General features: G+C 60.2%; 50 protein-coding genes and 3 tRNA genes (2 of these 53 running past the window's edge). 14 read left to right on the top strand and 39 right to left on the bottom strand.

Translation table 11 applies throughout. The annotated features are described in order from the left end of the window. The 3 genes from NPS47_RS11825 to NPS47_RS11815 form a co-directional block, all read right to left on the bottom strand. Nucleotides 1-30, bottom strand: a tRNA-Leu gene (locus tag NPS47_RS11825) (it extends 55 nt beyond the left edge of the window). 53 nt (nt 31-83) lie between these two features. Then, nucleotides 84-159, bottom strand: a tRNA-His gene (locus NPS47_RS11820). Between the two features lie 41 nt (nt 160-200). Then, nucleotides 201-277: transfer RNA gene (locus NPS47_RS11815), tRNA-Arg, on the bottom strand. A 285-nt stretch (nt 278-562) separates the two neighbouring features. Between NPS47_RS11815 and folD the strand changes: the two genes are divergently transcribed. Then, on the top strand, nt 563-1417 hold the full coding sequence (gene folD / locus NPS47_RS11810) for a bifunctional methylenetetrahydrofolate dehydrogenase/methenyltetrahydrofolate cyclohydrolase FolD (protein ID WP_274295133.1): 855 nt from the start codon (nt 563-565) through the stop codon (nt 1415-1417). A gap of 139 nt (nt 1418-1556) precedes the next feature. On the opposite strand, the gene NPS47_RS11805 is transcribed toward folD, so the two are convergent. The 6 genes from NPS47_RS11805 to NPS47_RS11780 are packed head-to-tail and all read right to left on the bottom strand — an operon-like array spanning nt 1557 to nt 7493. After that, nucleotides 1557-3296, bottom strand: coding sequence for an ABC transporter substrate-binding protein (locus NPS47_RS11805; RefSeq protein WP_274295132.1), 1740 nt, complete (start codon nt 3294-3296; stop codon nt 1557-1559). A 50-nt stretch (nt 3297-3346) separates the two neighbouring features. Next, nucleotides 3347-3619: a DUF2160 domain-containing protein gene (locus NPS47_RS11800; protein WP_274295131.1), complete on the bottom strand. Its 273-nt coding sequence runs from the start codon at nt 3617-3619 to the stop codon at nt 3347-3349. An 11-nt stretch (nt 3620-3630) separates the two neighbouring features. After that, nucleotides 3631-4431, bottom strand: a complete 801-nt coding sequence (locus NPS47_RS11795; protein WP_274295130.1) for a carbohydrate ABC transporter permease — start codon at nt 4429-4431, stop codon at nt 3631-3633. 10 nt (nt 4432-4441) lie between these two features. Continuing rightward, nucleotides 4442-5305 carry a carbohydrate ABC transporter permease gene (locus NPS47_RS11790; protein WP_107025442.1) on the bottom strand — a complete coding sequence of 288 codons (864 nt, stop codon included), beginning with the start codon at nt 5303-5305 and terminating at the stop codon, nt 4442-4444. Continuing rightward, nucleotides 5302-6399, bottom strand: coding sequence for an ABC transporter ATP-binding protein (locus NPS47_RS11785; protein ID WP_274295129.1), 1098 nt, complete (start codon nt 6397-6399; stop codon nt 5302-5304). The genes NPS47_RS11790 and NPS47_RS11785 overlap by 4 nt, the downstream gene beginning before the upstream one ends. Beyond that, nucleotides 6399-7493 carry an ABC transporter ATP-binding protein gene (locus NPS47_RS11780; protein ID WP_274295128.1) on the bottom strand — a complete coding sequence of 365 codons (1095 nt, stop codon included), beginning with the start codon at nt 7491-7493 and terminating at the stop codon, nt 6399-6401. The genes NPS47_RS11785 and NPS47_RS11780 overlap by 1 nt, the downstream gene beginning before the upstream one ends. Before the next feature lie 248 nt (nt 7494-7741). Between NPS47_RS11780 and NPS47_RS11775 the strand changes: the two genes are divergently transcribed. From NPS47_RS11775 to NPS47_RS11765, 3 genes are all read left to right on the top strand, one after another. Next, nucleotides 7742-9535, top strand: coding sequence for a sigma-54-dependent Fis family transcriptional regulator (locus NPS47_RS11775; protein WP_274295127.1), 1794 nt, complete (start codon nt 7742-7744; stop codon nt 9533-9535). 154 nt (nt 9536-9689) lie between these two features. Next, the gene (locus NPS47_RS11770) at nt 9690-10736 is read left to right on the top strand and encodes an ornithine cyclodeaminase (protein WP_274295126.1); all 1047 of its coding nucleotides are present in this window, start codon (nt 9690-9692) and stop codon (nt 10734-10736) included. Nucleotides 10737-10836: 100 nt separating this feature from the next. Further along, complete coding sequence (locus tag NPS47_RS11765; RefSeq protein ID WP_274295125.1) at nt 10837-11331, top strand: Lrp/AsnC family transcriptional regulator; 495 nt, start codon at nt 10837-10839, stop codon at nt 11329-11331. A gap of 14 nt (nt 11332-11345) precedes the next feature. Here NPS47_RS11765 and NPS47_RS11760 read toward each other — a convergent pair whose 3' ends face one another. From NPS47_RS11760 to NPS47_RS11740, 5 genes are all read right to left on the bottom strand, one after another. Continuing rightward, complete coding sequence (locus NPS47_RS11760; protein WP_274295124.1) at nt 11346-12398, bottom strand: AI-2E family transporter; 1053 nt, start codon at nt 12396-12398, stop codon at nt 11346-11348. A gap of 11 nt (nt 12399-12409) precedes the next feature. After that, nucleotides 12410-13207 (bottom strand): DUF4892 domain-containing protein, encoded by a 798-nt coding sequence (locus NPS47_RS11755; RefSeq protein ID WP_274295123.1) that lies wholly within the window; start codon nt 13205-13207, stop codon nt 12410-12412. 115 nt (nt 13208-13322) lie between these two features. After that, nucleotides 13323-14177, bottom strand: a complete 855-nt coding sequence (locus NPS47_RS11750) for an alpha/beta hydrolase (RefSeq protein ID WP_274295122.1) — start codon at nt 14175-14177, stop codon at nt 13323-13325. Beyond that, nucleotides 14174-14968 (bottom strand): alpha/beta fold hydrolase, encoded by a 795-nt coding sequence (locus tag NPS47_RS11745; protein WP_274295121.1) that lies wholly within the window; start codon nt 14966-14968, stop codon nt 14174-14176. The genes NPS47_RS11750 and NPS47_RS11745 overlap by 4 nt, the downstream gene beginning before the upstream one ends. 92 nt (nt 14969-15060) lie before the next feature. Next, nucleotides 15061-15408, bottom strand: a complete 348-nt coding sequence (locus tag NPS47_RS11740; RefSeq protein ID WP_274295120.1) for a hypothetical protein — start codon at nt 15406-15408, stop codon at nt 15061-15063. A gap of 200 nt (nt 15409-15608) precedes the next feature. Here NPS47_RS11740 and NPS47_RS11735 point away from each other — a divergent pair, with 200 nt between their 5' ends. Next, a complete protein-coding gene (locus tag NPS47_RS11735) occupies nt 15609-18539 on the top strand; it encodes an RHS repeat-associated core domain-containing protein (protein WP_274295119.1) in 2931 nt (976 codons plus the stop codon). Nucleotides 18540-18573: 34 nt separating this feature from the next. Then, nucleotides 18574-21663, top strand: coding sequence for an RHS repeat-associated core domain-containing protein (locus NPS47_RS11730; RefSeq protein ID WP_274295118.1), 3090 nt, complete (start codon nt 18574-18576; stop codon nt 21661-21663). A gap of 26 nt (nt 21664-21689) precedes the next feature. Here the strand turns inward: NPS47_RS11730 and sixA are convergent, their stop codons facing one another. From sixA to NPS47_RS11715, 3 genes are read right to left on the bottom strand one after another with little or no spacing between them, the layout of a single operon-like run. Then, nucleotides 21690-22142, bottom strand: coding sequence for a phosphohistidine phosphatase SixA (sixA, locus tag NPS47_RS11725; protein WP_274295117.1), 453 nt, complete (start codon nt 22140-22142; stop codon nt 21690-21692). Further along, on the bottom strand, nt 22139-22486 hold the full coding sequence (locus NPS47_RS11720; protein ID WP_274295116.1) for a DUF4389 domain-containing protein: 348 nt from the start codon (nt 22484-22486) through the stop codon (nt 22139-22141). Before NPS47_RS11720 ends, sixA begins: the two co-directional genes overlap by 4 nt. Nucleotides 22487-22501: 15 nt before the next feature. Continuing rightward, a complete protein-coding gene (locus tag NPS47_RS11715) occupies nt 22502-23527 on the bottom strand; it encodes an NAD(P)H-dependent glycerol-3-phosphate dehydrogenase (protein WP_274295115.1) in 1026 nt (341 codons plus the stop codon). A 171-nt stretch (nt 23528-23698) separates the two neighbouring features. On the opposite strand from NPS47_RS11715, the gene NPS47_RS11710 reads away from it, so the two are divergent. From NPS47_RS11710 to fabB, 5 genes are all read left to right on the top strand, one after another. Next, nucleotides 23699-25810, top strand: coding sequence for a TonB-dependent receptor plug domain-containing protein (locus NPS47_RS11710; protein ID WP_274295114.1), 2112 nt, complete (start codon nt 23699-23701; stop codon nt 25808-25810). Then, nucleotides 25810-26703, top strand: a complete 894-nt coding sequence (locus NPS47_RS11705) for an ABC transporter substrate-binding protein (protein WP_425313501.1) — start codon at nt 25810-25812, stop codon at nt 26701-26703. Before NPS47_RS11710 ends, NPS47_RS11705 begins: the two co-directional genes overlap by 1 nt. Then, nucleotides 26700-28625 carry an ATP-binding protein gene (locus tag NPS47_RS11700; protein WP_274295113.1) on the top strand — a complete coding sequence of 642 codons (1926 nt, stop codon included), beginning with the start codon at nt 26700-26702 and terminating at the stop codon, nt 28623-28625. The genes NPS47_RS11705 and NPS47_RS11700 overlap by 4 nt, the downstream gene beginning before the upstream one ends. Before the next feature lie 212 nt (nt 28626-28837). After that, nucleotides 28838-29353 carry a 3-hydroxyacyl-[acyl-carrier-protein] dehydratase FabA gene (gene fabA / locus NPS47_RS11695; protein ID WP_028945338.1) on the top strand — a complete coding sequence of 172 codons (516 nt, stop codon included), beginning with the start codon at nt 28838-28840 and terminating at the stop codon, nt 29351-29353. An 11-nt stretch (nt 29354-29364) separates the two neighbouring features. Further along, nucleotides 29365-30585, top strand: a complete 1221-nt coding sequence (gene fabB / locus NPS47_RS11690) for a beta-ketoacyl-ACP synthase I (protein ID WP_038613087.1) — start codon at nt 29365-29367, stop codon at nt 30583-30585. A gap of 171 nt (nt 30586-30756) precedes the next feature. Here the strand turns inward: fabB and NPS47_RS11685 are convergent, their stop codons facing one another. The 3 genes from NPS47_RS11685 to NPS47_RS11675 form a co-directional block, all read right to left on the bottom strand. Continuing rightward, nucleotides 30757-32382, bottom strand: coding sequence for a methyl-accepting chemotaxis protein (locus NPS47_RS11685; RefSeq protein WP_274295112.1), 1626 nt, complete (start codon nt 32380-32382; stop codon nt 30757-30759). Between the two features lie 138 nt (nt 32383-32520). Continuing rightward, complete coding sequence (locus NPS47_RS11680) at nt 32521-32985, bottom strand: DUF3859 domain-containing protein (protein WP_274295111.1); 465 nt, start codon at nt 32983-32985, stop codon at nt 32521-32523. A gap of 85 nt (nt 32986-33070) precedes the next feature. Then, nucleotides 33071-34075 carry an amidohydrolase family protein gene (locus NPS47_RS11675; RefSeq protein WP_274295110.1) on the bottom strand — a complete coding sequence of 335 codons (1005 nt, stop codon included), beginning with the start codon at nt 34073-34075 and terminating at the stop codon, nt 33071-33073. Nucleotides 34076-34190: 115 nt separating this feature from the next. Here NPS47_RS11675 and NPS47_RS11670 point away from each other — a divergent pair, with 115 nt between their 5' ends. Further along, entirely contained in the window at nt 34191-35051 is an 861-nt protein-coding gene (locus NPS47_RS11670) for a pirin family protein (protein WP_274295109.1), read from the top strand. A gap of 75 nt (nt 35052-35126) precedes the next feature. On the opposite strand, the gene NPS47_RS11665 is transcribed toward NPS47_RS11670, so the two are convergent. The 4 genes from NPS47_RS11665 to NPS47_RS11650 all read right to left on the bottom strand — a co-directional run bounded on the left by NPS47_RS11665 (nt 35127) and on the right by NPS47_RS11650 (nt 38853). Continuing rightward, the gene (locus tag NPS47_RS11665) at nt 35127-35852 is read right to left on the bottom strand and encodes a dienelactone hydrolase family protein (RefSeq protein WP_274295108.1); all 726 of its coding nucleotides are present in this window, start codon (nt 35850-35852) and stop codon (nt 35127-35129) included. Between the two features lie 56 nt (nt 35853-35908). Beyond that, nucleotides 35909-37813, bottom strand: a complete 1905-nt coding sequence (gene htpG / locus NPS47_RS11660) for a molecular chaperone HtpG (protein WP_274295107.1) — start codon at nt 37811-37813, stop codon at nt 35909-35911. A 105-nt stretch (nt 37814-37918) separates the two neighbouring features. After that, nucleotides 37919-38380, bottom strand: coding sequence for a PaaI family thioesterase (locus NPS47_RS11655; protein ID WP_274295106.1), 462 nt, complete (start codon nt 38378-38380; stop codon nt 37919-37921). After that, nucleotides 38377-38853, bottom strand: coding sequence for a PaaI family thioesterase (locus tag NPS47_RS11650; protein WP_274295105.1), 477 nt, complete (start codon nt 38851-38853; stop codon nt 38377-38379). The genes NPS47_RS11655 and NPS47_RS11650 overlap by 4 nt, the downstream gene beginning before the upstream one ends. A gap of 156 nt (nt 38854-39009) precedes the next feature. Here NPS47_RS11650 and NPS47_RS11645 point away from each other — a divergent pair, with 156 nt between their 5' ends. Then, complete coding sequence (locus NPS47_RS11645; protein WP_157193381.1) at nt 39010-39276, top strand: hypothetical protein; 267 nt, start codon at nt 39010-39012, stop codon at nt 39274-39276. 73 nt (nt 39277-39349) lie between these two features. Here the strand turns inward: NPS47_RS11645 and NPS47_RS11640 are convergent, their stop codons facing one another. The 11 genes from NPS47_RS11640 to sdhC all read right to left on the bottom strand — a co-directional run bounded on the left by NPS47_RS11640 (nt 39350) and on the right by sdhC (nt 53322). Next, nucleotides 39350-40093, bottom strand: coding sequence for a DUF599 domain-containing protein (locus tag NPS47_RS11640; protein ID WP_274295104.1), 744 nt, complete (start codon nt 40091-40093; stop codon nt 39350-39352). A gap of 189 nt (nt 40094-40282) precedes the next feature. After that, entirely contained in the window at nt 40283-41596 is a 1314-nt protein-coding gene (gene brnQ, locus NPS47_RS11635; protein WP_274295103.1) for a branched-chain amino acid transport system II carrier protein, read from the bottom strand. A 389-nt stretch (nt 41597-41985) separates the two neighbouring features. Further along, a complete protein-coding gene (sucD, locus tag NPS47_RS11630) occupies nt 41986-42870 on the bottom strand; it encodes a succinate--CoA ligase subunit alpha (protein WP_038613108.1) in 885 nt (294 codons plus the stop codon). After that, a complete protein-coding gene (sucC, locus tag NPS47_RS11625; protein ID WP_274295102.1) occupies nt 42870-44036 on the bottom strand; it encodes an ADP-forming succinate--CoA ligase subunit beta in 1167 nt (388 codons plus the stop codon). Before sucC ends, sucD begins: the two co-directional genes overlap by 1 nt. Nucleotides 44037-44210: 174 nt before the next feature. Next, nucleotides 44211-45647, bottom strand: coding sequence for a dihydrolipoyl dehydrogenase (gene lpdA / locus NPS47_RS11620; RefSeq protein ID WP_274295101.1), 1437 nt, complete (start codon nt 45645-45647; stop codon nt 44211-44213). A 90-nt stretch (nt 45648-45737) separates the two neighbouring features. Continuing rightward, nucleotides 45738-46961 carry a 2-oxoglutarate dehydrogenase complex dihydrolipoyllysine-residue succinyltransferase gene (gene odhB, locus NPS47_RS11615; RefSeq protein ID WP_274295100.1) on the bottom strand — a complete coding sequence of 408 codons (1224 nt, stop codon included), beginning with the start codon at nt 46959-46961 and terminating at the stop codon, nt 45738-45740. A gap of 42 nt (nt 46962-47003) precedes the next feature. Further along, nucleotides 47004-49835: a 2-oxoglutarate dehydrogenase E1 component gene (locus tag NPS47_RS11610; protein ID WP_274295099.1), complete on the bottom strand. Its 2832-nt coding sequence runs from the start codon at nt 49833-49835 to the stop codon at nt 47004-47006. A 245-nt stretch (nt 49836-50080) separates the two neighbouring features. After that, entirely contained in the window at nt 50081-50785 is a 705-nt protein-coding gene (locus NPS47_RS11605; RefSeq protein WP_107025472.1) for a succinate dehydrogenase iron-sulfur subunit, read from the bottom strand. 12 nt (nt 50786-50797) lie between these two features. Continuing rightward, on the bottom strand, nt 50798-52570 hold the full coding sequence (gene sdhA / locus NPS47_RS11600) for a succinate dehydrogenase flavoprotein subunit (RefSeq protein ID WP_274295098.1): 1773 nt from the start codon (nt 52568-52570) through the stop codon (nt 50798-50800). Between the two features lie 3 nt (nt 52571-52573). Continuing rightward, nucleotides 52574-52942, bottom strand: coding sequence for a succinate dehydrogenase, hydrophobic membrane anchor protein (gene sdhD, locus NPS47_RS11595; protein WP_028945358.1), 369 nt, complete (start codon nt 52940-52942; stop codon nt 52574-52576). Beyond that, nucleotides 52936-53322, bottom strand: coding sequence for a succinate dehydrogenase, cytochrome b556 subunit (sdhC, locus tag NPS47_RS11590; RefSeq protein WP_174446946.1), 387 nt, complete (start codon nt 53320-53322; stop codon nt 52936-52938). The genes sdhD and sdhC overlap by 7 nt, the downstream gene beginning before the upstream one ends. Before the next feature lie 350 nt (nt 53323-53672). Between sdhC and gltA the strand changes: the two genes are divergently transcribed. Next, nucleotides 53673-54962 carry a citrate synthase gene (gene gltA, locus NPS47_RS11585; RefSeq protein WP_038613122.1) on the top strand — a complete coding sequence of 430 codons (1290 nt, stop codon included), beginning with the start codon at nt 53673-53675 and terminating at the stop codon, nt 54960-54962. A gap of 110 nt (nt 54963-55072) precedes the next feature. Here the strand turns inward: gltA and NPS47_RS11580 are convergent, their stop codons facing one another. The 4 genes from NPS47_RS11580 to NPS47_RS11565 form a co-directional block, all read right to left on the bottom strand. Beyond that, the gene (locus NPS47_RS11580; RefSeq protein ID WP_274295097.1) at nt 55073-55678 is read right to left on the bottom strand and encodes an START domain-containing protein; all 606 of its coding nucleotides are present in this window, start codon (nt 55676-55678) and stop codon (nt 55073-55075) included. Between the two features lie 32 nt (nt 55679-55710). Beyond that, entirely contained in the window at nt 55711-55965 is a 255-nt protein-coding gene (locus NPS47_RS11575) for a YkgJ family cysteine cluster protein (protein WP_038613126.1), read from the bottom strand. Nucleotides 55966-56093: 128 nt separating this feature from the next. Beyond that, a complete protein-coding gene (locus NPS47_RS11570) occupies nt 56094-56549 on the bottom strand; it encodes a translation initiation factor 2 (protein ID WP_274295096.1) in 456 nt (151 codons plus the stop codon). A gap of 75 nt (nt 56550-56624) precedes the next feature. Continuing rightward, nucleotides 56625-57414: the 3' portion of a PLP-dependent aminotransferase family protein gene (locus tag NPS47_RS11565; RefSeq protein ID WP_274295095.1), read on the bottom strand. Its footprint extends 656 nt past the window's final position; the window shows 790 of its 1446 coding nt (coding positions 657-1446); its start codon lies beyond the right edge, outside the window; its stop codon occupies nt 56625-56627.

The raw sequence follows: 57414 nt of genomic DNA, 5'->3' as shown, positions 1-57414 counted from the left end.
CAGTGTGTCTACCAATTTCACCACGTCCGCGTGAAGCTTTTAAAGCAAAGGCGCCGGATTTTCATCGGGCGCCTTTTGGAATATGGGGTGGACGATGGGGATCGAACCCACGACAACAGGAGTCACAATCCTGTGCTCTACCAACTGAGCTACGCCCACCATATTGCATTTACCGCTTTACTTGTGCCTAAGCTGCCTATTGGCGCACCCGGCAGGACTCGAACCTGCGACCATCCGCTTAGAAGGCGGATGCTCTATCCAGCTGAGCTACGGGCGCATATTTAATCTGCTTTCTGTTACGATTACAAATTAACTTTTAGCCGTACCGAACAAGCTACCAAATCCGCTCATTCTGCCTGACCTTGCTAACCAGTGCTAGGCTCTGCCCGACAAGTGCGACGAATGTTATAGACGAGTGGTTAGGTCGTCAACTCTTTTTTGAAAAAAATTCATTTTATTTAAGGGCTTAGGGGAATAGCCGGACCAAGCGCCTTTGCCCTCGGCCCCCTTCATGCGAGAATGCGCGCTCTTTTTATTCCCTCTCGATGGTTAATCACGCGTCATGACTGCACACCTTATAGACGGCAAGGCGATCGCCGCCAGCCTGCGCCAGCAGATCGCCCAACGTGTTGTGGAGCGTCGCCAGCAAGGCCTGCGTACCCCAGGCCTGGCGGTGATCCTGGTCGGCACCGACCCCGCTTCTCAGGTCTATGTTTCGCACAAGCGCAAGGACTGTGAAGAAGTCGGCTTTATCTCCCAGGCATTCGACCTGCCCAGCGAGACTACCCAGAAAGCCCTGACCGACCTGATCGATCGCCTCAATGACGATGCGAACATCGACGGCATCCTGCTGCAGTTGCCACTGCCGGCTCATCTGGACGCCTCGCTGCTGCTCGAGCGCATTCGCCCGGACAAGGATGTCGATGGTTTCCATCCTTATAACGTCGGCCGTCTGGCCCAGCGTATCCCGCTGCTGCGCCCGTGCACGCCGAAAGGCATCATGACCCTGCTGCAAAGCACCGGTCAGGATCTGTACGGCATGAACGCCGTGGTCGTCGGTGCGTCGAACATCGTCGGCCGGCCAATGGCCATGGAGCTGCTGCTGGCCGGCTGCACCGTTACTGTCACCCACCGTTTCACCAAGGACCTGGCCGGTCACGTTGGCCGCGCCGATCTGGTCGTGGTTGCCGCTGGCAAGCCAGGCCTGGTCAAAGGTGAGTGGATCAAGGAAGGCGCGATCGTCATCGACGTCGGCATCAACCGTCAGGAAGATGGCAAGCTGGTCGGTGACGTGGTCTACGAGACCGCCCTGCCCCGTGCCGGCTGGATCACGCCGGTGCCAGGTGGTGTCGGGCCGATGACCCGCGCCTGCCTGCTGGAGAACACGTTGTATGCAGCGGAAGAGCTGCATAAGTAAGGGTTGAAAGCAGAAATGAAGAACGGCACCTGTGAAGGTGCCGTTTTTTTGTGCCTGGTTTGAGGCCGATCGCGGGGCAAGCCCGCTCCCACCGGGGGTGTCATTGGGCCGGTGGGAGCGGGCTTGCCCCGCGATGCTTTCAGTTACGCGCCGCCTCCCACGACTTGAGCAGTTCGCTGTAGCTTACCGTTTCGCCTTTGGGCTTCTCGTTGGCCAGCTTCGGCTTCGGTGCACCCGGCTGATCGAACCAGTACTGGGCATCACGCTCCGGGTTGAGCTTGGGCGCGCAAGTCGCCTGAGCCTTGGAGCGTTCCAGCCGTTCGAGGATCTTGTCCTGGTCACGGGCCAGACCATCCAGCGCCTCCTGCGGCGTCTTGTCACCACTGGCCGCTTCGGCAATATGGCTCCACCACAACTGCGCCAGGCGCGGGTAGTCCGGTACGTTGGTGCCGGTCGGGGTCCATTGCACCCGCGCCGGGCTGCGGTAGAACTCCACCAGACCGCCGAGTTTGGGCGCAAGATCGGTCATGGCCTGGGAATTGATGTCCGACTCGCGGATCGGGGTCAGGCCAACGATGGTCTTTTTCAGCGAAACGGTCTTGGAGGTAACGAACTGGGCATACAGCCAGGCCGCCAGACGCTGTTTTTCCGGGGTCGACTTGAGGAAGGTCCAGGAACCGGCATCCTGATACCCCAGCTTCATGCCCTCCTCCCAGTACGGTCCTTTGGGTGACGGCGCCATACGCCATTTCGGCGTGCCATCGGCGTTCATCACCGGCAAGCCCGGCTTGGTCATGTCGGCGGTAAAGGCGGTATACCAGAAGATCTGCTGGGCAATGTTGCCCTGGGACGGCACCGGGCCAGACTCGGAGAACGTCATGCCTTGCGCTTCCGGCGGCGCATAGGCGCGCATCCAGTCGACGTATTTCTGCGTGGCGTAGACTGCTGCCGGGCCATTGGTGTCGCCACCCCGGGTGACGCTGGAGCCGACCGGATGACAGTCCTCGACACGAATCCCCCACTCATCCACCGGCAAGCCATTGGGCAGGCCCTTGTCGCCACCCCCGGCCATGGAGAACCAGGCATCGGTGAAGCGCCAGCCCAGCGACGGGTCTTTCTTGCCGTAGTCCATGTGCCCATAAACACGCTTGCCGTCGATCTCCTTGACGTCTTCACTGAAGAACTTGGCGATATCTTCGTAGGCCGACCAGTTGACCGGAACCCCCAGATCGTAACCGTACTTTTCCTTGAATCTGGCTTTCAGGTCCGGCCGGTCGAACCAGTCGGCGCGGAACCAGTAGAGGTTGGCGAACTGTTGGTCGGGCAATTGGTAAACCTTGCCGTCAGGCGCGGTGGTAAAAGAGATGCCGATAAAGTCCTTCAGATCCAGGGTCGGCGAGGTGTAGTCCTTGCCCTCGTTGGCCATGAGGTCAGTAATGGATTCAGTCTTGCCATAGCGAAAGTGCGTACCGATCAGATCGGAATCGTTGACCCAGCCGTCATAGATGTTCTTGTCCGACTGCATCTGGGTCTGCAGCTTCTCCACCACGTCACCTTCCTGCAGCAGGTCGTGGGTCAGCTTGATCCCGGTGATCTCGCTGAAGGCCTTGGCCAGTACCTTGGATTCGTATTCGTGAGTGGCAATGGTTTCCGACACCACGTTGATCTTCATGCCACGGAACGGTTCCGAGGCTTTGATGAACCACTTCAACTCTTCGAGCTGTTGTTCCGGCGTCAGGGTCGACGGCTTGAACTCGCTGCCGATCCATTTCTTCGCCGCGTCTTCATAGGCGTCGGCCCAGGCACTGGCGTGGAAACTGCCGAGCACGAGCAAGGCGGCCAGGGTCAAATATCGCCGATTCTTGTTGTTGTCGAACATCGTGATCTCCCGATTGAGTATTCCCATGGAGCCTGACCGAATCGTTTCGGCTAACCCCAGCGCATCACCACCAACAGCCACACCCCCGACAGCAGTGAGGCCACCCAGAGATTCCAGTCACTAACCCCGATGATCAGCAGGTGCAGATAAGCGCTGACCAGCAGCCCGATGAACAACCGATCGCCGCGGGTCGTGGCAATCGGCAGAAAACCGCGGCGCTCGACACACGGCCGGCGCAGTTCAGCTATCGTCATGCCCACCAGCAGCAGGCCAATCGCGGTGAAGAACACGGCGGTCGGCAGGGTCCAGGCCATCCAGTCCATCGCGTGCCTCCTCAGACCCGACCCAGGGCAAAGCCCTTGGCCACATGGTTACGGACAAACCAGATCACCAGCATGCCCGGCAAGATGGTCAGTACCCCGGCTGCGGCCAGCACGCCCCAGTCGATGCCCGAGGCCGACACGGTGCGGGTCATCACTGCGGCAATCGGTTTGGCATTGACTGAGGTGAGGGTGCGCGCCAGCAATAGCTCGACCCAGGAAAACATGAAGCAGAAAAACGCCGTGACGCCGATGCCCGAGCCAATCAGCGGCACGAAAATCTTCACGAAAAACCGCGGGAAGCTGTAGCCATCGATGTAGGCGGTTTCGTCGATTTCCTTGGGCACCCCGGACATGAATCCTTCCAGGATCCACACCGCCAGCGGCACGTTGAACAGGCAATGCGCCAACGCCACAGCGATGTGGGTGTCGAACAGGCCGATCGACGAATACAGCTGGAAGAACGGCAACAGGAACACCGCAGGTGGTGCCATGCGGTTGGTCAGCAGCCAGAAGAACAGATGCTTGTCGCCGAGAAAGCGGTAGCGCGAGAACGCATACGCCGCCGGCAAGGCCACGCTCAGGGATATCACCGTGTTCAGGCACACGTAGTACAGCGAGTTGATGTAACCGGTGTACCAACTGGGGTCGGTGAAGATCACCCGGTAGTTGGCGAAGGTGAAGTCCTGCGGCCACAGGGTCAGGCCGCCAAGGATCTCGCTATTGCTCTTGAACGACATGTTCAGCAGCCAGTAGATCGGCACCAGCAAAAACAGGATGTAGAGCAGTAAGGGCAGCGTTTTACGCAGGTTCATGAGCGCCCTCCTAGTCTTTGTCGGCATGGGTCATGGCGGTGTAGAACAGCCAGGACACCAGCAGGATGATGAGGAAATACACCAGCGAAAACGCCGCGGCCGGACCCAGGTCGAACTGCCCTACCGCCATCTGGGTCAGGGTTTGACTGAGGAAGGTGGTGGCATTGCCCGGTCCGCCGCCGGTCAGCACGAAGGGCTCGGTGTAGATCATGAAACTGTCCATGAAGCGCAGCATCACTGCGATCAGCAGTACGTTCTTCATCTTCGGTAACTGGATATGCCGGAACACCGCCCAGGCCGAAGCGCGATCGATGCGCGCGGCCTGGTAATAGACATCCGGGATTGCCCTGAGCCCGGAGTAACACAGCAGCGCCACCAGCGAAGTCCAGTGCCAGACATCCATCACCAGCACCGTGACCCAGGCGTCCATGGTGTTGGCCGCATAGTTGTAGTTGATGCCCAACTGGTTCAACGACGCGCCGAGCAGGCCGATGTCGGCACGGCCGAAGATCTGCCAGATAGTGCCGACCACGTTCCACGGAATCAGCAGCGGGATGGCCATGACGATCAGGCACAGCGACGACCAGCGCCCCTTGGTCGGCATGGTCAGGGCAATAGCTATTCCCAAGGGAATCTCGATCAACAGCACACAGCCGGAATAGACGAACTGGCGCAGCAAGGAATCGTGCAGACGCGGATCCTGCAATACCTGGCGATACCAGTCGGCACCGACGAAGTAGCGGCTGGACTGGTCGAAAATGTCCTGCACCGAGTAATTGACCACGGTCATCATCGGTATCACCGCACTGAAGGCCACCAGCAGGAACACCGGCAGCACCAGCCACCAGGCCTTGTTGTTAGGCACTTTGTTCATGGTGCGGCCTCCAGCAGAACGTCGTCGGCATACAGCATCAACCACTGCGCCGGAAAACTGATCCAGGCCTGGCCCTGTGGCACCACCCGGTCTTCCCCAAGGCGCACTTTCAGGGCCACGCCGTCCAGTTCCAGGGTCAGAATCCGGTAGGTGCCCAGGTCTTCGACGTCCACCACCCGGGCAGTAAAAGCGTCATCAAATGGCGCCTCGCGCACCTGCACGAACTCCGGGCGGATACCGACCTGCAGGCGCGTAGCCGGTGTGCTGGCCAGACGTGCCTGCAATGCTTTCGGCAGCGCTAGATGAACACCGGCAAAGCCGACACCGCCCGGCTGCGGCTGCACATCGATCAGGTTCATCCCCGGACTGCCGATGAAATAGCCGACAAAGGTATGCCGCGGCCGCTCGAACAGCTCCCGCGGCGTACCGAACTGGACGATCTGCCCGCCATACATCACCGCGATCTTGTCGGCGAAGGTCGAAGCCTCGAGCTGATCATGGGTCACGTAGATCATGGTGATGTTGAACTGCTCGTGAATCTGCTTGAGCTTTCGCCGCAGTTTCCACTTCAGGTGCGGGTCGATCACCGTCAGCGGCTCGTCGAAGAGGATCGCGGAGACATCATCACGTACCAGGCCGCGACCCATGGAGACTTTCTGCTTTTCATCGGCACTGAGATTACGGGCCTTCTTCTTCAGCGCCGGGCCGAGCTCGAGCACCTCGGCGATCTCTTCCACCTTGCTCCGCACCCGGGCCTCGTCCATGCCCTGATTACGCAAGGGAAAAGCCAGGTTATCGAACACCGTCATGGTGTCGTACACCACCGGAAACTGAAAAACCTGAGCGATATTACGCGCCTGCGGCGACAGCTCATTGACCACCTTGCCATCGAACAACACCTGGCCTTGCGAGGGGCTGAGCAGCCCGGAAATGATATTGAGCAAGGTCGACTTGCCGCAGCCCGAAGGCCCGAGCAAGGCATAGGCGCCGCCCTGGGCCCAGACATGCTCCAGCTCGCGCAAGGCATAGTCATCGGCGCCGGCAGGGGTTCGGTTGTAGCTGTGGGCCAACTGCTGCAGGCGAATCTCGGCCATCAGGCGACCCTCACTTCACGCGCGCCCGGCGCTTGCACCAACACACCTGAACGGTCGAAGACGAACAGCTTGTGGGTCGGGATAAACACCCGAATTGGCGCATCGACGTGGTACTCGTGCACCCCGGACAGGTGCAGGATGATGCGAAAGTGCTCGCTGCGCACATGCAGGAAGGTTTCCGAACCACTGATCTCCGCCAACTCCACCAGCACCGCCAGCTCAAGGTCATCGTCATTCGACGGCACCAGGCTGATATGGCTGGGGCGCACGCCAAAGCGGTATTCACCGTCACCGATACGGCGCAGGTCGGCATTCATGGCGAAGTGCACAGCCCCGGCAAAACTCACTTCATTGCCGCTGATGCGCCCGGCAATCAGGTTGATCGGCGGTTCGGAAAACAGCTCGGCAGCCAGCACCGTACGCGGCTGGTGATAGACCTGAGCGGTCGCACCACTCTGCACGATGCAACCCTCATGCAGGATGGTGGTAGTGCCGCCCAGAGCCAACGCCTCGTTCGGCTCGGTGGTGGCATAGACGACAATGCAGTGCCGGGAGGCGAACAGTTCGCGCATTTCCTGGCGCAGTTCTTCACGCAGTTTGTAGTCCAGGTTGACCAGCGGCTCGTCGAACAGGATCAGCTCGGCATCCTTGACCAGCGCGCGGGCCATGGCCGTGCGCTGCTGCTGACCACCGGACAGTTCCAGCGGCAGGCGCTGCAAGAAGGGCTCGATACGCAGCATCTGCGCAGTCTGATGCACTTTGTGGCGAATCTGTTCCTCGCTCATGCGCGCCTGGCGAAGCGGTGACGCAATGTTTTCGAAAACGCTGAGGGTCGGGTAGTTGATGAACTGCTGATAGACCATCGACACATTGCGCTGGCGTACCGGCCGACCCGTGACATCCACACCATTCATCAGCACCCGCCCCTGGTCAGGGCGATCCAGCCCGGCCATCAGGCGCATCAGGCTGGTCTTGCCGGACAAGGTGCGACCGAGCAGAACATTGAACGAGCCCGGCTCGAAACTGAGGCTGGCATCGACAATCCAGCGCTGGTTGTCGACGATGCGGCTGACGTGCTCCAGCGTAAGCGACATGGGGCGGCCCTGATTGTTGTTATCGGACAGGCCTTTGCTGCAGAGCCAGATTCATGCCAGTGCTGGCGACCACCGATAAGTCATTGTCGCGGCACTACTTTCTCTACTACCACGGCAACTGACGATTCACGCCTGAACACAAATGAACAGTAACCACTGAACACCTGAACAGCCCTGACATTGACAATGAACAGGACTGAACAACACTGGATCACACAAAAACGACAACGCTGGCAGAGGAAACGCCCATGGCCGTCTCCATTGCATCCCATGACCAATTGATCCAGGCCTCCTGGGCGCGCTGCCGTGATTACGGTCTGGACCATCAATCAGCACCCGACTTTGGTGAGCTGTCCGCTGCCGGCCTCGACGAGCTGCTTGAACGTCAGCACGTCCTGCTGCGCACCACCCGTGACGAGGTGATCCCGCAGTTCAATCACCTGCTGGGCAATTCCAGCTACCTGATCATGCTCAGCGATGACCAAGGCCAGCTTCTGGAAACCTGGGGCACCCGGCGCTTTATCGACCCGCGCCAGCAACACGGTTTTGCCGCCGGTGCCCGCTGGCTGGAACAGGGGGTTGGCACCAATGCCATCGGCACCGCCCTGGCCTGCGTCGAGGCGGTGCATGTGGGCCAGGATGAGCACTTTCTCAAGCGCAACCGCTACATGGCCAGCGCCGCCGCGCCATTGTTCGACGCCGAACGGCGCCTGATCGGCGTGCTGGATGTGTCCAGCGACAGCTACCTGCCAGCCTCGCAAACCCTGGGCATGGTGCGGATGATGAGCCAGAGCCTGGAAAACCGCCTGATCATCGCGCGCTATGCTGGGCAGTACCGACAATTGAGTTTCAATACCGGCTCGAACAACCTCGACAGCCAGTGGGCCGGGCTGCTGCTGTTCGATGACCGCGGCCGCATCCTGGCCGCCAATCGCCGGGCCGACAGCCTGCTCTGTCAGCCAGCCTTGCAGTACACCCTTGAACAACTGTTCCAGACGCCGCTGCCAGAGTTGTTGCAGCATGCTGCGGGGCAGCCTTTTGCCGTGCAGGTGGCCGGACGCAATCGCTTTCACTGCCTGTTGCGTGAGCCGCTGACAACCCCCTCGACCATTACGCACCGACAGCCACCCGCCGACTGCGACCCACGTATCGCCAAAGCGCTACGACAGGCGGGGTTGCTACTGGAAAAGGACATTCCGCTGTTGATCCAGGGCGAGACCGGAGCTGGCAAAGAGGTCTTCGTCAAAGCCCTGCACGAAGCCAGCAGCCGTCGCAACCAGCCGTTGATCGCGGTCAACTGCGCAGCGATTCCGGCCGATCTGGTGGAGTCGGAGCTTTTCGGCTACGAGAAAGGCGCGTTCACCGGCGCCCACCACAAAGGTAACCCCGGCCTGATTCGCAAGGCCGAACACGGTATCGTCTTTCTCGACGAAATCGGCGACATGCCACTGCCCACCCAGGCGCGGTTGCTGCGCTTTCTCCAGACCCGCTGCATCCAGCCACTGGGCAGTGGCGATCCGGTGCCGGTGGATATCCGGGTCATTTCGGCCACACATCAGGATCTGCCCGAAAAGGTGCGCCAGGGAAGCTTCCGCCAGGACCTGTACTATCGAATCGCCGGCCTCAGCCTGACCTTGCCACCACTTCGCGAACGCAGTGATCGCCTGGCGCTGATCGAGCAGATCCACCAGCACTACCGCGATGTCGACGCGCCGCAACAACTGGACAGCAAAGTATTGCAACTGCTGTTACAGCATCCATGGCCGGGCAACCTGCGCCAGCTTGCCTGCACTCTGCAAGTCGCTCTGGCCCTGGCAGGCCGCCAACCTATCGCCCTGGAACACCTGCCAGACAGCTTCTTCAACGAACTGCCTGCTACGCAAGAAGTCGAGCCGGGCCCACCCTTCGCGCCTGAAGAACACGACCTGAACCTGCGCCTGCAAGCGCTCAAAGGCAACGTTTCAGCCCTGGCCCGCGACCTGGGCATTAGTCGCACCACCCTCTACAAGCGCTTGCATGCTCAAGGTCTGACCGACGGCTAAACGCAAACAGCCGATTCCGCTGTCAAAGTTCATATTTCAGCTGAAGCCGCTGAGCGCGCGCTGTGCTTCAGCCGAGATATACCCGGCGATGCATCGACAATAGGCACACTGCCCCCGAATACGTGCCTCGATGCCAATAACAAAGGAGTTCGTCATGACCCGCTATATCGATGTGACTGACCTCAGCCGCCTGGTTGCCCGTAAAGGCCTGAGCACCTGCATCAGCGAAATGGCCGAGTACATCCGTGAAGACTACTTGCGTTGGCACGACTTCGAGAAATGTCCACGCCTGGCCAATCACTCCCCTGATGGCGTGATCGAGCTGATGCCGGTGTCCGACCGCAACCTGTACGCCTTCAAATACGTCAACGGTCACCCCAAGAACACCCAGCGCGGCATGCTGACCGTGATGGCGTTCGGCGCCCTCGGCGACGTTGATACCGGCGCGCCGGTGCTGCTCAGTGAAATGACCCTGACCACCGCCATTCGCACCGCCGCCACTTCAGCTCTGGCTGCGCGCTACCTCGCCCGCCCGGACAGCCGGTGCATGGCGCTGATCGGCAACGGCTCACAAAGCGAGTTCCAGGCCCTGGCTTTCCATGCCTTGCTGGGCATCGACGAAATCCGCCTGTACGACCTCGACCCCAAGGCCAGCGCCAAGCTGGTCGCCAACCTCGGCGCTTTCCCACAGCTGCGGGTGAGCATTGCCGGTTCCGTGGCCGAAGCAGTACGCGGCGCCGATATCGTCACCACCGTGACCGCCGACAAGGCCTTCGCCACCATCCTGACCCCGGACATGATCGAGCCGGGCATGCATCTGAATGCCGTGGGCGGCGACTGCCCGGGCAAGACCGAACTGCACCGCGACATCGTCGAGCGCGCGCGGGTGATCGTCGAATACGAACCGCAAAGCCGTGTCGAAGGCGAGATCCAGCAGATGCCCGCCGACTCGCCAACCACGGAGTTCTGGCAGGTGGTCAACGGCCAGGCGCCGGGCCGCGAAAGTGCTGATCAGGTGACCTTGTTCGACTCCGTTGGTTTTGCCCTGGAAGACTACTCGGCGCTGCGCTATGTACTCGATGTCGCCAAAGCGCTGAACATCGGTCATGAACTTGCGCTGGTACCAGAACTTGCCAATCCCAAGGACCTGTTCGCCGTACTGCGCCAGCCGCTTGCCGATACCCGCAAGAAGAGCGCCTGAATCCGAGCGGATTCGGCTGTTCAATGGGGTACAGACGCTGACCAAGGAAGGTCGTACCATATTCCGCGTCACCCACTGATTGAAGTGAAGCCGAACCTGTATGGATACCAAGGTCAACAGCCCACACGCCGCGCCAGCGCTGGACCGCATCGATGAAGCAATCATCGACGTGCTGCGCCATGACGGGCGTATCACCTACGAGAAACTGTCCTCGCTGGTGCACCTCACGCCCCGCCCCTGCCTTGAGCGCGTGCGCAAGCTGGAGCGACGCGGGGTGATTCGCGGCTATAGCGCAATCATCGATGAGCAGAAGGTGTCGCCCGGATTATCGCTGCTGGTGCTGGTGGCGTTGTCCAATCAAAGCGGGCGCGCAGCGCAGAAAGCGTTTGAGGCCTGCATGCAGGCTTGCCCGCAGGTTTTCGACTGCCAGTTGATCAGCGGCCATTTCGACTACAGCCTGCGTATGCGCTGCCGCGACATGGAGCATTACCGGGTGCTGAGCGAAACCTGGATGAACAACGACGATTTGCACATCGATAAGCTGGTGGCCCACCCAGAGTTGGCGGCGGTGAAGAACACCGCCCCTCAACGCTAAGCAGAACTACAGAATCAGGTATGCGGCGGTGCCAGCGGCTCGCTGCGTGACCAATCCAGCAACAGGGCATAAGCGACGGCCAACAGCGTCGGACCGATGAACAGGCCGATGAATCCAAAGGCTAGCAAGCCGCCAAACACCCCCAGCAGTACAATCACCAGCGGCAGGTTGCCACCCCGACTGATCAGGTAGGGCTTGAGCACGTTGTCGACGCCGCTGATGATGAACGTGCCCCAGATCCCGAGAAACACCGCCATACCATACTCGCCCTGCCAGGCCAGCCAGGCCGTGGCCGGCACCCAGGCCAGTGGCGGGCCCATGGGGATCAGGCTGAGCATGAAGGTGACAATACTCAGGACCAGCGCCCCCGGCACACCTGCGATCAGAAAGCCGATCAGCGCCAGAACGGCCTGGGCCGCCGCAGTACCGATCACGCCGTTGACCACCCGCTGCACCGTACCGGCCACCAGGCCCAGGTAATACTCGGCGCGCTCGCCGATCAGCCGATCCAGCAGGCGCAGGACGAACGCCGCCAGGCGCGGACCATCGCGGTAGAAAAAGAACACGAACACCAGGCTCAGGGTCAGCTCAAGCATGCCACTGCCAATCTGCGCGCTACGCGCCAGCAACCAGTTACCGACCTGGCCCAGGTAGGGCTTGATGGCAGTCAACAAGGCAGCGCCCTGTTGATCGAGGGTGTTCCACATACGCACCAGGCGTTCGCCCACCAGCGGCACACCGCCCAGCCAGTTCGGCGCATCCGGTAGACCGTCAACCTGAACGTCACGCACGAATGCAGTGGCATCGCGAATATGATCGGCCAGGTTAAAACCCAGCCATACCAGCGGCAGCGCCACCAGCAGTATCCACAGGGTGGTCAACAGGCCGGCGGCGAGGGTTTCGCGACCGCCCAGCAAACGGGTCAACAGGCGCATCAGCGGCCAGCTGGCGTAGGCCAGGATCGCCCCCCAGAGCAGCGCCGACATAAATGGGGCCATCACCCACAGACCAGCCCCGAGCAGGGCCAGCAAGATGATTTGTACTAGCAGGCGATCATTGTTGGGCATGCAGCACTCACTTAGCGAATCAGTTCGACGTGGAAACCGTCGGTCTTGGCATCACCCACTTCCAGCCGGGCAGTGCGCACTCCAGCCTTGCCCAGTTGCTCGCGCCAGGCTTCGGCCTCAGCGCCGCTCAGGCTCACGCGCAGGGTACTGTCCAGATTCAGGCTGCGCCCGAGCAGGGTCACCCAGGCTGGCAACGGCTCACCCACCAGATCAGGGTAGTCGAGCTTGCCGGTGTCACGCAGTTCGCGCAGTACCGTGGCCGGCGTTGGCAGCAGTTCACCTAGCGGCGCCTCGGCGACAAACTGCTCGACATGCAGGTAAGCACGTTTGTTGCCACGAGTAATGCTGTACAGCGCGATCAACGTGTTGCTCTGCTCGGCGGAGCGGCGCAACAGGATGAACGCCTGCTGTTCATCCGAACCCGACAACTGCCGGTTCTTGAACACCTCGTTCGCCCACAGGCTGTTTTCACCACAATCACGCGCCTGACACCAGAACAGCGGGTAGCCGCCGTCTTTCTGCAGGGCTTCGCGCGCTGCGGTGAACGCTTCATTGGCAGAGCGTTCACGCGGCAGTTCATAGGTGACCGAACTGACCTCGCCGCGGCTTTCGATCTTGCCTTCGACGCGCAACTGGTTACTGATCTTGCGCAGGCCACCCAAAGGATAGACGCGCTCCTGCACCTGCGCCGGGCGCTCATCGACGACTTTGCCATCGACCGGCACCGGCAGCCCTTCGGCCAGCAATGGCGCACTGGCAAGCAGACCCAGCCCGGCAATTGCAGCTCGGATGCAATACGTGAGACTCATAGGCACGCCACGCAGCACGGGGCGTCAAGGTAGCCACAGGATGTGACGTTGTCTTGCTCGTTCATGGTTGTCTCCCTGTTCAACCCGCCAAGCCTCGACAGTTGACCGCCGCAAGTCAAGAAATGCCAAAGAAGCGATTGAAACAGTCTGCAACAAGGGTTGCACCCTCTTCGTCATTTACGTGCAAATGATGCCCGCCCGGCAACACCGCTTGGGCAAAGGGTAGCTGCTTAAGCAGCTCGTTGTGGCGGGCCAGCATGCCATCGGCAGCCACTACCAGCGTAGCCGGACAGGCGACACGCTGAACGAAGCTCAAGGCCTGAGCTTCACTCAAGCGCGTAGGCGATGGCAGGGTCAAGCGGCTGTCGCTGCGCCAGCTGTAACCACCCGGTACCGGCATCAACCCGCGCTGTGCAAGCAGTTCGGCGGCTTCACGGCTAACCGCGACCAGGCCCTTCATACGCGCCTGGATCGCTTGATCAAGGGTCGGATGCACGGCCTTGCGCTTGCTGTCCAGGCGCAGTTGCGCCTGTAACGCCATGCCCATGCGCTCGGCAGCATCCTGGGGGCCACTGATGGGCGGGATCACGCCGTCGATCAGGGCCAGACGGGTAATGCGCTCAGGCAGCGATCCAGCCAGCACCACGGAAATAATTGCACCCAGCGAGTGGCCGATCAGGGCAAAACGCTCCCAGCCCATTTGTTCGGCGGCCCGCAGTACATCATGGGCGTAGTCCCACAGGGCATAGCCCGCACCCGCCGGACGATGGTCGGAGTGACCATGGCCGGCCAGGTCCAAAGCAAGGATGCGCAGCCCGTTTAATTTCGGTGCCAACCGGGCAAAGCTGTTGGCATTGTCCAGCCAGCCATGCAAGGCAATCACCGGCAAGCCGTCCGCCGGGCCGAACAGGTGCCCGGCCAGTTCGATATGCCCGAGGTTCAGGCGAATCTCTTGCATATTCGTGCTCATACAGGCTCCTGCTGCCAGCGATCAAACAAGCCTTTGATCAAGCTCGCGGTGTCCGTAGGCCGCTCCAGCGGAAACATGTGTCCCCCTGGCAAGCTGTGGTACTCACCCCGGGGCAAGCTGCGTACCGCCAGGGCGTGATGATGCCGGACGATCCGGCTGCTGCTGCCCCGCACCATCGCCAGCGGCAGCTCCAGGCGCTTGGCCGGTGCCGGACGGGTATGCGGGATATTGCGGTATATGCTGATTTCGGTGGCCGGATCGAAGCGCAGACGCAAACCTTCATCGGTCGCTTGCAGACCGTGCTCCAGGTAAGCGTCGAGACACTCCGGATCGAAATGGCGAAACAGCGATTTACTGGCGAAATAGGCCCTGGCACTGTCACGGTCAGCGAATGCTTCACGACGTCCCAAAGTACGTCCGGCCGGGGTAATGCGGTCGATGAAGCCCATGCGCTTGGCTGCCTGCAACAGCCACTGATCAACCCGGGTCAACACCGGTGAGTCGAGCATGACCACACCCCGGTAATACTGCGGGCAGCGTAACGCCGCATGCAGGTGCAGCACACCGCCAAGCGAGTGCCCAACACCCCAGACCGGTTCGGGCTGTTGCTGCAGGTGATGAATCAGCTCATCGACCAGGTTCTGCCAGTTGGCATCAACTGGAAACCGCGGGTCATGAGCGTGTTGTGGCAGGTGAAACACCCGGTAGTCAGGTGCAAGCGCGGCAAACAGCTTGCCATAGGTTCCTGAAGGAAAGCCGTTGGCATGGGCGAAGAAAATTTGCTGCGACATGGCCGCCTGTCCGTAGGAAATTGATAGCCCATTGTCTGCAAGCAGTTAGCAACCGGCAATGTCCGGAAAAGCCATCGCCAAGGGCAATCAGGTCAATACTCGCCAAAACTGGCCATGGAGCGGCGCAGGCATGCCTGCATAGACGCCAGTTGCTGCTCCAGGGCTTCACGGGCGCGGCGTTTGTCTTCAGGGGCGAGATCGAGCTGACGCAAGGCCAGGCAACTGCTTTGCAACAGATGAGCCATACGAATGCTGGCCTGGCGCAGCTGTCCCAGCTCGTACTGGCCTTCGAATTTGCACAACAAGTAGTCCAGCTTGGCGTCAGCACTGGCCTGGAGCAGGCGATACTCGGCAAAGTCCAGAACCTGGTCATCTTGTACCTTGGCCAATGTCGGCCCCAGGTCTGCCGAATATACCAATTGCGGATACTTACTGCTCATTGCTTGATCCCCTGGGCCACCTTGCCCTTGAATTTGGCGAACGCTAACAAGCTGGCCGAGAATCGACAACTGATAAATACCTGGCATTTTTACCAGTTACCAGACGCCGGGTTTCTACGCAAAATACGCCGTGAGCATTGCACAATTGCCGCAGACATCGTCATTTTGACAAGGATTTGCTTTCACGCAGGGCAACAGCGATGGGCGACGACACCGTGTTCAGCCACACCCCGACAGTCGCAGTATGCGGCCCTGACGGCCGCTCCCTACGCACTGTCGGCTATGAACGCACGTCCACCAATCTCCCGGCAGTGGCGCGAGTCACCCGCTCTTGGTTCAACGCCGACAAGCGCATAGCGCGCCAGTATGACCCGCGACTGTTTGCCTTGAGCCAAACCGAAGCGCAACCCCCTGCCAACCTGCAAACTCTGAGCAGCCTGTCGGGTGCCGTGCTGCTGAACGAGAGTGTCGACAGCGGATGGAACCTGACCCTCAACACCGAGTCAGGGCAAGCCAGTGACAGTTGGGACAGCCGTGGCAGCCATGCCTGGATGGAGTACGACGCCTTGCTGCGGCCACTGGCTCAGCACGAGCAGGCCAAGGACGGCAGCGCACGTGTCAGCAGTCGCTTCAGCTACGCCCCCGGCAACGCTGGCGAAGCCGCCATCAACCGTTGCGGGCGTCCGGCCCGGCTGGACGATGATGCCGGTACTGAGCTCTACCTCGACTACAGCATGGCTGGAGCGGCAATACGCACCAGCCGCCATTGGACCCGACACAATACCCTGCCGGACTGGCCACTCGAAATCCCGGCGCGTGACGCCTTGCTGCGCGAAACACCAGCCGCCGTCACCTCGATCCGCCACAACGCCCTGGCCGAGCCGATCAGCCAGAACGATGCCCAGCAAAACCGGCAAACCTTTGCACACACCCGCGGCGGTCAGTTGCACAGCATCCGCCTCACACCTGCCGAGGCCCAACCTGTGCAGATCGCCAGTGACTTGCGCTACAACGCCCATGGCCAGATCGTCCAGCAGCGCTTGGGTAATGGTGTGTTGAGCACGCTGGTGTACGACCCCACAAACGGCCAGTTGCGCCAGCACCGCACGGCACACCCCGACGCCAGCCTGCTCCAGGATCTGCACTACCAGCGCGACCCGCTCGGTAACATCGTTGCCATAGAGGACGCCGCCCAGCCGATTCGCTTCTTTCGCAACCAGACGATCAGCGCCCGCCGCACCTTTGCCTACGACAGCCTGTATCGCCTGATACAGGCCACCGGCTTCGAGGCGGCTGAAAACCTGGCCGGCCCCGAGCTACCCGGGTTTCAGTCACCGCCAGATCCCACCCAACTGGCCAACTACAGCCGTCATTACCGCTACGACGGCGCGGGCAACCTGACAACGGTGCGCCATGTCGGAGCCCGCAATTTCACTCGCCATCAGGTCAATACCCGGACCAGCAATCGCGGCCTGAACCACGACGCCGATGCACCGCCACCCTGCGAGGCGACCATCAACGCCGCCTTCGATGGCAATGGCAACCTCAAGGCCCTGCAGCCAGGCCAGGCGCTGACCTGGTCGGTGAAAAACCAGTTACTTGAGGTCAGCCAGGTGACACGGGATACCGCTAACGATACCGAGCTGTACCGTTACGACCACAGCGGCAGGCGCCAGCGCAAACTGCGCAGCTGGCGAACGGCCCGGGTCGAGCATGTCGAAGAGGTCCACTATCTGCCCGACCTGGAGCGGCGCTACAACAGCGCCCGCAGTGAAGAACTGCACATCAGTATCGTCTCCACCCCGCTCGGCGAAGTCCGCCTGCTGCATTGGCCAGCCGGCCGGCCCTCCGAATTGAGCAGTGACCAGTACCGCTATGGCATCGCCGACCACCAGCGCTCCTGCGGCCTGGAACTGGACGCCCAAGCCCGGTTGATCAGCCAGGAAGCCTACTACCCCTATGGCGGCACCGCCTGGTGGGCCGGGCATGACCAGGTGCAGGCCAATTACAAGGTGATTCGCTACTCAGGCCAGGAACGCGATGCCACCGGGCTTTACTACTACGGCATGCGTTACTACGCGCCGTGGCTGCAACGCTGGATCAATCCGGATCCTGCGGGTGTTGCCGATGGTTTGAACCTGTATGCGATGGTGCATGGCAATCCTGTGGGGAATGTCGACAATCAGGGGCTTGCCACGAATGACGAGACATGGCGCGCGGTATGGCAAGGGGTCGCACGAGATCTACTGGCCAACTCGTTATCTGCCATGGCCTCTCTAGGCGTAGGAGCTTTCCTTGGCACGCTTGCACAGGATGAGGCTACCAATATAGGCACGACGATCGTGGCAGGCGTTGCTATCGGCGGGGGCGTAGCTGCCCTGTTTGCCCCGTTGGGACAAAGTTTCATGGAAGCAGTACGGGACCAACCAGGTACATGGGGTGGTCGCGCTGCCGGGGCACTTGGATTCCTGCTAGGCGCCGCGCCAGCCGCGGCCGGTTACTTCAATCGGCAGCTCGACGATGAAGGTACTCCCTCGCCAGTCAATGACACGGCAAACAATATGATCCGTACAATGTTCAGCTACCTTACCTACCAGATGAGCCAAGCGGCAACCACTGAAATGGGGGCCCGCTTCGCCTGGAGAGGTCTGCCGGAGTGGCGTCCTGCCTTGACCACTACCGGTTTAAGTGCTGGAGCACGAGCTCTCAACGGATATCTGAGTATGCCCTTGGAGGACGGGGTTCGCCTACTCGGCGCTGGTGGACTGATTGAAGTGCTTGAGTCGGTGACAACCACCCTACTGAGGTCACGCAGTCCGAACGCCGAGTACCGACTCAATGAACCCGAGGGGTCCATATCCCGCGCGGTTGTAAATTCGATTCCTAGCCGATTCGCCGTCATTGCAATCGTTGAAAACCTGCGGCAGTTCGCGAACGCCTGGCTGAGCCCAGTGCCGCGCGCTGTTATCAATACAATGTTCGGCACTGTTATCAACCTTCGCATTACCGCCCATAGTTGGCTTGAAACCCTACAACCCGGCAATTGGAATCTCAACCCAGCGGCTACAACCACAAACCGTAGAATCGCCTACCAACCTATACCAGGCAAACATTCCAGAACTTCACAATGAGGCACTTAGCTAAGGCTTCAGTAACGAGCATCTATTGGATGCCTTGGTTTTGTATCGCATCTGTGCGGGAATCAATAAGCTCTTGAGGCAAGTCCGAAAGCTTGCTGGCTTGCTTCAGCCCCAGCCGAAGACAACCATGGACAACCAACACGCTCACCGCAACACCCCTGATCTGCTGGTTTACGACCCGCGCGGAAAAACGCTGCGTAGCGTCGTCTATGAACGCACGTCCGCCAATGACCCGGCAGTGGCGCGAATCACTCGCTCCTGGTCAAGCGCCGACAAGCGCATAGCGCGCCAGTATGACCCGCGACTGTTTGCCTTGAGCCAAACCGAAGCGCAACCCCCTGCCAACCTGCAAACTCTGAGCAGCCTGTCGGGTGCCGTGCTGCTGAACGAGAGTGTCGACAGCGGATGGAACCTGACCCTCAACACCGAGTCAGGGCAAGCCAGTGACAGTTGGGACAGCCGTGGCAGCCATGCCTGGATGGAGTACGACGCCTTGCTGCGGCCACTGGCTCAGCACGAGCAGGCCAAGGACGGCAGCGCACGTGTCAGCAGTCGCTTCAGCTACGCCCCCGGCAACGCTGGCGAAGCCGCCATCAACCGTTGCGGGCGTCCGGCCCGGCTGGACGATGATGCCGGTACTGAGCTCTACCTCGACTACAGCATGGCTGGAGCGGCAATACGCACCAGCCGCCATTGGACCCGACACAATACCCTGCCGGACTGGCCACTCGAAATCCCGGCGCGTGACGCCTTGCTGCGCGAAACACCAGCCGCCGTCACCTCGATCCGCCACAACGCCCTGGCCGAGCCGATCAGCCAGAACGATGCCCAGCAAAACCGGCAAACCTTTGCACACACCCGCGGCGGTCAGTTGCACAGCATCCGCCTCACACCTGCCGAGGCCCAACCTGTGCAGATCGCCAGTGACTTGCGCTACAACGCCCATGGCCAGATCGTCCAGCAGCGCTTGGGTAATGGTGTGTTGAGCACGCTGGTGTACGACCCCACAAACGGCCAGTTGCGCCAGCACCGCACGGCACACCCCGACGCCAGCCTGCTCCAGGATCTGCACTACCAGCGCGACCCGCTCGGTAACATCGTTGCCATAGAGGACGCCGCCCAGCCGATTCGCTTCTTTCGCAACCAGACGATCAGCGCCCGCCGCACCTTTGCCTACGACAGCCTGTATCGCCTGATACAGGCCACCGGCTTCGAGGCGGCTGAAAACCTGGCCGGCCCCGAGCTACCCGGGTTTCAGTCACCGCCAGACCCCACACAACTGGCCAACTACAGCCGCGAATACCGCTACGACGAAGCGGGCAACCTGACAACGGTGCGCCATGTCGGTGCTCAAAACTTCACTCGTCATCAGGCCAACGCTCCGACCAGCAACCGAGGCCTGAACCACAACGACGATGCGCCGCCGCCCAGCGAGGCGGCCATCAACGCCGCCTTCGATGGCAATGGCAACCTCAAGGCCCTGCAGCCAGGCCAGGCGCTGACCTGGTCGGTGAAAAACCAGTTACTTGAGGTCAGCCAGGTGACGCGGGATACCGCTAACGATACCGAGCTGTACCGTTACGACCACAGCGGCAGACGCCAGCGCAAACTACGCAGTTGGCAAAGCACCCGGGGCGAGCATGCCGAAGAGGTCCACTACTTGCCGGGCCTGGAGCGGCGCTACAACAGCGCCCGCAGTGAAGAACTGCACATCAGTATCGTCTCGACCCCGCTCGGCGAAGTCCGCCTGCTGCATTGGCAAGCCGGCCGGCCCTCCGGTTTGAGCAACGACCAGTACCGCTATGGCATCGCCGACCACCAGCGTTCCTGCGGCCTGGAACTGGACGCCCAAGCCCGGCTGATCAGCCAGGAAGCCTACTACCCCTATGGCGGCACCGCCTGGTGGGCCGGGCATGACCAGGTGCAAGCCAATTACAAGGTGATTCGCTACTCAGGCCAGGAACGCGATGCCACCGGGCTTTATTACTACGGGATGCGCTACTACGCGCCGTGGCTGCAGCGCTGGATCAACCCGGACCCGGCGGGTGTTGCCGATGGTTTGAACCTGTATGCGATGGTGCACGGCAATCCTGTGGGGAATGTCGATCAACAAGGGCTCGCTACTGCAACCGAGGTTGCCACGACTGCCGTCCACGCAGCCCTGCGAGATGGGCCATCCTTACTATTGGGTGCATTGTTAAGCATCGGGATCAATGACGGGATTGACCAAATACTGGTCAATGATGCCGCCCATCTTGCTTTCACGATATCTGTAGGCGTCGCAGCAGGTGCTGCTGCCGCTTTCCTGACACACCCAACTGCTGGGGTGTTTACTGATCGTTTAAGAGGCATTTTACCAAACGCTAACAGCACCACAGTTGCGGTAGCCGTGGGTACAACAGCCTTTGCTTTAGGCGCCGCACCAGCACTTATCGACATTGCTTATCCGCAACAAGACGAACAAGGCAATTCCTCGACCAGCAACACCGCACGTACCTTAGTTCGGTCCGTGGGACTCAACGCTGTCTACCAGACAGTCCAGCAACTTACCGCAACCCTCGGCAATCGCTTTAGCTGGGACAATAGACCGGAGTTTCGCACTTCGGCCTTAGTTACCGGTGTCAGCGCATTATCGCGGGCCGCTGTGAGTTTTGCAGGCCTTGACCGCTGGCAAGCACTAGGGACTGGCACCGCGGTTGAAATCGTCGAATCGGCTGCCGGCACGTATTCAAGATCACGTTCTGATAACGCCGCTCTGGCACCCGGATCCGGTCTGAATATATCGCTGTCACGAGAATCAGCAACCAATTCTGGGCGGGAGTTTTTAAACGCAATGGTCGGCCGAATCACCACCAGTGCGGTGGTAGCGGGCGCTCGCCAGGCGACAAGGCTTCTGCCTGATGCGATCGGCGTTCCTTTGAGGGCGGCACTCGGCGCTCTAACAAATATGCGCACTTTTGTCGTCGCACGAGTTGGCGGGCAAAGCGCTAGCAGCAACATAGACCCTGGCAGCATGCGCAACCCAGGCGACAGGGCCCTGGCAAATACACTGCCAAGCTCCGAATCAGAAGCACCACAGATAACAACAGCGCGATTTCGGCGAAGTCAACGATGAGCAACTATGTTGACGACAAAACCACCCTAAGGATGGAACACGTGCTGCAACGTCATCAGCCCGGCCAGCGGCCAGTCACCTTCAAGCTCCGCCAGGCTCGCCGTGGACATCGAAGGCCCCTGCCGGTGCCCCTGTTCCAGCATGCCGACCAGACAACTCACCAGCGGTTGATGACTGACCAGCAGCACCTGCTCCAGGCCCAGCTTGTCCAGCTCGGCAATCACCTCCTGGGGATCGGTGTCCGGGGTCAGCCAGGTGACTGTCTGCACCGGCTCATCAAACCCCAGCGCCTCATGCACCAACCCGGCGGTTTGCTGGGCGCGCACATAAGGGCTGGCGATGATCGCCCGCAACGGCTGGCCGAGCAGCACTGCGGCGCTGCGCAGTACCTGCTCTCGACCATGCGCGGTCAGCCGGCGCTCGGCATCGCTATTGGCGCGAGGCTCAGCTTCACCATGACGCAACACCCAGAGCTTCACAGCTTGGGCTCCTCGTCACGTACCGGATGCGGCGCTGGCGGTACGCTATGGGCAGTCTCACCTTCCGGGGCGCGCGGCGCTGGCCAGTCGGCGAACGGCCAGGGCTTCTGGTCGCTGTGGAAGCTGCCGAAGCGGCCAATCTGCGCCAGAAACTGGCTGAGGCTGTCGCCGAAGTTCATCAGGCTGGCACTCGGCGCGCCATAGATCAGGCGGTAGACCAGCTGAACCAGCACCAGGCCGCCCAGCAACAGCTCGGCCAATTGCCAGACCACCAGAAATACCAGCATCCACAACACGCGCAGAATGATTGACTCGCGCTGCGACTGGTTCGGGGATTCGTTCATGTCTTGCTCCTGTACTCAGTTGAAACCGCTGGTGGAGATAAAGTCGACATCGGTTTTCGGCTCGGCGCGCATCAGCAGCTCGATCACCTGGTTCAAGGTCCGGCCTTCGAACAGAATCGCATGCAAGCCCGCTACCAACGGCATGTATACCTGCACCTCCTGGGCCTTGACCTTGAGCACCTTGAGCGTATTGACGCCTTCGGCGACCTCGCCCAGACGGTTGACCGCCTCTTCCAGGCTCAAGCCCTGGCCCAGGGCGTGACCGACCTGGTAATTGCGGCTCTTGGGCGACGAACAGGTAACAATCAGGTCGCCGACCCCGGCCAGGCCGAGAAAGGTCATGGGGTTGGCGCCCTGGCTCACCGCAAAGCGGGTCATCTCTGCCAGGGCACGGGTAATCAGCATGCTCTTGGTGTTCTCGCCCATGCCCAGGGCCACCGCCATGCCGGCAATGATCGCGTAGACGTTCTTCAGCGCCCCGCCCAGCTCGACACCAAAACGGTCGCTACTGGCATACACGCGGAAGGTGCGACCGTGCAGCACGTCCTGCACCTGCTGGCACAGCGCTTCGTCTTCACTGGCAACCACGGTGGCGGTCAGCGCGTGCTCGGCCACTTCACGGGCCAGGTTCGGCCCCGACAGCACACCGATGCGCGCCTCGGGGGCGATTTCTTCGAGAATCTGGCTCATCAACTTGAAGCTTTGCGCTTCGATGCCCTTGGTCAGGCTGACCAGCATTTTGCCGCTCAACAGCTGCGCATAGGGCGCCAGCACACTGCGCAGGGCGCTGGATGGCAGGGCAACGAAGATCAGCTCGCAATCCTGCAGGGTCGCCAGCAGGTCATTGACCGGATCAACACCCGGGTGGATTTTCACCCCTTTGAGGTAACGCGGGTTTTCCCGGTTGTTGCGCATGGCCTCGGCCTGCTCGGGGTCGCGCATCCATTGGCGTACGCCGATGCCGTTTTCCGCCAGCAGATTCGCCACGGCGGTGCCGAAACTCCCGCCTCCAAGCACTGCAACAGGCTGCTGTTCAGTCATATCCGATCCGTTAAAACCAATTAAAGTGGCGACTCCCGCATTATACGGAGCGCCCGTCCCAGAGCCAGCGCCAGTTGTATGAATTGACGTCGATATCGCGCCATACAGCACTGAAAAATGCTGGCCACTCGGTTAACATGCCCGGTTTGAATTCGCTACCAAGGCCGCACCGTGTCATTTGGCCCCCCGGCTTCACGCCCCCTCCTGCTGTTGACTGCCTTTTTCGGCGGCACCGCACTGGCTGACGATCTGTTCGTCGACAGCCAGGCCCTGCCCCAAGTGCTCACCGCCACCCGGCTCAAACAGTCACCGGCGGCCGTGCCGGGCAGCATGACCGTGCTCGACAGCGCATTGATCCGCGCCAGCGGCGCCCGTGACATCCCCGAAGTACTACGCCTGGTGCCGGGGATGATGATCGGCTACGGCGCGGGCAACCAGCCCTCCGTCAACTACCACGGCAGTAACGCCAACGATGCCCGGCGCATGCAGGTGTTGATCGATGGCCGCTCGGTGTACCGCGCAGGGCTGGCCACGGTGGACTGGAGCGACATTCCCCTGGCCATGGAGGACATCGAGCGCATCGAAGTCTTTCGCGGCCCCAACACCGTCAGCTACGGCGCCAACGCCCTGATGGCCGTGGTCAACATCCTGACCCGCAAACCGGCCGACAGCCAGGGTACGCGGCTGAAAGTGACCCGCGGCCAACGCGGTATCAGTGACTGGTATGCCAGCCAGGGTAGCGGTTGGGACGGCGGCGACCTGCGTCTGTCACTGTCCGGCATGCAGGATGACGGCTTTGATCAAACCCGCAACGGCCAGGATTACCGCGACAGCCGCCGGCTCAACCGCCTCAACCTGAGCGTCAGCCACAGCCTGGCAAGCAACCAGAGCCTGGATTGGCAGTTCGCTGCCAAAGAAGGCAGCAACCAGCGCCCTTACACCTACAAGCCGGTGTTCTACGGCGTCACCGCCAGTGGCAACAATTCCGACGCCAAGGCCAAGGATTACGCCGGCTCGGTGCGCTGGAATCTTGACTTGAACCCCGAGCACAGCCTTTACCTGCAAGGTTCAGCCCAGCACTGGGATCGCCAGCAGGTCTGGCGTGCGTGTGATGCAGCCTTGTCGTTCAGCCCGGAACTGACTCACCTATGGCAGCTCAATCCTAACTACGCGGAACAAGTGGCGCGCAACATTCGCTCGCCAGTCCCCAGGGGTAGCGCCGAAGAACAATTGCTGGGCCGTCAGGTGCAGCAGCAATGGCGTAATGGCGGCTCAAGCCAGGTCTGCGGCGATATCGACCAGAGCACCCGGGAAACCCGCTACGACCTGGAACTGCAGGACACCCTCAGCCTGTCCGACAGCCTGCGCCTGGTCAGTGGTGCCAACTATCGCTACGACCGCGCCGATTCGCAGACCTTCTTCAATGGCAGCCTGAACGACAGCACCTGGCGCCTGTTCGGTCACCTGGAATGGCGCGCCGACGACCACTGGATTGTTCAGGGCGGGGCGATGTATGAAGACGCCCGGCTTTCCGGCAGTTCGCTGACACCACGCCTGGCCGTGAACTACCTGATCACCCCGCGCCACGGATTGCGCGCGGTGTACTCCGAAGCGGTACGCTCGCCGGACATGTTCGAAAACAACGTCAACTGGAGTTATCGGGTCAACAACTTGCGCCCGGGCGCTTTCGGCCAGAACAGTGCCCAGTACTTCGTCAGGACCCGCGGACCGGGCGACCTGGAACAGGAGCGGATGCGCTCGCGGGAACTGGGCTATAACGGTTACTTCGCCGACGCCGACCTCAGCGTTGACCTCAAGCTGTTCTACGACGAAATCACCGGCATGATCAGCGAGCCGCTGCGCAACAACCAATACATCGCCAGCAACAGCAACAAAGCCCGCTTCAGCGGCAGTGAAGCGCAGCTGGACTGGCGCCTGACTCCCGCCGATCGCTGGCGCTTGACCTACGCCCATGTCGACGCCTGGGCCAGCAACCCCGCCGATCGCCGCCTGAGCGCGCACAACAGCGGCTCGGCCGGCTGGCTGCGCGACTGGGGGCAAGGCTGGTCCAGCGCGCTGTTCTACTATGGCGACGATGAACTGAACCAGTACCGCTTCGAGCGTGTCGACCTGCGCGTGGCCAAGCAGCTGCGCTGGCAGCGCACGCAGCTTGAACTGGCGGGTGTCGTGCAGCAGCGCCTGGACGACGAGCCCACGACCTTTGCCGACAACCGCTACGACAGCCGCCATGTGGTGTACTTCAGTGCGGAGCTGGAATTCTGATGCGCATGCTGCGGTGCTGGCTGCTGCTGGTCTGTCTGTGGCCGGCGGGAATGCTCTGGGCCAGTGAAATCCTCCTCACCGGCAGCCAGGACAGCCCCGGTGTCGAGCATTTCGTTCAGGCCCTGCGCGAGCGCCGCCCCGCCGACAACATTCACTTCGTCCCCGTCACCGAACTTGCCCGCCCGTCCCGGCTGAATCCGGCCATCCGCCTGATCCTGCTCGACAGCAGCGGCCTGGAATGGCGCTTGAGTGAAACGGCAGGACCGCCAGCACTGGCCATGCGGGTCAGCCGGGTCCAGGCTGAACAGCGCCTGGGCAAGCTGCGTCCGGCTTACCTGAGCCTGCTGTGGAGCGATCCGCCACTGGACCGTCAACTGCGCCTGACCCGTTACCTGCTGCCCGAGGCCCGGCGAATCGGCGTGCTGTACGCCGAACACAGCCGTTTCCTGGTCGAAGAAGCGCGCCGCGCCGCGAAGCCCATGGGCCTTGAAATAGTCGCCGAACCCTGGCCGGACCTGCGCGACAATCGTCCACTGCAAACCCTGCTGCAAAGCAGTGATGTATTGCTGGGTATCGACGATCTGCAGTTGTACAACTCCAAGACCGCGAAGAACCTGCTGCTCAGCAGCTACGGGCGGCAAATGGCCTTGATCGGCCCCAACGCGGGCTTTGTCCGCGCCGGAGCCCTGGCCAGCACTTTGAGCAATCAGGACGACTGGCTGGCGGTGCTTGACCGCTTGCTCGATCAGGCACCCGGCAAGTGGCCACGCGCCCTGTATCCCGAACATTTCAGAGTCGTCGGCAACCAGCAGGTCGCCCGCGCCCTGGGTATCGGCACCATCGATCCCGAAGGCGCCGCACTGGCGCTGGCCGAAGGAGAACGCAGACCATGAGGCGTCGTCTGAGCTGGGACATTCATACCCGCACACAGATCATCAGCCTGGGCCCGGCCCTGTTGCTGACGCTGCTGTTGATCAGCTTCTTTACCTTCGTGCGTATCCAGGACCTGCGCCAGGAGCTCAACCACACCGGCCAGCTGATCGCCAACCAGCTGGCGCCAGCGTCCGAGTACGGCGTGATCGCCGGTAACGACGAAGTCCTGGAAAGCCTGATGCGCGCCACCTTGAGCATCCCTCATGTGCGCTTTCTCGAAGTACAGGACAGCAGCAACCATATTCTGGTGTATGTCGAACAACCGGATGAACACGACAACCGCGCCCAACAGGTCGAGGTGTTCCAGGCGCCGATCCGCCTGCAGCAGATCCGCCTGGACAACGATTTCCTGCACAACGGCAGGCAACCGTTGAAACATATCGATGATGACTACCTGGGCCGGGTCATTGTCGGTATGTCCAATGACGCGTTCAGCGAGCGCCAGCAGGAAATCGTGATCAAGGCCGGGATCCTGGCCTTGTTCGCCCTGCTCTTCACCTTCCTGCTGGCCCGCCGCCTGGCCCTGAGCCTGGCCAAACCGATCAGCGACATGGGCCATGCGGTCAAAGCCATCCAGCAAGGCGACTTCAATGCCCCCTTGCCGGTGGTCGATGACAGTGAACTCGGCCACCTCGCCCGTCACATCAATAACCTGGCCCGCGCGTTGGCCCAGGCCAGCCATGAGCAACAGCAGGCCATGTCGCAACTGATCCAGGCCCGTGAAGAAGCCGAACAGGCGAACCGGGCCAAATCCGACTTCCTGGCCATGATGAGCCATGAACTGCGCACCCCCATGAACGGCGTACTGGGCATGTTGCAGTTACTGGAAACCACCACCTTGAGCGAGGAGCAGGCCGAATACACTGCCGTGGCCAGTGAATCGACCGGGCACCTGCTCAAGGTGATCAACGACATTCTCGATTTCTCGCGGATCGAGCGCACCCACCTGGAACTGGAACATATCGATTTCAACCTCGGCGAGCTGATCGGCAGCTGTGTGCAGTCCTTCCAGCACCTGGCCGCCCAGCGCGGCTTGAACCTGCAGTTGCTGTTACCACCCGGCATGCAACAGTTGCAGGTGGTCGGCGACCCGACACGGATTCGCCAGGTCCTGCTCAATCTGGTCGGCAATGCGCTGAAATTCACCGAGCAAGGCAGCGTGCGCATCGAACCGCGCTGGCAAGTACTCGACCGCCAGCTGATCTGGTTCGCCTGCGCGGTGCATGACACCGGCATCGGTATCGACAACGAGCGCCTGGAAACCATGTTCGTCGCCTTCCAGCAAGCCGACAGCTCGATTTCCCGGCGCTACGGCGGCACCGGCCTGGGCCTGTCGATCGCGCGCACGCTGGCTGAACGCATGGGTGGCACCTTGCGTGGCGAGAGCCGTCAAGGTCAGGGCTCGACCTTTACCCTGGAGATGCCCCTGGCGCTGCCCATGCAGCCAGCACCGTGCTTACCCAGCCAGAACAGCGGCCGTGATGACGCAGGCCTGGGCCGGCGGATCCTGCTGGTGGAGGACAACCCGGTGAACCAGACGGTGATCGAGGCCATGCTGCGCAGCCTCGGATTCGAAGTGCACATTGCTGTAGACGGTGCCCAGGCGGTGTCGCAGGTTGCCCGTCAGCGCTTTGCCGCCACCCTGATGGATTGCCGCTTGCCGATCATCGATGGCTATGAAGCCACCCGGCGCATCCGTCAGCTGCCCCAGGCGGCCGCCATGCCGATCATCGCCCTGACCGCCAACGCCTTGCAGGGTGATCGCGAACGCTGCCTGAGCGCCGGTATGAACGATTACCTGGCCAAGCCGTTCAAACGGACTGATCTGCAGCAGATTCTGCAGCGTTGGCTGCCCGATCAGTCAGCTGCGACTGGCGATTAATCTGAAATTGCGGCAGTCTTATGGACTGGACAGGCCGCCGTTTAGGCCTGAAAATAAAATTTCAGTGCACAAGTGTACTTCTTTGCCCCGTGCGCTGTGACTTTCACTACAACGCAATAGTCTATGTGTAGGCTGCCGCCCCAAGCACAAGCGTTTTGGGTCGGCCGGGAAGATTTGCCCCCCTGCCGCACGGGGATTATTGAGGAGCTCGCATGACCAAACAAAACGCCTTTACTCGGGAAGACCTGCTGCGCTGCAGTCGCGGTGAGCTGTTCGGCCCAGGTAACGCGCAACTGCCCGCCCCGAACATGCTGATGGTGGATCGTATCACCCACATCAGTCAGGAAGGCGGCAAGTACGGCAAAGGTGAATTGGTCGCCGAGCTGGATATCAATCCGGACCTGTGGTTCTTCGCCTGCCATTTCGAAGGTGATCCGGTGATGCCGGGCTGCCTGGGCCTGGACGCCATGTGGCAGCTGGTTGGCTTCTTCCTCGGCTGGCAAGGCCTGCCGGGCCGTGGCCGTGCCCTGGGTTCGGGCGAAGTGAAATTCTTCGGCCAGGTCCTGCCGACCGCCCAGAAAGTCACGTACAACATTCATATCAAGCGCGTCCTCAAGGGCAAGCTGAACATGGCCATCGCCGATGGCTCGGTCAGCGTCGACGGCCGTGAGATCTACACCGCCGAAGGCCTTCGGGTCGGCGTATTCACCTCCACTGACAACTTCTAAGGGTTATCCGCATGCGCCGCGTCGTTATCACTGGTCTGGGCATCGTTTCGTGCCTGGGCAATGACAAAGAGACCGTCTCCGCCAACCTGCGTGCAAGCCGCCCTGGCATCCGATTCAACCCGGAATATGCCGAAATGGGTCTGCGTAGCCAGGTTTCCGGCTCCATCGACCTCAACCTCGAAGAACTGATCGACCGCAAGATCTTCCGTTTCGTTGGTCACGCTGCCGCCTACGCCTACCTGGCCATGGCCGACGCGATCAAGGATTCGGGCCTGACCGAAGAGCAAGTTTCCAATCCGCGCACCGGCCTGATCGCCGGCTCCGGCGGCGCCTCGACCCTGAACCAGATGGAAGCGCTGGACATCCTGCGCGAAAAAGGCGTCAAGCGCGTTGGCCCGTACCGCGTCACCCGGACCATGAGCAGCACCGTTTCGGCGTGCCTGGCCACCCCGTTCAAGATCAAGGGCCTGAACTACTCCATCGCCTCCGCTTGTGCCACCAGTGCGCACTGCATCGGCACCGCGATGGAACAGATCCAGATGGGCAAGCAGGACATCGTCTTCGCCGGTGGCGGTGAAGAAGAGCATTGGAGCCAGTCGTTCCTGTTCGACGCCATGGGCGCGCTGTCCAGCAAGCGTAACGACACCCCGGAAAAGGCCTCCCGCGCCTACGACGCCGACCGTGACGGTTTCGTCATCGCCGGTGGTGGCGGCATGGTTGTAGTCGAAGAGCTGGAACACGCTCTGGCCCGCGGCGCGAAAATCTACGCCGAGATCGTCGGCTACGGCGCGACCTCCGATGGCTACGACATGGTTGCCCCAAGCGGCGAAGGCGCCATCCGCTGCATGCAGCAGGCGCTGTCCACCGTCGACACCCCGATCGACTACCTGAACACCCACGGCACTTCGACGCCGGTTGGCGATGTTGCCGAAATGAAGGGTGTACGTGAAGTGTTCGGCGACAAGGCTCCGGCCATCAGCTCGACCAAGAGCCTGTCCGGTCACTCCCTGGGCGCCGCCGGCGTTCATGAAGCGATCTACTGCATGCTGATGATGGAAGGCAACTTCATTGCCGGTTCCGCCAACATCGACGAGCTGGATCCGGAAGTGGCTGACCTGCCGGTTCTGCGTGAAACCCGCGAAAACGCCAAGATCGACACCGTGATGAGCAACAGCTTCGGTTTCGGCGGCACCAACGCCACCCTGGTGCTCAAGCGCTGGGAAGGCAAGTAAGGGCTAGCCTCTTACACTGAAAACGCCCCGACTCGTCGGGGCGTTTTTGTTTATGTAGCGCGGGGCATGTGGGAGCGGGCTTGCCCCGCGAAGCGATGTGACTGACAAAATGCAATCGCGGGGCAAGCCCGCTCCCACAAGGACAGTTGCTCCCACCCGGGGGATGCCACTTCACACTGAGAACCGCCCCACCAGACCATTCAAATCAATCGCCAACTGCGACAACGCCTGACTGGCCGCATTGGTCTGATTGGCCCCCGCTGAAGTCTGCATCGCCAGATCACGGATGTTGGTCAGGTTGCGATCCACCTCCCGAGCCACCTGGGCCTGCTGCTCGGACGCGCTGGCGATCACCAGGTTGCGCTCGTTGATCAGACTGATCGCCGCGGCAATTTCTTCCAGCGCCGCGCCGGCGGCATGTGCCCCTTGCAGGGTGCTTTGGGCGCGGTCGTTGCTTTGCTGCATACCCTCCACAGCGCGCTCGGTACCCTGCTGGATACCGTGAATCATCTGCTCGATTTCCCGGGTCGACTGTTGCGTGCGATGCGCCAATGCCCGCACCTCATCCGCCACCACGGCAAAACCACGCCCGGCATCCCCGGCCCGGGCCGCTTCGATCGCGGCATTGAGCGCCAGCAGGTTGGTCTGTTCGGCAATGGCACCGATCACGTCCAGCACTTTGGTAATGCCGTGCACCTGTTGCGCCAGTTGCCCAACCGCCTCGGCATTGGAGGACACGCCTGCCGCCAACGACTCGATCGAAACCACAGTCAGACGCACCTGCTCCCGACCCTGACGGGCAATGCGGTCTGATTCACGCGATGCTTCGGAGGTGGCCACCGCATTGCTCGCCACCTCCTCCACCGCCGTGGTCATCTGATTGACCGCCGTAGCCGCCTGCTCGATCTCCTGATTCTGCTGCATCAAACCGCGCGTGGCATCTTCGGTCACCGCGCTGAGTTCCTCGGAGGCCGATGCCAACTGGCTGGAGGAATCGGAAATGCTCCCGATTGTCTCGCGCAAGCTTTGCTGCATCTGCTTGAGCGCCGCCAACAGCCGCGCCGGCTCATCGGCACCCTGCACGGCAATCTGCGGGGTCAGGTCGCCGGTGGCCACTATCTCGGCCACCTGCAGTGACTGGGCCAACGGACGAACGATACTGCGGGTCAGGGTCAGCGCCAGGATCACCGTCATCACCAAAGCGCCGAGCAAAAGCGCGACCACCCAGACCCGGGCATTTCGATACACGGCTTCGGCCAGGTCGGTAGCCTTGTTGGCGTGGAGGTTATTGAGCGCAACCAGCTCATTGAGCGTGGCGGTGAGCTGATCGGCCAGCTGGTTCATTTCGCCGTTGACCACGGCAGTTGCGGTATCGACCTGCCCCTGCAGCGACAGCTGGGTCACTTGAGCCTGCAACCCCATGTACTGTTGCTCGATCTTCAAATAGCGATCGAACAGCGACTGCTCTTCAGGCAGGACAATCAGCGCCTGATACTGCTGTTGCGCCTTGCTCAGGCCGGCCTTGATATCCTCGATGCGCGCTTTGTTCTGCTGCAGCGACTGCGGGTCACGATTGATCAGCAAGCGCAGGGTCAGGGCGCGAATGCGCAACGTGTCCTGAGTCATTTGCCCAACCGCGACGACGCTGGGCAACCAGTTAGTGTCAACCTGCTCGGATTGCTGGCGCATGCTGGTCATCTGCATCAGGGCAAAAATCCCCAAGGCAAGCACCAGCAAAGCCACCAGGCCGAAGCCCAGGCCCGCCCTGGGCGCGATATTCATGCTTCTCAAGCTCATCTTCCGGCTCCCTCCAAAAGCGCTGCACAACAATGCAGCCGTCCCTTGCTCTAGACGATATCGGGCCGTGGAAGATTTGCCATAGACGAAAACATGATATCAAAATGCCTGCTCATCGCGACGGCAGGCACAATCTGCTCAGCGCACGGTAAAACGCTGCTCGGCGAGCAGGCGGTCACCCTGGAAGACCATGAAATGCCACTGCCCCGGCACCACTTCGTGGTTCTCAGTGAACTCGTAGGCCATGACATCCTGGGCCGCTCCAGGCACTAGCTTCTGCACCACTTCGAACTTGTCATGGCGCTTGCCATCGGGCGTGCGCACACCCGGGGTGAGGTACAACAGGGTCAGCGGCGTGTCGTCTGCCACTTTGCCTTCCAGGCGGTAGCGCATGCCAAACTTGCTGCCCAGACGCGCCGGGATCTGGTCGGTGGACTGGATCGTCTGGTTGCTCTGGGTCAGCACCCGCTCACCAGGCTGAAAGTTCTGGTGACGGGTTTCAAACAGACCATATTCAATCGGCCCTTCGACCCGGACCTCGGCACTGGCCAGGCCACTGACCAGCAAAAGCCCGCACACTGCACTGAAACGACTGGAAAACATGCTGCACTCCATCAGGATTGATGGCGGCAGGCTATGACGCTGGCATGACAGACTGATGACAACTGCAAAACCGGCAGGGGTGTGCCTAGTGCTGCTTCGGCAGCACCGCGAGAAAATTGTCCCGCGCCACCTTCTGCGCCACCTCCACGGGCAAGGCATCAAGGAAAGGATCGAAGCTGTGCAATTGCTCACCCAGAGTATCGAATCGTCCGACCACATCAGAACCGAGCATGAAGCGCTCCGGGAAGCGTTTTACCAGCTCGACCCACTCACCCCTGGGCTTGCCCTGCTCGTCCAGCAGATAAGGCTGCAGGACGCTCCAGGACAGGTCGATGTAGAGGTTGGGATAGGACTCGAGCAGGCGCGACAACGTCGGCAGGAGGAAATCCAGCCGGATCTGGTGGCGATGAATCTCCATGCTGCTGCCAGCATGCGCCCAGATGAAGCGGGTGTGCGGATGATTGCGCAACGGCTCTTCGAGTTCGGCCAGGTACAGCGGATTGCGCTCTCGCTTGGAGGTGATGTTGGAGTGAATCAGCACCGGCAGGTCCTGCTCGGCCGCCAGGTGATAGATACGCGTCATCGCTTCGTTGTTGGCCCGTGGCGTGTCGCCGCTGGTCAGCGCGGTCAGATCGTCATGCCGGGTGAAAACTTCACCAATGCCCTGCCAGAGCCCGGGGTACAGCTCGAGCATCCGCTCGATATGCGCCACGGCATTCTTGTCGACCGGGTTGAAGCCGGTCAGGAACGGATGAAAGCGTCGGCGCTGCTCGGGCTCGAGCTTCCCCAATGCGGCGGCAACGTAGATATCGGTGGCGCTGTACCAATAGGCATCGGCATCGTCGCCAGCGTAGTAACGCGGGCGCTTGGGCTCATCCTCATGCCACTTTTTCGCCACAGCCACGCCGGAAATCATCGACTGATCGATACGTGCCCGGTCCATCGCCTTGAGTAATGCATCCATGCCCTCGCTTTCCTGAAAGAAGTCCACGTAGTGCAAGTGCGCATCGCTGTAGCGGTACTCGCGCGCCTGCACGCTTTGCAGGGTCAGTCCCATCAACACGATCCAGCCCAGACGTCTGGCAAACATTGCGCATTCCTTGTTGGCGATTCAGACAGGGTAGACCGGTCAAGCCGCAGCGCAGTTCAGGCGCTGTCTGTAACAGGTTATGCTCAAGCTCATCATCCCCGGCCTGGAGCCCACCGTGAGCAATCCCCTGGTCATCCACCCTCGCGCCGAATCCGTCGAGGGCCAACCGATCCTGCGCCCGCTGCCGTCGGCACAATGCCGCAGTGTCGGGCCGTTCGTGTTCTTCGATCACATGCTCGGAACCGATTACACCGCCGGTAATGGCGTGAACATCCGCCAGCACCCGCATATCGGCCTGTCCACCCTCACCTACCTGTTCGAAGGCGAGATCCTGCACAAGGACAGCCTGGGCTCGGATCAACGGGTCAAGGCCGGGGACGTCAGCTGGATGACGGCGGGCAGCGCGATTGCCCATGTCGAGCGCACGCCGGCTGATCTGCTGGAAAAGGGCTCACGCCTGCATGGCCTGCAGGTCTGGCTGGCTTCACCCAAAGACAAGGAACAGGGGCCCGGGCATTACAGCCACCACCCGGCGGCAACCCTGCCGGTCAGCGATAACCTGGGCGTGAACATTCGCATGATTGCCGGTAGCGGCTTCTGCCTGGCATCACCGGTACCGGTGCTGTCGCCGACCCTCTATGCCCTGGTGCAGATGCAGGCTGCGACCACCCTGAACATCCCCAATGAGCATGCTGAGCGCGCGCTGTATGTGCTGGACGGTGAAGTGAGCCTCAACGACGAAGCCGTCGAGCACCATAGCCTGGTGATATTGCCTGAAGGCGAGGAAATGAGTTTGTATGCCGACAGCGAGAGCCGGCTGGTGCTATTCGGCGGCGCACCACTGGACGGGCCACGGCGGATGAACTGGAACTTCGTGGCCAGTGATCCGGCGCTGATCGAGCAGGCGCGGGCACGCTGGGCGGCTGGAGACTGGCCGACTGTGCCGGGGGAAAGCGAGCGGATCGAGTTGCCGTGAGGTTGATCGCGGGGCAAGCCCGCTCCCACCAGGGTAGTGAAATCTCGGTGGGAGCGGGCTTGCCCCGCGAAGCTTTCAGCGCTGAAACACTTCATCCAGCAAGTTGTACATCGCCCGGAACGCGCGCTTGGAGGTTTTGGCGTCGTATTTCATCTTGCCCGGAATGTTCGCTGCCGTATCGGTGAACGAGTGCACCGCGCCACCGTAGCTGATCAATTGCCAATCGACCTTGGCCGCGTCCATCTCGGCCTCGAAGGCTGGCAATTGCTCCTTGGGCACAAATGGGTCAGCCGCACCGTGCAACACCAGCATCGAGGCCTTGACCTGACCTTCCTGCGCCGGCAGCGGCGTATCGAGGGTGCCATGGAACGACACCGCAGCCTGCAGACGACTATCCTCGCGACCCAGCTCCAGTGCACAACAGCCACCAAAGCAGAAGCCGAAGGTCGCCAGTTTGCCCGGCTCCAGCACCGCCTTCGATTGCCCCAGCAACTGGTCCAGCGCAGCTTTCATGCGTTTACGCAGTTCGACCCGATCATTTTTCAGCGGCATCATCGCCGCACCTGCTTCATCCATGTTCGACGGTCGCAGTGTCTGCCCGTAGATATCCGCGAGCAGCACCACATACCCCTGGGCGGCAACCTCGCGGGCAATCCGCTCGGCACCTTCGCCGACCCCCATCCAGTTCGGCGCCATCAGCAAACCAGGCTGCTCCTTGGCACCCTGGGTATAGAACAAGCGACTCTCATAGGCTTTGCCGGCAACATGATAGACCAGCGATTCGACGGTAACCTTGCTCATGCACTCCTCCTTGCACCATGAAAAAAGCCCGCCGAAGCGGGCTTTCCTGAGTCTACTTAAGCCGACAATTCGACCAGCAGCTTGTTCAGGCGACGAACGTACGCCGCCGGGTCCTTCAAGCTGTCACCCGCCGCCAGGGCGGCCTGATCGAAGAGGATGTGCGAGAAGTCAGCGAAACGGTCTTCGCTCTGCTCGTTGTCCAGTTTCTCGATCAACGGATGGCCCGGGTTGAATTCGAAGATCGGCTTGGAGTCCGGCACCTTCTGCCCGCTGGCTTCAAGGATCTGGCGCATCTGCAGGCCGAGGTCCTGTTCACCAATGGCCAGGATCGCTGGCGAATCGGTCAGGCGGTGCGATACCCGCACTTCGCTGACACTTTCACCCAGGGCGGCCTTCAGGCGCTCAACCAGACCTTCTTTTTCCTTGGCAACTTCTTCCTGGGCTTTCTTGTCCTCTTCAGAGTCCAGCTTGCCCAGATCCAGGTCGCCACGGGCGACGTCGACGAAGCTCTTGCCGTCGAATTCGCTCAGGTAGCTCATCAGCCACTCGTCGATACGGTCGGTCAGCAGCAGCACTTCGATGCCTTTCTTGCGGAAGACTTCCAGGTGCGGGCTGTTCTTGACCTGCGCATAGGATTCGCCGGTGAGGAAGTAGATCTTGTCCTGACCTTCCTTGGCGCGGGCCAGGTAGTCGGCCAGGGACACGCTCTGCTCGCCGCTGTCGTCGCTGGTGGAGGCAAAACGCAGCAGGCCGGCGATCTTCTCTTTGTTGGCGAAGTCTTCGGCCGGGCCTTCTTTCATCACCTGACCGAAGTTTTTCCAGAAGCCCTTGTACTGCTCAGGCTCGTTCTTGGCCAGCTTCTCGAGCATGTCCAGGACGCGCTTGGTCAGCGCCGATTTCATCGAGTCGATGATCGGGTCTTTCTGCAGGATTTCCCGCGAAACGTTCAGCGACAGGTCGTTGGAATCGACCACGCCCTTGATGAAACGCAGGTACAGCGGCAGGAACGACTCGGCCTGATCCATGACGAACACGCGCTGAACGTAGAGTTTCAGGCCGCGCGGTGCTTCGCGCTGGTACAGGTCGAACGGCGCACGCGCAGGCACGTACAGCAGCGAGTTGTACTCGAGCTTGCCTTCAACCTTGTTGTGGCTCCAGGCCAGCGGGTTCTCGAAATCGTGACCGATGTGCTTGTAGAACTCCTGATATTCCTCGTCCTTGATCTCGGTACGCGGACGGGTCCACAGGGCGCTGGCACGGTTGACGGTTTCCCACTCCACGGCCGGCTTTTCTTCGCCTTCAGCGGCTTCGACCTGCTTTGGCAGCTCGATCGGCAGAGCGATATGGTCAGAGTATTTCTTGATGATGTTACGCAGACGCCAGCCGTCGGCGAATTCCTCTTCACCTTTTTTCAGGTGCAGGACAATACGGGTACCGCGCTCGGCCTTGTCGATGGTGGCAACGTCGAATTCGCCTTCACCTTTGGACGACCAGTGCACGCCTTCAGCGGCCGGTGTGCCGGCACGACGGCTGAACACATCGACCTTGTCGGCGACGATGAAGGCCGAGTAGAAGCCCACGCCGAACTGGCCGATCAGGTGCGAGTCTTTCTTCTGGTCACCGGTAAGGTGCTTCATGAAGTCGGCAGTGCCGGACTTGGCGATGGTACCCAGGTGCGTGATCACGTCCTCGCGGCTCATGCCGATGCCGTTGTCTTCGAGGGTGACGGTGTTGGCGTCTTTGTCGAAGCTGACGCGAATCTTCAGCTCGGCGCCGCCTTCGAGCAGCTCAGGCTTGGCCAGCGCTTCGAAACGCAGTTTATCGACCGCGTCGGAGGCGTTGGAAATCAGTTCGCGAAGGAAGATTTCCTTGTTCGAATACAGGGAATGGATCATGAGGTGCAGCAGTTGCTTCACCTCGGTCTGGAAGCCCAGGGTTTCTTTTTGAGTTTCCACACTCATGGTCTTCAACACTCCAATCTGATGGCAGTTGTCGTTCGGCAGGCGGGCACCGCGGCCCTGGCCTGCTTTCACGGCGGGATGTCATGCAGATGGGGGCGCGAGAAGCTATTTCAAGGGCGCATTGATTTCTTCGATCTTGAAATGCGCCCGCGCGGTGGCAATCGGCTCATCCTGGTTACCCTGCCAGGCGGTGATCGCAACGTTGGTCACCCGTCGCCCCTGGCGCCAGAGCTGGCAGCGGGCGTAGGTGTCGCGAAAATGTCCGGCACGCAGGTAATCAATGGAAAAATCGATGATCTTCGGAATCGTCGCGCTCTCGGTGAAAATCAGCAGGTACAGGGCCGCTGACAGCTCCATGAAACCGGCGATCACCCCGCCATGGATAGCGGGCAGCAACGGATTGCCGATATTGTCCTTGCTGGCCGGCAGGCAGAACAGCAGATCGTCGCCTTCACGGCTGCACTGGATACCGATCAATCCCGCATAAGGAATCAGTTGCAGCAACGGCTGGTAGTTTCCTTGTGCGTGCGCCTCACGCAATTGCTGATGCACCTGGGGAGGAATCATTGCGCACTCCCCTTCAGCGCATTGGCGAAGTTAAGCCCACCCTTCACGCCTTTGCCCAAGCGCATGAAGGTGCCGACCACCTGGGCGATCGGCTGTTCGGGATCGTCCTGATAGGCCATGCCACGGGTAAAGATCACATCGCGGGTCACCCGATAGCAGTGAGCGTAACCGTAGATATCCAGCCCGGCTTTGGCCGGGTGCATGTAGTCGATGCGCAGATCGAGGGTCGGGCAGACCTCGAACTCGGCCAGCGCGCAGAGCGTGGCCATGCCGCACGTGGTGTCCATCAGCGTGGTCAGGGCGCCCCCGTGGATGGCGCCGGTCTGGGGGTTACCGACGATCTTCGTCGAATACGGCAGCAACAGGGTCATGCCCTGCGCATCGGCGTGCTGCACACGCATCTGTAATAGCTGGCAATGACGCAAGGCACCGAGGAATCGCTCAGCCATGGCCATCAATGCGGTCTCACTCATATCACTCAGGCCCTTGTGGTTATTCGGACAATGCACAAGCCTAGAAAAAAGTCTATATAGATCCGATACTTATATATCTGTAATGTAGGCGGAACTTCTATCCGTTACTTGAGCTCAAAGGAACAAGTAACTTATTTCCCCAAGGAGAAACACCCCATGCGTAAACCTTTTGCTTTTGCCGTAATGCTGGCCGCCGCTCTGGGTCTCGCTGCTTGCGATAAAGCCAGCGAAGACAAGGCTCAGGATGCTGCGCAACACACCGAGAACGCCCAGCAGAAGATGGACGAAGCTCAGGATAAAGTGAACGAGGCCGCAAAAGAAAACGCTGAAGCTGCCAAAGACAGTGCTGAAGCGCAACAGAAAGCCGCTGAAGAAGCCGCTAAAGAAGCTGCTCCAGCCGCTCCAGCCGAGCCTGCGAAGTAAGCAAGCACCCTGGAATGAAAAAACCCGACAACTGTCGGGTTTTTTTATACCTGCCTGATTTAACTTTAACGATTCAGTTAACCGCAGTTTCTTTGCTCGCCTCCACTACCGGTGCTTCGGTCGGGGTATAGACCATCACATCCAGTACATCGGAATGAAACTCGCGCCGGTACAGTACCAGAACAACCCCGGCACTCATCAGCATGAACAGCCATGGGCTGATAAACCAACTGAGCATGGCCATGCCGAAATAATAAGAACGCAAACCGAAGTTGAACTGGTTGGCGGCCATCGAAATAACCCGGGCGGCACGCTGGGCGAATGCCTTACGCTCCATTTCGGTGACATGCCGTTCGCCGATCATCGGTGCCGAACCCACCAGCACAGCAGCGAAGTTGTATTGGCGCATGCACCAGCTGAAGGTGAAAAAGGCATAGACAAACACTGTGGCCAGGCACAGCAATTTGATCTCCGACATGCCCTGGGTCGCCTGCTGGACCAGCGGCAGGTCCGCCAGCAGTGATACAGCGCGATCCGAAGCACCGAGTACGGTGAGGATACCGGCGAGGATGATCAGGGTGCTGGAGGCGAAGAACGAGGCGTTACGCTCCAGGTTGGCGATCACGCTGGCATCGGCGATACGGTTGTCACGCATCAGCATGCGGCGCATCCAGTCTTCGCGGTACAGGTGCAGCACACTGGCCAGGCACGCGGTATCACGGCCCTTCCAGGTGGCATAGCGGGTATAGCCGCCCCAGCACACAACAAACCAACAGGCTGCCAGCAGGTGATTGAGATTACTTTGAATAAAGCTCATGCAAGCTCCCGGTAAAGAGTTTCGTGCACTCTAAAGCGCATTGACCGGCTTTCGACGCTTAGCCGCAGAAAAAGACACGTCCCCGCTGAAAAAACCAAAAAGCCCCGCATCCTTACGGATACGGGGCTCGGAACCTGCCCTGCCCGACGCGCTATGGCTTGTGGCCGACGTCAGGCTTGCGGCCCATTCTCAGGCCAGCGCTTCGCGTGGCTTGCCCAGCATACGGTCACAAACCACGGCTACCGCCAGGGTCGCCACCGAAGGCACCAGCCAGGCCAGGCCCTGATCGCTCAACGGCAGATGGGCCAGAGCGTCTGGCAGCCAGTGCGCCAGGGTGGTGCCCTTGATCGCATCAACCATGCCGAACAGCAGCGACACCAGCATTACCGGGGCCAGGATTCGGACCTGGGAATTCCACAGTTCCTTGCAGAAGCTCAGGCCCACCACCACGATGCACGGCGGATAGATGGCGGTCAGCACGGGAATCGAGAACATGATCAGCTTGGTCAGGCCCAGGTTGGAGATCAGCAGCGAGAAGCCGCACAGGATCACCACCAGAGTGCGGTAGGACAACGGCAATACCTGGCTGAAGTACTCGGCACAGGCACACGTCAGACCTACGGCGGTAACCAGGCAGGCCAATGCAATCAGCACAGCAAGGAAGCCGCTGCCCAGAGAGCCAAAGGTGTGCTGCACGTAAGCATGCAGAACCGCTGCACCGTTGGTCGCGCCGGCGGCGATTTCATGGCTGCTCGCACCCAGGCGGAACAGGCTGATGTACACCAGCGCCAGGCCGACACCGGCGATCAGGCCGGCGATGATGGCGTAACGGGTAATCAGCCGCGGCGACTCGACCCCACGGGAACGAATGGCATTGACGATAACGATACCGAACACCAGCGCGCCGAGGGTATCCATGGTCAGGTAACCATTGATAAAGCCCTGGGAAAATGCCGACGCCTCATAGGCAGGCATTGCGTCACCACTGGTACCGGCCGGCAGCATGAAGGCGGCAATGCCCAGAGCGGCCAGGGCGATGATCTTCAGCGGCGCCAGGAAGCGGCCTACGGTGTCGAGCAACTTGCCCGGGTACATGGACACGGCCAGCACGACCAGGAAGTACACCAGGCTGTAGATGAACAGCGCCGTCGGGCTTTCGCCGGTCAGTGGCGCCAGGCCGACTTCAAACGACACCGTAGCGGTGCGCGGGGTGGCGAACAGCGGGCCGACCGACAGGTAGCAGACCGCCGCCAGCAAGCCACCGGCAATCTTGCCGATAGGACTGCTCAGCGCGTCCATGCCACCACCGACCTTGGCCAGGGCGATAACCGTAATCACCGGCAAGCCTACCGCAGTGATCAGGAAGCCCAATGCCGCCATCCACACATGCGGACCGGACTGCAGACCGACGATCGGCGGGAAGATGATATTGCCCGCACCGACGAACAACGCGAACGTCATAAAACCAAGCGCCAGGATGTCCTGGCCTTTCAACACTTTCATTAAGGAAATACCACACTTCTGAAATCGGGATTTAGAGAGGGATTTCCCCTGGGGTGAGGGAAAATGTAGCCCGTCCGGATGAGACAAGCCCTTTAAAGCATGCCCGTACCCTTTTGGGGTACCGACACGAAAGTGCGCACAGTGTAACCAAGTTGCACCGAGCGCGCACCGCTACCGGACAAGGTGTCCGATGAGCGCATCTGTTTGTCGCCTTGATGACAGCAAATCGAGGTATCACTTGGTAGCACCCCGGTAGGAGCGGGCTTGCCCCGCGATCGCGGTTTGACTGGCACATCGCACTCGCGGGGCAAGCCCGCTCCCACCGATGCTTCGGCACCCAAAAACAAAAAGGCCACCCGAAGGTGGCCTTTTTGCTTACTGGGCAGCGATTACTTCTTTACTTCCCAGCCAGTCAGCTCGGCCAGGGCCTTGCCGATGTCTGCCAGCGAACGCACGGTTTTCACACCAGCGTCTTGCAGAGCAGCGAATTTCTCGTCTGCAGTACCTTTGCCGCCGGAGATGATTGCGCCGGCGTGGCCCATACGCTTGCCCGCAGGAGCGGTAACACCAGCGATGTAGGAAACCACAGGCTTGGTCACGTTTGCCTTGATGTAGGCAGCCGCTTCTTCTTCAGCCGAACCGCCGATCTCACCGATCATGACGATCGCTTCGGTCTTCGGGTCTTCCTGGAACAGCTTCAGGATGTCGATGAAGTTCGAGCCCGGGATCGGGTCACCACCGATACCGACGCAGGTGGACTGACCGAAACCGGCGTCAGTGGTCTGCTTGACCGCTTCGTAGGTCAGGGTGCCGGAACGCGAAACGATACCGACCTTGCCTGGCAAGTGGATGTGACCTGGCATGATGCCGATCTTGCACTCGCCCGGAGTGATGACGCCTGGGCAGTTAGGGCCGATCAGGGTAACACCCAGCTCGTCGCACTTGACCTTGGCATCGAGCATGTCCAGGGTAGGAATGCCTTCGGTGATGCAGACGATCAGCTTGATGCCGCCGAATGCAGCTTCCAGGATCGAGTCTTTGCAGAAAGGAGCCGGAACGTAAATGACCGAAGCGTCAGCACCGGTAGCCGCAACGGCTTCTTTAACGGTGTTGAACACTGGCAGGCCCAGGTGAGTGGTGCCGCCTTTGCCCGGAGTCACGCCGCCAACCATCTTGGTGCCGTAGGCGATGGCTTGTTCGGAGTGGAAAGTACCTTGCGAGCCGGTGAAGCCCTGGCAGATGACTTTGGTGTCTTTATTGATCAGGACGCTCATTACTTGCCCTCCGCAGCTTTGACAACTTGTTGAGCAGCGTCGGTCAGGCTGGTTGCCGCAATGATGTTCAAACCGCTTTCTGCCAGTACTTTAGCACCCAGTTCAGCGTTGTTACCTTCCAGGCGAACAACAACCGGCACTTTCACGCCGACTTCTTTCACTGCACCGATGATGCCTTCGGCAATCATGTCGCAACGAACGATGCCGCCGAAGATGTTGACCAGAACGGCCGCGACATTGCTGTCGGACAGGATGATCTTGAAGGCTTCGGTAACGCGCTCTTTGGTAGCACCACCACCTACGTCGAGGAAGTTGGCTGGCTTGCCGCCGTGCAGGTTGACGATGTCCATGGTGCCCATGGCCAGGCCAGCACCGTTGACCATGCAGCCGATGTTGCCTTCCAGAGCCACGTAGTTCAGCTCGAAGCTGGCAGCGTGGGCTTCACGAGGATCGTCCTGCGACGGGTCGTGGAAGGTTTTCAGCTTAGGCTGACGGTACATGGCGTTAGCGTCGATGTTGATTTTCGCATCGAGGCAGTGCAGGTCGCCGTCGGCCTTGATGACCAGCGGGTTTACTTCCAGCAGGGCCAGGTCGTGTTCTTTGAACAGCTTGGCCAGGCCGACGAAAATCTTGGCGAACTGTGCAACTTGCTTGCCTTCCAGACCCAGCTGGAACGCCAGTTCACGACCCTGGAATGGCTGAGCGCCAACCAGCGGATCGATAGTAGCCTTGATGATCTTCTCAGGAGTCTCGTGAGCGACTTTCTCGATGTCCACGCCACCTTCGGTGGAGGCCATGAACACGATACGACGGCTCGAACGGTCGACTACAGCGCCCAGGTACAGCTCTTTGGCGATGTCAGTGCAGGATTCGACCAGGATCTTGGTCACTGGCTGACCGTTGGCATCAGTCTGGTAGGTCACCAGACGCTTGCCCAACCACTGCGCAGCGAACGCCTTGGCGTCTTCTTTGCTGCGAACCAGCTTGACGCCGCCCGCTTTACCGCGACCACCGGCGTGAACCTGGGCTTTGACAACCCACTCGGTGCCACCGATCTTTTCGCAGGCTTCTGCGGCAGCTTCAGGGGTGTCGACTGCGAAACCCTTGGAAACTGGCAGGCCGTATTCAGCGAACAGCTGCTTACCCTGATACTCGTGAAGATTCATGCTTTTTACCGTCTTCGTTAGGTACTGCGCTTCGGCGCTGCCTCTTTAAGAGTGCCGCGCCACCTGTGACCACTTGCCCCCGGTATGCTCCGGGAGTTCGAGTCCGGCGGACTTTCCGCGGTGAGTCATGCACGCAAGACTCACGACGGGCCACCCGCCGTGGTTTCTTATTGTTTAACGCTTCTTACGGTTGGCTACGTGAATGGCACCGCCATTCACAGCCAGCGCGGCTTCATGCAGCGCTTCGGACAGGGTCGGATGGGAGAAAACCATCATGCCCAGGTCTTCGGCGCTGGTGCCGAATTCCATTGCGATTGCACCCTGTTGCACCAGTTCGGCAGCCGATGGGCCAATCACGTGTACACCCAGAACGCGGTCGGTCTTGGCATCGGCGATGACCTTGACGAAACCACCGGTGTCGTTGGCCGCCATCGCACGGCCGCTGGCCGCGAACGGGAAGGTGCCCACGTTAACCTCAACGCCTTCAGCCTTCAAGGTCTGTTCGGTTTTACCGACCCACGCGATTTCCGGGTGAGTGTAGATAACCGACGGGATCAGGTCGTAGTTCATCTGGGCTTTGTGGCCCTTGATGCGCTCGACAACCATGATGCCCTCTTCCGAGGCCTTGTGCGCCAGCATCATGCCACGAACCACGTCACCGATGGCGTAAACGCCCGGTACGCTGGTCGCGCAATGATCGTCGACGAAGATGAAACCACGCTCGTCGATGGTCACGCCGCTGTCGGCAGCCAGCAGATCAGTGGTCACTGGACGACGGCCGACCGCAACGATCAGCTTGTCGAAGGTGATTTTCTGTTCGCCGTTGGCATCGGTGTAGGTCACTTCGACTTCAGCGCCGTTGACCTTGGAGCCGGTCACGCGAGCGCCCAGCTTGATGTCCAGACCTTGTTTGGTCAGGGTCTTCAGCGCTTCCTTGGAGACGGCAGCGTCAGCGGCCATCAGGAAGGTGTCCAGCGCTTCCAGAACGGTAACTTCTGCGCCCAGGCGAGCCCAGACCGAACCCAGCTCCAGACCGATAACACCAGCACCGATAACACCCAGGCGCTTAGGTACGGTTTGGAATTCCAGGGCGCCGGTGGAGTCGACGATGACGTTCTGGTCGACCGGAGCCGGTGGAATGTCGATCGGACGCGAGCCGGAAGCCAGGATCACGTTTTCGGCTTCGATGATTTCGGTGGTGCCGTCAGCCTTGGTAACTTCGACTTTCTTGCCAGCCAGCAGCTTGCCGTGGCCCTGGATCGAAGTAACGCCGTTAGCCTTGAACAGGGTGGCAACACCGCCGGTCAGGTTCTTGACGATGCCGGCTTTACGGCCAACCATCGCCGCGACGTCCATTTTGACTTCGCCGGTGGAGATACCGTGGACGTTGAAGCTCTCTTTGGCTTCCTTGTACTTCCAGGAGCTGTCCAGCAGCGCCTTGGACGGAATGCAACCCACGTTCAGGCAGGTACCGCCGAGGGCCAGTTTGCCTTCGCCGTCAGTGTACTTCTCGATACAGGCAGTGCTCAGACCGAGCTGCGCGGCCTTGATAGCAGCTACGTAGCCGCCAGGACCTGCGCCAATCACTACCACGTCGAATTTCTGGGTCATAAAAGATTCCTTTTAGCTTCAAGCGGCAAGCCTCAAGCGGCAAGCGGCGTAGCCCTCAGGGGCCCGCCGCTTGCCGCTCGCGGCCGCGTTTTAGATGTCCAGCAGCAGACGAGCCGGGTCTTCCAGCAGGTTCTTGATGGTCACCAGGAAGGTCACGGCTTCTTTACCGTCGATCAGGCGGTGATCGTAGGACAGTGCCAGGTACATCATCGGACGGATAACGACCTGACCATTGACGGCCATTGGACGCTGGATGATGTTGTGCATGCCCAGGATAGCGGCCTGTGGCGGGTTGACGATCGGAGTCGACATCATCGAACCGAAGGTACCACCGTTGGTGATGGTGAAAGTACCGCCGGTCATTTCGTCGATCGACAGCTTGCCGTCGCGGGCTTTCTTGCCGAAGGTAGCGATGCCGTTTTCGATTTCAGCCAGGCTCATCAGCTCGGCATTACGCAGAACCGGTACCACCAGGCCACGGTCGCTGGAAACGGCAACGCCGATGTCCGCATAGCCGTGGTAGACGATGTCGGAACCGTCGATCGAAGCGTTGACTGCCGGGAAGCGTTTCAGCGCTTCGGTGGCGGCCTTGACGAAGAACGACATGAAGCCCAGGCGAACGCCGTTGTGGGTCTTCTCGAACAGGTCCTTGTACTTCGAACGCAGGGCCATGACTTCGGTCATGTCCACTTCGTTGAAGGTGGTCAGCATGGCCATGTTCGACTGTGCTTCAACCAGGCGCTTGGCCACGGTGGCACGCACACGGGTCATCGGCACGCGCTTCTCGGTACGATCGCCAGTAGCAACGATCGGTGCAGCGGCAGCAGCGGCAGGCTTGGCAGCTGGAGCGGCAGCCGGAGCGGATTTCTTCGCTTCGATGGCAGCTACAACGTCTTCCTTGGTGATGCGACCGTCTTTACCGGTGCCCTTGATGCTGTTCAGTGCGATGCCGTTCTCTTCGGCCAGCTTGCGAGCAGCCGGCGCGCCGATGGCGTCTTCGTCACCAGCGGCAGCGGCAGCAGGTGCAGCAGCGGCAGCCGGAGCGGCAGCAGCGGCAGGCGCAGCAGCGGCAACGCCACCTTCTTCGATCGAGCCCAGGACTTCGTCGGAGAGGACGGTTTCGCCCTCGCCCTTGACGATAGCGCCCAGTACGCCGTCAGCGGTAGCCAGTACTTCCAGGACAACCTTGTCAGTCTCGATGTCGACGATCAGTTCGTCACGCTTGACTGCTTCGCCCGGTTGTTTGTGCCAGGTGGCAACGGTGCCATCGGCAACCGATTCCGGGAAAGTAGGGGCTTTGATCTCGATAGCCATTATCAGTGGTTCCTTAAATTCGGTTTCTGGTGCGCGATGGCATTAAACAGTGAAGGCATCTTGCAGCAGTTTTTCCTGCTGCTCGGCGTGCATCGAAGCGTAACCACAAGCAGGTGCTGCCGAAGCATCACGACCGGCGTATTCCAGGACCAGCTCTTTATTGTGGCGGGTCAGGATACGGCGCATGTGGTGCTGACTGCTGTACCAGGCACCCTGGTTCATCGGCTCTTCCTGGCACCACACCACATCCTTGAGATTGGTGTACGGCGCGAGGATCTCGACCAGATCGTCCTCAGGGAATGGATACAGTTGCTCGATACGCACGACGGCGATGTCTTCGCGGCCTTCGGCACGGCGTTTTTCCAGCAGATCGTAGTAGACCTTGCCCGAGCACAGGACCAGGCGAGTGACCTTTTTCGGATCGAGGGTATCGATTTCCGGGATCACGGTCTGGAACGAGCCTTCGGCCAGTTCTTCCAGGGTCGAGATGGCCAGCTTGTGGCGCAGCAGCGACTTTGGCGTCAGCACGATCAGCGGCTTGCGCAGCGGACGGATGACCTGACGACGCAGCAGGTGGTAGATCTGAGCCGGCGTGGTCGGTACGCAAACCTGGACGTTGTGCTCGGCGCACAACTGCAGGTAACGCTCCAGACGTGCCGAAGAGTGCTCAGGCCCCTGCCCTTCATAACCGTGTGGCAGCAGCATGGTCAGACCGCACAGACGGCCCCACTTGTGCTCGCCGCTGGTGATGAACTGGTCGACAACCACCTGGGCACCGTTGGCGAAGTCGCCGAACTGGGCTTCCCAGATCACCAGCGCGTTTGGCGTGGTGGTGGAGTAGCCGTATTCGAAGGCCAGTACCGCTTCTTCCGACAGGAAGGAGTCGTACAGGTCGAATTTAGGCTGACCGGCGTACAGGTTCTGCAGTGGCAGGTAGGTGCTGGCATCTTTCTGGTTGTGCAATACCGCATGGCGGTGGGAGAAAGTGCCGCGACCGATATCCTGACCCGTCATGCGGATCGGATGACCTTCAAACAGCAGGGTCGCGTAGGCCATGGTTTCGGCGTAGCCCCAGTTGATCGGCAAACCACCGGCCTGCATCTTCTGGCGATCTTCGTAGATCTTCGAAACCTGACGCTGAACCACGAAACCTTCCGGCAGTTCCAGCAGCTTGGCCGACAGTTCCTGCAGGGTCTTCAGATCGAAGCGGGTGTCGTGACGCGCGGTCCAGGTGTGACCCAGGTACGGACGCCAGTCAACGAACAGCTCTTTGTTCGGCTCTTTGACCAGGCTTTTTACTACGTGCAGACCGTTGTCCAGCGCGTTGCGGTACTCGTCGACCTTGGCCTGAACGCGTGCAGCATCGAGGCTACCCGATTTGGTCAGAGCCTCGGCATACAGCTCGCGAGTGGTGCGCTGTTTGGCGATCTGCTGGTACATCAGCGGCTGGGTGCCGTTCGGCTCGTCGGCCTCGTTGTGGCCGCGACGACGGTAGCAGACCATGTCGATGACCACGTCACGCTTGAACTGCATGCGGTAGTCAACGGCCAGCTGGGTCACGAACAGCACCGCCTCTGGGTCATCACCGTTGACGTGCAGGATCGGCGCCTGAATCATTTTGGCGACGTCTGTAGCGTACTCGGTGGAACGCGAGTCCAGCGGGTTGCTGATGGTGAAACCAACCTGGTTGTTGATCACGATGTGCACGGTACCGCCGGTCTTGAAACCGCGGGTCTGCGACATCTGGAAGGTTTCCATGACCACACCTTGACCGGCGAATGCCGCGTCACCGTGGATGGAAATCGGCAGTACCTTGTCGCCAACGGTGTCGTTGCGACGGTCCTGACGGGCACGTACCGAACCTTCAACCACTGGCGAGACGATCTCCAGGTGCGAAGGGTTGAACGCCATGGCCAGGTGAACTTCACCGCCGGCGGTCATCACGTTGGACGAGAAGCCCTGGTGGTATTTAACGTCACCGGAACCCAGCTCGACCTTCTTCTTGCCTTCGAACTCGTCGAACAGCTCGCGCGGGTTCTTGCCAAAGGTGTTGACCAGCACGTTCAGACGGCCACGGTGGGCCATGCCGATGACAACTTCCTTGGTACCGTAAGAACCGGAACGCTGAATCAGTTCGTCCAGCATCGGAATCAGGCTTTCGCCGCCTTCCAGGCCGAAACGCTTGGTGCCCGGGTATTTGGTACCCAGGTACTTTTCCAGACCTTCTGCTGCGGTTACGCGCTCGAGCAGGTGGCTCTGCACATCCGCGGAGAAAGCCGGGCGGCCACGAACGCTCTCCAGACGCTGCTGGAACCAGCTGCGCTGCTCGGAATCGACGATGTGGGTAAATTCGGCGCCAATGGTGCGGCAATATGTCTGCTGCAAAGCGTCGAAAATTTCGCGTAGGCTCGCTTCCTCTTTGCCGATGAACAGGTCGCCGGCACGGAAGGTCGTATCAAGATCGGCATTGGTCAAGCCGTAGTGATTGATCGACAGGTCTACTGGCGCAGGGCGCTGCCACAACCCCAGGGGGTCGAGCTTGGCGGCTTGGTGGCCGCGCATACGGTAGGCCTGGATCAGTCGCAGAACTTCAACCTGCTTCTTCTCGTGTTCACTGCTCACGCTCCCGGCGGAAACCGGTTGGGCGCGGCGCTGGTTCTTTGCCAGCAGTACGAAATGGTCGCGGATTGTAGAGTGCGATACATCGGTAGCGGTGCTGCCTTCGGCGGGCAACTTCTGGAAGTAAGTGCGCCACTCTTCTGGCACAGCGTTAGGGTCGTGCAGGTAGAGCTCGTAGAGCTCTTCCACATATGCAGCGTTACCACCTGAAAGGTGGGCGCTTTCCCACATGCGCTGCATCACGCTTTCTTGCATGCTTGGTCACCCTCGGTTAGGGGACGGATCGGCGAGAGCCATAGCAAGCCTGGAAAAGCCCAATGCAGCGACCGAACCAAGCCACCAAGGATCCCACAGATTTTCCGGGTACCAGCCCGGAAGCCCCTGCTGGTCTCATATCTTCATAGGTAAAAGCTCGGGCTTTTTGGGCCCTTGCTCGGGTTTCACCTTGGTGCGGGCCAGGGCCCGCACCTCGGCGTGCTACGGGTACAACATTTTAAAAATCAGACACCGCTCTGCAGCAGCATGTTACGTACGTGGCCGATTGCCTTGGTCGGGTTCAGACCTTTAGGGCAAACGTTTACGCAGTTCATGATCCCGCGGCAGCGGAATACGCTGAACGGGTCGTCCAGCGAAGCCAGACGTTCCTGGGTCTTGGTGTCACGGCTGTCGGCCAGGAAACGGTAGGCCTGCAGCAGTGCAGCTGGACCGAGGAACTTGTCAGGGTTCCACCAGAACGATGGGCAGGAGGTCGAGCAGCAAGCGCACAGGATGCACTCGTACAGACCGTCCAGCTTCTCACGCTCTTCCGGCGACTGCAGACGCTCGATGGCCGGAGCCGGCGTGTCGTTCTGCAGGAATGGCTTCACCTTCTCGTACTGCTTGTAGAAGATGCTCATATCAACGACCAGGTCACGAATGACCGGCAAACCAGGCAGCGGACGGATGATCAGCTTGTTACGCTTGACCACTGCCGACAGCGGGGTGATGCAGGCCAGGCCGTTCTTGCCGTTGATGTTCATGCCGTCGGAGCCGCAAACACCTTCGCGGCAAGAACGACGATACGAGAAACCTTCATCCTGTTCTTTGATCAGTGCCAACACATCCAGCACCATCAGGTCTTTACCACCGGTATCGACCTGGAACGTCTGCATCTTCGGCGCAGCGTCGGTATCGGGGTTGTAACGATAGACTTCGACTTGCAACATAGCGACCACCCCTTAGTAAGTCCGGACTTTTGGCTCGAACGCCGGTACGGTTTTCGGCGCGAAGTTGACGGCGCGCTTGGCAACGCGTTTTTCGCCCGGGAAGTACAGGGTGTGGCACAGCCAGTTTTCGTCGTCGCGGTCTTCGAAGTCTTCACGGGCGTGGGCACCGCGGGACTCTTTACGAACTTCTGCAGCGATTGCAGTGGCTTCAGCGACTTCCAGCAGGTTCTGCAGCTCCAGCGCTTCGATACGCGCGGTGTTGAAGGCCTGGGACTTGTCGTTGATCTTGACGTTGGCGATCCGCTCACGCAGTTGCGCCAGCTGCTCGATACCCTTCTGCATGTATTCGCCGGTACGGAATACACCGAAGTAGTTCTGCATGCAGCTTTGCAGCTCGCGACGCAGGGTAGCCACGTCTTCACCGGTGTTGCGCTCGTTGAGCTTGTTCAGGCGGCTCAGGGCAACGTCGATGTCGGTGTCGCTGGCGTCGAGGTATTCGATACCATCGGACAGCGCTTTTTCCAGGTGCAGGCCAGCAGCACGACCGAAGACCACCAGGTCGAGCAGCGAGTTGCCGCCCAGACGGTTGGCACCGTGAACCGATACGCAGGCTACTTCGCCTACGGCGAACAGACCCGGGATGATCTGGTCAACGCCATCGGCGTCTTGAGTCATCGCCTGACCATGAATGTTGGTGGCAACGCCGCCCATCATGTAGTGGCAGGTCGGAACAACAGGAACCGGAGCAACAACCGGGTCAACGTGAGCGAAGGTCTTGGACAGTTCACAGATGCCTGGCAGGCGGCTGTGCAGTACTTCTTCGCCCAGGTGGTCGAGCTTGAGCATCACGTGGTCGCCGTTAGGGCCACAGCCGTTACCGGCGATGATCTCTTTAACCATGGAACGGGCCACAACGTCACGACCGGCGAGGTCTTTGGCGTTAGGCGCATAACGTTCCATGAAACGCTCGCCATGCTTGTTGATCAGATAACCGCCTTCACCACGGCAACCTTCGGTAACCAGTACACCGGCGCCGGCGATGCCGGTCGGGTGGAACTGCCACATCTCGATGTCCTGGACAGGAACGCCGGCACGCAGGGCCATGCCGATACCGTCGCCGGTGTTGATCAGGGCGTTGGTGGTCGAGGAGTAGATACGGCCTGCACCGCCAGTGGCCAGTACGGTGGCCTTGGCTTTGATGTACAGGGTTTCGCCGGTTTCGATGCAGATTGCGATCACACCGACGAACGCACCTTCCTGGTTCTTCACCAGGTCTACGGCGTAGTACTCGTTCAGGAAGGTGGTGCCTGCTTTCAGGTTGCCCTGGTACAGGGTGTGCAGCAGCGCGTGACCGGTACGGTCGGAAGCGGCACAGGTACGGGCGGCCTGGCCACCTTTACCGTAGTCCTTGGACTGGCCACCGAACGGACGCTGATAGATACGGCCGGTTTCGGTACGCGAGAACGGCAGACCCATGTGGTCCAGTTCGAAGACCGCAGCCGGGCCTTCCTGACACATGTATTCGATAGCGTCCTGGTCACCGATGTAGTCGGAACCTTTGACGGTATCGTACATGTGCCAGCGCCAGTCATCGTTCGGGTCGGCCGAAGCGATGGCGCAGGTGATGCCACCCTGGGCCGATACGGTGTGCGAACGGGTCGGGAAGACCTTGGTGATCACGGCAGTCTTGTGACCGCCCTGAGCCAGCTGCAGCGCAGCGCGCATGCCGGCACCACCACCACCAATAATGATGGCGTCGAATGAAATCGTAGGAATGTTAGCCATGAATCAGATACCCCAGAGAATCTGCACACCCCAGACGAAGTACGCGAACATCGCGACACCACATACCGCCTGGAACAGGAAACGTACGGCAGTCGCCGACTTGCCCAGCGCCATCGGCGTCAGGTAGTCGGTAGCAATGGTCCACATGCCGACCCAGGCGTGAGCGCCCAGGGCAACCAGTGCCAGCAGACTGAAAATACGCATCGCGTTGTTGGAGAACAGAGCGTGCCACTGGGCAAACTCGATGCCCGGGTGCGCGACCAGGTATCCGATCAGGAAAATGAAATAAGCCGCGAGAACGACCGCAGAAACACGCTGCGCCATCCAGTCATAGAGGCCCGAACGCGAGAGGTTCGTGACGTTGGTTACCATATCCAAACTCCTGCCAGCACAATCACCACCACAGAAACGGCGATGATAATTTTCGAGCCCAGTCGGCCGCCTTCCAGCGTTTCACCGATGCCCATGTCCATGATCAAGTGGCGCACACCGGCTACCAAGTGATACAGCAAGGCGGACAGGAGGCCCCATGCCACGAACTTGGCCAGCGGACTGGTCAAGCATGCCTTCACCTCGGCGAAACCTTCCTCCGAACCCAGGGATTTGCCCAATGCATAAAGCATGATGCCAAGGCCCAGGAAGAGGATGATGCCGGATACACGGTGAAGAAATGACGTAACGCCGGTAATGGGGAGTTTGATGGTCCTTAGGTCTAGGTTTACAGGTCGTTGGCTTTTCACGGCTTTTTTCACACTGAAGAGCCCCTAGCAAGCAGGGCAAAGTTGTTGGTAAGTGTACTGGTCAGGTACCCACCACCCAGGGAGTGACGACCCCAGCAACACGGGCTTGCAAGCCCCTGGCGGTCGGGGGCCGATTATAGACAGTTAGGCTACTAATGACAACGCAAGGCCCTAGCCCAAATAGCGCATTGCCTTTAGCGGATAAAAGGCGTAAACGGGCGGCAATTTCGAGGAAAAACCACGCCCAAAGCCCTTTACAACCGTGCTTTAGGCAAATTGACATTCGAATTTATCTCACTATAGTGGTGCGGGCCCTGCGTGGGGGGTCTGTCTGATGATTTCAAGCATTAATAGGAGGCCACATGGCTGACAAAAAAGCGCAGTTGGTCATCGAGGGCGCAGCCCCCGTCGAGCTGCCCATTTTAACCGGCACCGTTGGTCCCGATGTTATCGACGTTAGAGGGTTGGGGGCCACGGGTCACTTCACTTTCGACCCTGGTTTCATGGCGACCGCATCCTGCGAGTCGAAGATCACTTATATCGACGGCGACAAGGGTATCCTGCTGCATCGCGGCTATCCGATCGAACAGCTCGCCGAGAAATCCGATTACCTCGAGACCTGCTACCTGCTGCTCAACGGCGAACTGCCGAATGCCGAGCAGAAGGCTCAGTTCGTCAGCACCGTGAAGAATCACACCATGGTGCACGAGCAGTTGAAGTCCTTCTTCAACGGCTTCCGCCGCGACGCCCACCCGATGGCCGTCATGTGCGGCGTGGTCGGCGCCCTGTCGGCGTTCTACCATGACTCGTTGGACATCAATAACCCGCAGCACCGCGAAATCTCCGCGGTTCGCCTGGTCGCCAAAATGCCGACCCTGGCGGCGATGGTGTACAAGTACTCCATGGGCCAACCCATGATGTACCCGCGCAACGACCTGTCGTACGCGGAAAACTTCCTGCACATGATGTTCAACACCCCGTGCGAGATCAAACCGATCAGCCCGGTACTGGCCAAGGCAATGGACCGGATCTTCATCCTCCACGCCGACCACGAGCAGAACGCTTCGACCTCCACCGTCCGTCTGGCCGGTTCGTCGGGCGCCAACCCGTTCGCCTGTATCGCTGCCGGTATCGCTGCACTCTGGGGCCCGGCTCACGGCGGCGCCAACGAAGCCGTGCTGACCATGCTCGATGAAATCGGCGATGTCTCGAACATCGACAAATTCATCGCCAAGGCCAAAGACAAGAACGATCCGTTCAAGTTGATGGGCTTCGGTCACCGCGTCTACAAGAACCGTGACCCACGCGCTACCGTGATGAAGCAGACCTGCGACGAAGTCCTGCGCGAGCTGGGCATCAAGAACGACCCGCAGCTGGAACTGGCCATGCGCCTGGAAGAGATCGCCCTGACCGATCCGTACTTCATCGAGCGCTCGCTGTACCCGAACGTCGACTTCTACTCGGGGATCATCCTCAAGGCGATCGGCATTCCGACCAGCATGTTCACCGTGATCTTCGCCCTGGCGCGTACCGTCGGCTGGATCTCGCACTGGAAAGAAATGCTCTCCAGCCCGTACAAGATTGGCCGTCCACGCCAGCTGTACACCGGCTACGAGTCGCGCGACATCACCAAGCTGGAAGACCGCAAGTAAGCCCTGCGCTGAACACGAAAAAAGGCTGCCCTCGGGCAGCCTTTTTTATTTCATCACTGTTGGATACAGTCACCACAAACCAAAAACCCTGAGCAACTGTACCCCTCGAATCAAGGTTTCTCAGCCTTCGCCTTCAGCGCCTTCAAGGTATTGAACGGCGCATCCACGACAAACTTGTTCGCCACCATTGACGGCACGCTGCCACCTGGCTCGGTGTGCACCTGGTACGTCACCTCGGTACCACCGTCCTTGGGTTGCAGCTTCCAGAAACCCTGGACCTTGGCCACACGCACAAAGCCCTTCTCTTCAGGCAGATACTTCGGCACACCTTCAAGCTTGCGGGTCAAGCTGCCATCCGCCTCCTCAGTGGTGGTGACGTGCAGAATGGAGTCGCGCGGGGTGACCGGCCATGGCGTATTGAACTGCGTGTAAGTCCAGCTCTGATCGCCTTCAGTCTTGAGCAGTTTTTGCGACTTGCACTCATGAATCCAGGCGCAAGCTCCCACGACGTCCTCCTGCAGAGCCCTGACTTTCGCCAGCGGTGCCTTGATCAGCGTTACGCCGCGATAGGCTTTATAGTCGGAACCGGCAACCTCCGTCAGATCGATCTTGATCCCGTCTTCGTTCTTGGCCTGCTTCCAGTCCTCGGCATGGGCCAGCGGCAGCAGCGCCACGCCAAGACCCATGATCAGTGCCACTTGCTTAAACGATCCCATTCTATTGTTCCTTATTGTCGAAGATCCACGTTTCAAGCCGCCGTCATTTGCTCCAGCCACCCCAGGATTCTGATCGCCTCATCGCGATCACTGCCGCACACTTCCACATCAGCCTTGAAGCCGCCACACACTGCAGGTCGCTCGGGCTTGCCGAACAACCCGCACAGGTTGGCGAGCGACAGATGCAAGCAGCGCTCACCCGCCGGCTTGCCCTTGGGCATACCGGGTATCGGTGAGCTGATGGAGGGCGCGATGCAGCAAGCGCCACATCCTTCACGACAGTTCATGACAACAGAATCCTCGGTACAGCAAATGATCAATGAATCGGAATAGTAACCGCTTAAACGGCCGTTTGAAATTGCTGGAAACATGAAAACTCACGCAACCGGTCATGACTGACGGGTCAGTGCGACAACTATTGCTTGAACTCGAACTCGATCGCCGCGCCTTCGATATCCTGCTGACGCGCATCGTTACGCAGCTGCAGCTGCATTTCATTGCTCAGCAAGCGACCGTTGAGCTGAAACGGGCTGTCTGCGGGTGGCTTCTCGCCAAACAGATAAGGCAGCAGAGGCTTGGGCGTAGACACCGGATCCTGGGTCGGCGGCTTGAGGTCTTTGACCATGTCGGCCGGTAAACGCAGGTCCAGTTTGGCCCTCGGCAAGGGCGCGGGGGCAGCCCTGGATGACTTTGCCGCTTTATGCCGGACCGGCTTGACCTGCTTTTTCTGCACGACCGGCTTGGCTTTTGTCGAAGCGCTGGCCGGTTTTCCCGGCGTGGCAGCAGGTGGTGTCTGAGCCGTGGCGTTCCCGATACCCGCCAGCAGACCCAGCAAACACAGGAACAGGCCAACCCGAGACAAGGCTTTCATAGACACCGAAAATCATCCGCAAAGCGCTATATGCTCCTCGTTCCCGAGAGGGCTGGCAAGCTTATGGCACCACCCCTAGAAAAAGTTTGCCGCCCCAGACTCCTGACACAGCTGGCTAGCCAACATGCCCAAGGTCATCAAGGCGCGCTCCGCTTCGCGATTCCAGGGAATCCCGCAGTTCAGGCGGATGCAGTGGTTGAACTGCTCGGTGTTACTGAATATCAGCCCTGGGGCGATACTGATCCCCTGCTGCAGCGCACGTACGTGCAACTCCTGAGTATTGACCCGCCCCGGCAGGCTCACCCAGAGAATGAAACCGCCGGTCGGGCGGGTCATCTGTGTGCCTTCGGGGAAGTGCTGCTGCACCGCCAACTGATAGGCGCTGAGGTTTTTCCGGTACTCCTGGCGGATATAACGCAAGTGCCGGTCGTAACCGCCATTTTCAAGGTACGAAGCCACCCCCATCTGCGTCACACTGCAGGCCGAGTGCGTGGTGAAAGTCTGCAAGCGCTGGATTTCCGCCTGGTATTTACCGGCAATCATCCAGCCGATACGCACCCCGGGCGACAAGGTCTTGGAAAAGCTCGAGCAATAAATCACCCGCCCCAGGCGATCAAAGGCCTTGAGCGCTTTGGTCTTGCCCTGCTCGAACATCAGCTCGCCGTAGATATCGTCTTCGACAATCTGGATATCGAAGTCCGAAGCCAGGCGCAGCAATTGCTTCTGCCGGTCTTCCGGAATCGTGCCACCGAGCGGATTGCTCAGCCGCGCGGTCAACACCAACGCCTTGATCGACCATTGGTTGGCCGCAAGCTGTAGCGCCTCCAGACTGATGCCGGTAGACGGATCGCTGGGAATCTCGATC

The sequence above is a fragment of the Pseudomonas putida genome (assembly GCF_028682475.1).
GTDB lineage: Bacteria > Pseudomonadota > Gammaproteobacteria > Pseudomonadales > Pseudomonadaceae > Aquipseudomonas > Aquipseudomonas putida_AG.
The sequence above is the reverse complement of the archived record's forward strand: the minus strand, read 5'-3'. Positions and strand labels throughout refer to the sequence as shown.

What these genes read in the sequence shown, in the direction of transcription:
- folD (WP_274295133.1), top strand. Translation starts at nt 563, where the DNA reads ATGACTGCACACCTTATAGACGGCAAGGCGATCGCCGCCAGCCTGCGC.
- NPS47_RS11805 (WP_274295132.1), bottom strand. Translation starts at nt 3,296, where the DNA reads ATGTTCGACAACAACAAGAATCGGCGATATTTGACCCTGGCCGCCTTG.
- NPS47_RS11800 (WP_274295131.1), bottom strand. Translation starts at nt 3,619, where the DNA reads ATGGACTGGATGGCCTGGACCCTGCCGACCGCCGTGTTCTTCACCGCG.
- NPS47_RS11795 (WP_274295130.1), bottom strand. Translation starts at nt 4,431, where the DNA reads ATGAACCTGCGTAAAACGCTGCCCTTACTGCTCTACATCCTGTTTTTG.
- NPS47_RS11790 (WP_107025442.1), bottom strand. Translation starts at nt 5,305, where the DNA reads ATGAACAAAGTGCCTAACAACAAGGCCTGGTGGCTGGTGCTGCCGGTG.
- NPS47_RS11785 (WP_274295129.1), bottom strand. Translation starts at nt 6,399, where the DNA reads ATGGCCGAGATTCGCCTGCAGCAGTTGGCCCACAGCTACAACCGAACC.
- NPS47_RS11780 (WP_274295128.1), bottom strand. Translation starts at nt 7,493, where the DNA reads ATGTCGCTTACGCTGGAGCACGTCAGCCGCATCGTCGACAACCAGCGC.
- NPS47_RS11775 (WP_274295127.1), top strand. Translation starts at nt 7,742, where the DNA reads ATGGCCGTCTCCATTGCATCCCATGACCAATTGATCCAGGCCTCCTGG.
- NPS47_RS11770 (WP_274295126.1), top strand. Translation starts at nt 9,690, where the DNA reads ATGACCCGCTATATCGATGTGACTGACCTCAGCCGCCTGGTTGCCCGT.
- NPS47_RS11765 (WP_274295125.1), top strand. Translation starts at nt 10,837, where the DNA reads ATGGATACCAAGGTCAACAGCCCACACGCCGCGCCAGCGCTGGACCGC.
- NPS47_RS11760 (WP_274295124.1), bottom strand. Translation starts at nt 12,398, where the DNA reads ATGCCCAACAATGATCGCCTGCTAGTACAAATCATCTTGCTGGCCCTG.
- NPS47_RS11755 (WP_274295123.1), bottom strand. Translation starts at nt 13,207, where the DNA reads ATGAGTCTCACGTATTGCATCCGAGCTGCAATTGCCGGGCTGGGTCTG.
- NPS47_RS11750 (WP_274295122.1), bottom strand. Translation starts at nt 14,177, where the DNA reads ATGAGCACGAATATGCAAGAGATTCGCCTGAACCTCGGGCATATCGAA.
- NPS47_RS11745 (WP_274295121.1), bottom strand. Translation starts at nt 14,968, where the DNA reads ATGTCGCAGCAAATTTTCTTCGCCCATGCCAACGGCTTTCCTTCAGGA.
- NPS47_RS11740 (WP_274295120.1), bottom strand. Translation starts at nt 15,408, where the DNA reads ATGAGCAGTAAGTATCCGCAATTGGTATATTCGGCAGACCTGGGGCCG.
- NPS47_RS11735 (WP_274295119.1), top strand. Translation starts at nt 15,609, where the DNA reads ATGGGCGACGACACCGTGTTCAGCCACACCCCGACAGTCGCAGTATGC.
- NPS47_RS11720 (WP_274295116.1), bottom strand. Translation starts at nt 22,486, where the DNA reads ATGAACGAATCCCCGAACCAGTCGCAGCGCGAGTCAATCATTCTGCGC.
- NPS47_RS11715 (WP_274295115.1), bottom strand. Translation starts at nt 23,527, where the DNA reads ATGACTGAACAGCAGCCTGTTGCAGTGCTTGGAGGCGGGAGTTTCGGC.
- NPS47_RS11705 (WP_425313501.1), top strand. Translation starts at nt 25,810, where the DNA reads ATGCGCATGCTGCGGTGCTGGCTGCTGCTGGTCTGTCTGTGGCCGGCG.
- NPS47_RS11700 (WP_274295113.1), top strand. Translation starts at nt 26,700, where the DNA reads ATGAGGCGTCGTCTGAGCTGGGACATTCATACCCGCACACAGATCATC.
- fabA (WP_028945338.1), top strand. Translation starts at nt 28,838, where the DNA reads ATGACCAAACAAAACGCCTTTACTCGGGAAGACCTGCTGCGCTGCAGT.
- fabB (WP_038613087.1), top strand. Translation starts at nt 29,365, where the DNA reads ATGCGCCGCGTCGTTATCACTGGTCTGGGCATCGTTTCGTGCCTGGGC.
- NPS47_RS11685 (WP_274295112.1), bottom strand. Translation starts at nt 32,382, where the DNA reads ATGAGCTTGAGAAGCATGAATATCGCGCCCAGGGCGGGCCTGGGCTTC.
- NPS47_RS11680 (WP_274295111.1), bottom strand. Translation starts at nt 32,985, where the DNA reads ATGTTTTCCAGTCGTTTCAGTGCAGTGTGCGGGCTTTTGCTGGTCAGT.
- NPS47_RS11675 (WP_274295110.1), bottom strand. Translation starts at nt 34,075, where the DNA reads ATGTTTGCCAGACGTCTGGGCTGGATCGTGTTGATGGGACTGACCCTG.
- NPS47_RS11665 (WP_274295108.1), bottom strand. Translation starts at nt 35,852, where the DNA reads ATGAGCAAGGTTACCGTCGAATCGCTGGTCTATCATGTTGCCGGCAAA.
- htpG (WP_274295107.1), bottom strand. Translation starts at nt 37,813, where the DNA reads ATGAGTGTGGAAACTCAAAAAGAAACCCTGGGCTTCCAGACCGAGGTG.
- NPS47_RS11655 (WP_274295106.1), bottom strand. Translation starts at nt 38,380, where the DNA reads ATGATTCCTCCCCAGGTGCATCAGCAATTGCGTGAGGCGCACGCACAA.
- NPS47_RS11650 (WP_274295105.1), bottom strand. Translation starts at nt 38,853, where the DNA reads ATGAGTGAGACCGCATTGATGGCCATGGCTGAGCGATTCCTCGGTGCC.
- NPS47_RS11645 (WP_157193381.1), top strand. Translation starts at nt 39,010, where the DNA reads ATGCGTAAACCTTTTGCTTTTGCCGTAATGCTGGCCGCCGCTCTGGGT.
- NPS47_RS11640 (WP_274295104.1), bottom strand. Translation starts at nt 40,093, where the DNA reads ATGAGCTTTATTCAAAGTAATCTCAATCACCTGCTGGCAGCCTGTTGG.
- brnQ (WP_274295103.1), bottom strand. Translation starts at nt 41,596, where the DNA reads ATGAAAGTGTTGAAAGGCCAGGACATCCTGGCGCTTGGTTTTATGACG.
- sucD (WP_038613108.1), bottom strand. Translation starts at nt 42,870, where the DNA reads ATGAGCGTCCTGATCAATAAAGACACCAAAGTCATCTGCCAGGGCTTC.
- sucC (WP_274295102.1), bottom strand. Translation starts at nt 44,036, where the DNA reads ATGAATCTTCACGAGTATCAGGGTAAGCAGCTGTTCGCTGAATACGGC.
- lpdA (WP_274295101.1), bottom strand. Translation starts at nt 45,647, where the DNA reads ATGACCCAGAAATTCGACGTGGTAGTGATTGGCGCAGGTCCTGGCGGC.
- odhB (WP_274295100.1), bottom strand. Translation starts at nt 46,961, where the DNA reads ATGGCTATCGAGATCAAAGCCCCTACTTTCCCGGAATCGGTTGCCGAT.
- NPS47_RS11610 (WP_274295099.1), bottom strand. Translation starts at nt 49,835, where the DNA reads ATGCAAGAAAGCGTGATGCAGCGCATGTGGGAAAGCGCCCACCTTTCA.
- NPS47_RS11605 (WP_107025472.1), bottom strand. Translation starts at nt 50,785, where the DNA reads ATGTTGCAAGTCGAAGTCTATCGTTACAACCCCGATACCGACGCTGCG.
- sdhA (WP_274295098.1), bottom strand. Translation starts at nt 52,570, where the DNA reads ATGGCTAACATTCCTACGATTTCATTCGACGCCATCATTATTGGTGGT.
- sdhD (WP_028945358.1), bottom strand. Translation starts at nt 52,942, where the DNA reads ATGGTAACCAACGTCACGAACCTCTCGCGTTCGGGCCTCTATGACTGG.
- gltA (WP_038613122.1), top strand. Translation starts at nt 53,673, where the DNA reads ATGGCTGACAAAAAAGCGCAGTTGGTCATCGAGGGCGCAGCCCCCGTC.
- NPS47_RS11580 (WP_274295097.1), bottom strand. Translation starts at nt 55,678, where the DNA reads ATGGGATCGTTTAAGCAAGTGGCACTGATCATGGGTCTTGGCGTGGCG.
- NPS47_RS11575 (WP_038613126.1), bottom strand. Translation starts at nt 55,965, where the DNA reads ATGAACTGTCGTGAAGGATGTGGCGCTTGCTGCATCGCGCCCTCCATC.
- NPS47_RS11570 (WP_274295096.1), bottom strand. Translation starts at nt 56,549, where the DNA reads ATGAAAGCCTTGTCTCGGGTTGGCCTGTTCCTGTGTTTGCTGGGTCTG.